General features: G+C 64.5%; 46 protein-coding genes (1 of these 46 running past the window's edge). 11 read left to right on the plus strand and 35 right to left on the minus strand.

Annotated elements, in window-relative coordinates; all coding sequences use genetic code 11:
- Positions 1-42 precede the first annotated feature (42 nt).
- From B3446_RS15930 to cynS, 5 genes are all read left to right on the plus strand, one after another.
- Positions 43-681 (plus strand): response regulator, encoded by a 639-nt coding sequence (locus B3446_RS15930; protein WP_056563872.1) that lies wholly within the window; start codon positions 43-45, stop codon positions 679-681.
- 132 nt (positions 682-813) lie between these two features.
- Positions 814-2,175, plus strand: coding sequence for a CmpA/NrtA family ABC transporter substrate-binding protein (locus tag B3446_RS15935; RefSeq protein WP_291383271.1), 1,362 nt, complete (start codon positions 814-816; stop codon positions 2,173-2,175).
- On the plus strand, positions 2,175-3,017 hold the full coding sequence (gene ntrB / locus B3446_RS15940) for a nitrate ABC transporter permease (protein ID WP_291383273.1): 843 nt from the start codon (positions 2,175-2,177) through the stop codon (positions 3,015-3,017). The genes B3446_RS15935 and ntrB overlap by 1 nt, the downstream gene beginning before the upstream one ends.
- Before the next feature lie 5 nt (positions 3,018-3,022).
- Entirely contained in the window at positions 3,023-3,817 is a 795-nt protein-coding gene (locus B3446_RS15945; protein WP_175185754.1) for an ABC transporter ATP-binding protein, read from the plus strand.
- A 9-nt stretch (positions 3,818-3,826) separates the two neighbouring features.
- On the plus strand, positions 3,827-4,270 hold the full coding sequence (cynS, locus tag B3446_RS15950; RefSeq protein ID WP_191578800.1) for a cyanase: 444 nt from the start codon (positions 3,827-3,829) through the stop codon (positions 4,268-4,270).
- A gap of 32 nt (positions 4,271-4,302) precedes the next feature.
- Here the strand turns inward: cynS and pdxK are convergent, their stop codons facing one another.
- The 6 genes from pdxK to B3446_RS15980 all read right to left on the minus strand — a co-directional run bounded on the left by pdxK (position 4,303) and on the right by B3446_RS15980 (position 8,670).
- Entirely contained in the window at positions 4,303-5,166 is an 864-nt protein-coding gene (gene pdxK / locus B3446_RS15955; protein ID WP_191578792.1) for a pyridoxine/pyridoxal/pyridoxamine kinase, read from the minus strand.
- A gap of 31 nt (positions 5,167-5,197) precedes the next feature.
- Positions 5,198-5,563 (minus strand): cupin domain-containing protein, encoded by a 366-nt coding sequence (locus B3446_RS15960; protein WP_291383277.1) that lies wholly within the window; start codon positions 5,561-5,563, stop codon positions 5,198-5,200.
- A gap of 45 nt (positions 5,564-5,608) precedes the next feature.
- Positions 5,609-6,163 (minus strand): helix-turn-helix domain-containing protein, encoded by a 555-nt coding sequence (locus B3446_RS15965; RefSeq protein WP_056563890.1) that lies wholly within the window; start codon positions 6,161-6,163, stop codon positions 5,609-5,611.
- Between the two features lie 78 nt (positions 6,164-6,241).
- A complete protein-coding gene (locus B3446_RS15970; RefSeq protein ID WP_105239914.1) occupies positions 6,242-7,024 on the minus strand; it encodes an aldolase in 783 nt (260 codons plus the stop codon).
- 10 nt (positions 7,025-7,034) lie between these two features.
- Positions 7,035-7,679 carry a glutathione S-transferase family protein gene (locus B3446_RS15975; RefSeq protein WP_291383278.1) on the minus strand — a complete coding sequence of 215 codons (645 nt, stop codon included), beginning with the start codon at positions 7,677-7,679 and terminating at the stop codon, positions 7,035-7,037.
- 28 nt (positions 7,680-7,707) lie between these two features.
- Complete coding sequence (locus B3446_RS15980; RefSeq protein WP_291383279.1) at positions 7,708-8,670, minus strand: Bug family tripartite tricarboxylate transporter substrate binding protein; 963 nt, start codon at positions 8,668-8,670, stop codon at positions 7,708-7,710.
- Positions 8,671-8,920: 250 nt separating this feature from the next.
- Here B3446_RS15980 and B3446_RS15985 point away from each other — a divergent pair, with 250 nt between their 5' ends.
- Positions 8,921-15,622 carry an autotransporter domain-containing protein gene (locus B3446_RS15985; RefSeq protein ID WP_291383280.1) on the plus strand — a complete coding sequence of 2,234 codons (6,702 nt, stop codon included), beginning with the start codon at positions 8,921-8,923 and terminating at the stop codon, positions 15,620-15,622.
- A 271-nt stretch (positions 15,623-15,893) separates the two neighbouring features.
- A complete protein-coding gene (locus B3446_RS15990) occupies positions 15,894-16,727 on the plus strand; it encodes a PhzF family phenazine biosynthesis protein (RefSeq protein WP_291383281.1) in 834 nt (277 codons plus the stop codon).
- Positions 16,728-16,840: 113 nt separating this feature from the next.
- On the opposite strand, the gene B3446_RS15995 is transcribed toward B3446_RS15990, so the two are convergent.
- The 11 genes from B3446_RS15995 to B3446_RS16045 all read right to left on the minus strand — a co-directional run bounded on the left by B3446_RS15995 (position 16,841) and on the right by B3446_RS16045 (position 30,838).
- Positions 16,841-19,270 (minus strand): fused MFS/spermidine synthase, encoded by a 2,430-nt coding sequence (locus tag B3446_RS15995; protein ID WP_291383376.1) that lies wholly within the window; start codon positions 19,268-19,270, stop codon positions 16,841-16,843.
- A 220-nt stretch (positions 19,271-19,490) separates the two neighbouring features.
- Positions 19,491-21,122: an arylsulfatase gene (locus B3446_RS16000; protein WP_291383282.1), complete on the minus strand. Its 1,632-nt coding sequence runs from the start codon at positions 21,120-21,122 to the stop codon at positions 19,491-19,493.
- Between the two features lie 47 nt (positions 21,123-21,169).
- The gene (locus B3446_RS16005; protein ID WP_409558265.1) at positions 21,170-22,183 is read right to left on the minus strand and encodes an HAD family hydrolase; all 1,014 of its coding nucleotides are present in this window, start codon (positions 22,181-22,183) and stop codon (positions 21,170-21,172) included.
- Positions 22,180-23,568 (minus strand): hypothetical protein, encoded by a 1,389-nt coding sequence (locus B3446_RS16010; protein ID WP_291383283.1) that lies wholly within the window; start codon positions 23,566-23,568, stop codon positions 22,180-22,182. The genes B3446_RS16005 and B3446_RS16010 overlap by 4 nt, the downstream gene beginning before the upstream one ends.
- Positions 23,565-25,157, minus strand: coding sequence for a VWA domain-containing protein (locus B3446_RS16015; protein ID WP_291383284.1), 1,593 nt, complete (start codon positions 25,155-25,157; stop codon positions 23,565-23,567). Before B3446_RS16015 ends, B3446_RS16010 begins: the two co-directional genes overlap by 4 nt.
- The gene (locus B3446_RS16020; protein ID WP_291383285.1) at positions 25,142-26,155 is read right to left on the minus strand and encodes a vWA domain-containing protein; all 1,014 of its coding nucleotides are present in this window, start codon (positions 26,153-26,155) and stop codon (positions 25,142-25,144) included. Before B3446_RS16020 ends, B3446_RS16015 begins: the two co-directional genes overlap by 16 nt.
- Positions 26,142-26,642, minus strand: coding sequence for a DUF4381 domain-containing protein (locus B3446_RS16025; RefSeq protein WP_291383286.1), 501 nt, complete (start codon positions 26,640-26,642; stop codon positions 26,142-26,144). Before B3446_RS16025 ends, B3446_RS16020 begins: the two co-directional genes overlap by 14 nt.
- Positions 26,639-27,613, minus strand: coding sequence for a DUF58 domain-containing protein (locus B3446_RS16030; RefSeq protein WP_291383287.1), 975 nt, complete (start codon positions 27,611-27,613; stop codon positions 26,639-26,641). Before B3446_RS16030 ends, B3446_RS16025 begins: the two co-directional genes overlap by 4 nt.
- Positions 27,614-27,620: 7 nt before the next feature.
- Entirely contained in the window at positions 27,621-28,592 is a 972-nt protein-coding gene (locus tag B3446_RS16035) for an AAA family ATPase (RefSeq protein ID WP_291383288.1), read from the minus strand.
- Between the two features lie 51 nt (positions 28,593-28,643).
- Positions 28,644-29,807, minus strand: coding sequence for a formylglycine-generating enzyme family protein (locus tag B3446_RS16040; protein ID WP_291383290.1), 1,164 nt, complete (start codon positions 29,805-29,807; stop codon positions 28,644-28,646).
- Positions 29,808-29,869: 62 nt separating this feature from the next.
- Entirely contained in the window at positions 29,870-30,838 is a 969-nt protein-coding gene (locus B3446_RS16045; protein WP_291383292.1) for a SphA family protein, read from the minus strand.
- Between the two features lie 394 nt (positions 30,839-31,232).
- Here B3446_RS16045 and B3446_RS16050 point away from each other — a divergent pair, with 394 nt between their 5' ends.
- Positions 31,233-34,262, plus strand: coding sequence for an autotransporter outer membrane beta-barrel domain-containing protein (locus B3446_RS16050; protein WP_291383294.1), 3,030 nt, complete (start codon positions 31,233-31,235; stop codon positions 34,260-34,262).
- 37 nt (positions 34,263-34,299) lie between these two features.
- Here the strand turns inward: B3446_RS16050 and B3446_RS16055 are convergent, their stop codons facing one another.
- From B3446_RS16055 to B3446_RS16090, 8 genes are all read right to left on the minus strand, one after another.
- A complete protein-coding gene (locus B3446_RS16055) occupies positions 34,300-35,529 on the minus strand; it encodes an MFS transporter (RefSeq protein WP_191578790.1) in 1,230 nt (409 codons plus the stop codon).
- Between the two features lie 141 nt (positions 35,530-35,670).
- Positions 35,671-36,882: a PepSY-associated TM helix domain-containing protein gene (locus B3446_RS16060; RefSeq protein ID WP_291383296.1), complete on the minus strand. Its 1,212-nt coding sequence runs from the start codon at positions 36,880-36,882 to the stop codon at positions 35,671-35,673.
- Between the two features lie 6 nt (positions 36,883-36,888).
- A complete protein-coding gene (locus tag B3446_RS16065) occupies positions 36,889-39,420 on the minus strand; it encodes a TonB-dependent siderophore receptor (protein ID WP_291383298.1) in 2,532 nt (843 codons plus the stop codon).
- A 64-nt stretch (positions 39,421-39,484) separates the two neighbouring features.
- A complete protein-coding gene (locus tag B3446_RS16070; RefSeq protein WP_291383300.1) occupies positions 39,485-40,477 on the minus strand; it encodes a FecR family protein in 993 nt (330 codons plus the stop codon).
- Entirely contained in the window at positions 40,465-41,004 is a 540-nt protein-coding gene (locus B3446_RS16075; protein ID WP_409558266.1) for a sigma-70 family RNA polymerase sigma factor, read from the minus strand. Before B3446_RS16075 ends, B3446_RS16070 begins: the two co-directional genes overlap by 13 nt.
- A 261-nt stretch (positions 41,005-41,265) precedes the next feature.
- Positions 41,266-42,015: a lysozyme inhibitor LprI family protein gene (locus tag B3446_RS16080; protein ID WP_291383382.1), complete on the minus strand. Its 750-nt coding sequence runs from the start codon at positions 42,013-42,015 to the stop codon at positions 41,266-41,268.
- 31 nt (positions 42,016-42,046) lie between these two features.
- Positions 42,047-42,586: a serine/threonine protein kinase gene (locus B3446_RS16085; RefSeq protein ID WP_291383302.1), complete on the minus strand. Its 540-nt coding sequence runs from the start codon at positions 42,584-42,586 to the stop codon at positions 42,047-42,049.
- Between the two features lie 85 nt (positions 42,587-42,671).
- A complete protein-coding gene (locus B3446_RS16090) occupies positions 42,672-43,115 on the minus strand; it encodes a rhodanese-like domain-containing protein (protein ID WP_291383304.1) in 444 nt (147 codons plus the stop codon).
- Between the two features lie 124 nt (positions 43,116-43,239).
- Here B3446_RS16090 and ftrA point away from each other — a divergent pair, with 124 nt between their 5' ends.
- The gene (gene ftrA / locus B3446_RS16095; protein WP_291383306.1) at positions 43,240-44,199 is read left to right on the plus strand and encodes a transcriptional regulator FtrA; all 960 of its coding nucleotides are present in this window, start codon (positions 43,240-43,242) and stop codon (positions 44,197-44,199) included.
- Positions 44,200-44,241: 42 nt separating this feature from the next.
- On the opposite strand, the gene B3446_RS16100 is transcribed toward ftrA, so the two are convergent.
- The 9 genes from B3446_RS16100 to B3446_RS16140 all read right to left on the minus strand — a co-directional run bounded on the left by B3446_RS16100 (position 44,242) and on the right by B3446_RS16140 (position 51,783).
- Complete coding sequence (locus B3446_RS16100; protein ID WP_291383309.1) at positions 44,242-45,117, minus strand: hypothetical protein; 876 nt, start codon at positions 45,115-45,117, stop codon at positions 44,242-44,244.
- Positions 45,118-45,153: 36 nt separating this feature from the next.
- Positions 45,154-45,753 carry a BPSL1445 family SYLF domain-containing lipoprotein gene (locus tag B3446_RS16105; protein WP_191578781.1) on the minus strand — a complete coding sequence of 200 codons (600 nt, stop codon included), beginning with the start codon at positions 45,751-45,753 and terminating at the stop codon, positions 45,154-45,156.
- A gap of 67 nt (positions 45,754-45,820) precedes the next feature.
- Positions 45,821-46,291 carry a YMGG-like glycine zipper-containing protein gene (locus B3446_RS16110; protein ID WP_291383312.1) on the minus strand — a complete coding sequence of 157 codons (471 nt, stop codon included), beginning with the start codon at positions 46,289-46,291 and terminating at the stop codon, positions 45,821-45,823.
- 560 nt (positions 46,292-46,851) lie between these two features.
- Positions 46,852-47,577: an amino acid ABC transporter ATP-binding protein gene (locus B3446_RS16115; protein ID WP_191578779.1), complete on the minus strand. Its 726-nt coding sequence runs from the start codon at positions 47,575-47,577 to the stop codon at positions 46,852-46,854.
- A complete protein-coding gene (locus B3446_RS16120) occupies positions 47,574-48,290 on the minus strand; it encodes an amino acid ABC transporter permease (protein WP_105239974.1) in 717 nt (238 codons plus the stop codon). The genes B3446_RS16115 and B3446_RS16120 overlap by 4 nt, the downstream gene beginning before the upstream one ends.
- 2 nt (positions 48,291-48,292) lie before the next feature.
- Positions 48,293-48,994, minus strand: coding sequence for an amino acid ABC transporter permease (locus B3446_RS16125; protein WP_191578778.1), 702 nt, complete (start codon positions 48,992-48,994; stop codon positions 48,293-48,295).
- Between the two features lie 28 nt (positions 48,995-49,022).
- A complete protein-coding gene (locus B3446_RS16130) occupies positions 49,023-49,850 on the minus strand; it encodes an ABC transporter substrate-binding protein (protein WP_191578777.1) in 828 nt (275 codons plus the stop codon).
- 44 nt (positions 49,851-49,894) lie between these two features.
- Complete coding sequence (locus B3446_RS16135) at positions 49,895-51,112, minus strand: aminotransferase class I/II-fold pyridoxal phosphate-dependent enzyme (RefSeq protein ID WP_291383318.1); 1,218 nt, start codon at positions 51,110-51,112, stop codon at positions 49,895-49,897.
- Entirely contained in the window at positions 51,109-51,783 is a 675-nt protein-coding gene (locus B3446_RS16140) for an RraA family protein (RefSeq protein WP_291383320.1), read from the minus strand. The genes B3446_RS16135 and B3446_RS16140 overlap by 4 nt, the downstream gene beginning before the upstream one ends.
- 214 nt (positions 51,784-51,997) lie before the next feature.
- Between B3446_RS16140 and B3446_RS16145 the strand changes: the two genes are divergently transcribed.
- Both B3446_RS16145 and B3446_RS16150 read left to right on the plus strand, forming a co-directional pair.
- Positions 51,998-52,897, plus strand: coding sequence for a LysR family transcriptional regulator (locus B3446_RS16145; protein ID WP_291383322.1), 900 nt, complete (start codon positions 51,998-52,000; stop codon positions 52,895-52,897).
- 571 nt (positions 52,898-53,468) lie between these two features.
- The gene (locus B3446_RS16150) at positions 53,469-56,789 is read left to right on the plus strand and encodes an autotransporter outer membrane beta-barrel domain-containing protein (RefSeq protein WP_291383324.1); all 3,321 of its coding nucleotides are present in this window, start codon (positions 53,469-53,471) and stop codon (positions 56,787-56,789) included.
- Positions 56,790-56,811: 22 nt separating this feature from the next.
- Here B3446_RS16150 and B3446_RS16155 read toward each other — a convergent pair whose 3' ends face one another.
- Positions 56,812-57,671: the 3' portion of an SEL1-like repeat protein gene (locus B3446_RS16155; protein WP_291383326.1), read on the minus strand. Its footprint extends 628 nt past the window's final position; 860 of the gene's 1,488 nt are visible here — the last part of the coding sequence; its start codon lies beyond the right edge, outside the window — the gene reads right to left on this strand; it ends in the stop codon at positions 56,812-56,814.

Raw genomic sequence — 57,671 nt, forward strand, 5'->3', positions numbered from 1 at the left:
GCCTGCGCCTGAACCCGCTGGCCGCATGAAGGAAACCCTGCCATGCCCCTGAACCTGCTCATCGTCGACGACCACCTCATCATCCGCCGAGGCCTCGCCCGCATCCTTGAAGAAGACCCGCGCGTCGCCCTCGTGCATGAAGCCGCCGACGGCCCCGCCGCCCTGCGCGCCCTGCGTCAGGCGCATTACGACGCCATCGTCCTGGACGTCGCCCTCGGCGAGCGCGACGGCCTGGACGTGCTCAAAAGCGTGCGCGCCGACCACCCCGGACTCGGTGTCGTCATGCTGTCCGTCTACCCCGAATCCCAGTTTGCGGTCCGCGCCCTGCGCGCCGGCGCCCACGCCTACCTCAACAAAGGCTGCGAGCCCGAAGAACTGCTGGCCGCGCTGACCAACGCGGCCGCCGGCAAGATGTACGTCACGCCCACCGTCGCCGAACTGCTTGCCCACACCGTGCGCCAGGACAGCTCCCGCCCCCCGCACGAACTTCTGTCCAACCGCGAATTCCAGGTCCTGCAACTGCTTGTCGCCGGCCGTTCCGTCTCGGCCATCGGCGAACAGCTCGCCCTGTCCGTCAACACCATCTCCACCTACCGCAGCCGCATCTTCGAAAAGCTCAACGTCCGCACCCTCGTGGAACTGGTCTCCTACGCCAACACGCACCAGTTGGGTGCGATCTGAGCGTGCACGCACTACCGCGGCGCACCGCGCGCACCACGTAGTAAGTCCCCTACACGCGTATCGTTGAACCGGCGATACCGGCTGCCGCCACGCAGCCCCATGATGGCTCCATTCCCGATCGATGGAGCCATCATGTCCCTCTTCAGCAACCCGTTCGACGCCAACAGCCGCCTTGCCTGCGGCTGCGGCCGCCACGCCTCGCAGGCCGAACACGAACGCGCCGCGCAAGCCGGTCTGACTGGCGACACCGCCGCCAGCGCCGTCGAGCAGGCCGTCATGCGCGCCCTGTTCCCGCAGGATGCACTGCGCCGACGCTTCCTGCGCGCCGTCGGGAGCGGCACCGCCATGGCAGCCATTGCGTCGATCTTTCCGCTGGCCGCCGCCAAGGAAGCCTTCGCGCAGACCGCCGGCCCGCTGGAAAAGCAGAAACTCAAGGTCGGCTTCATCCCCATCACGTGCGCCACGCCCATCATCATGGCTCACCCCATGGGCTTCTACGGCAAGCAGGGCCTGGACGTCGAAGTCGTCAAGACTGCCGGCTGGGCGCTCATCCGCGACAAAGCCATGTCCGGCGAGTACGACGCCGCGCACATGCTGTCGCCCATGCCGCTTGCGATTTCGATGGGTGTCGGCGCCAGCCGCGCCGTGCCGTGGACCATGCCCGCTGTCGAGAACATCAACGGCCAGGCCATCACGCTGTCCATGAAGCACAAAGACCGGCGCGACCCGAAGGACTGGAAGGGCTTCAAGTTCGCCGTCCCCTTCGACTACTCCATGCACAACTACCTGTTGCGCTACTACCTGGCCGAACACGGCCTGGATCCCGACACCGACGTGCAGATCCGCTCCGTGCCGCCGCCCGAAATGGTGGCCAACCTGCGGGCCGACAACATCGACGGCTTCCTGGCGCCTGACCCCGTCAACCAGCGCGCGGTCTACGACGGCGTCGGCTTCATCCACACCTTGTCCAAAGCCATCTGGGACGGCCACCCCTGCTGCGCGTTCTCCGCCAGCAAGGAGTTCGTCACCACGATGCCCAACACGTATCAGGCCCTGCTGAAAGCCATCATCGAAGCCACCGCCTACGCCCGCAATCCCTCCAACCGCAAGGAAATCGCCACCGCCATCGCTGCGCCGAACTACCTGAACCAGCCCGTCACGGTGGTGGAACAGGTGTTGACCGGCACCTACGCCGACGGCCTGGGCAAGGTGCTGACCGATCCCAACCGCATCGACTTCGATCCCATGCCATGGCAGTCGTTCGCCGTGTGGATCCTGACGCAGATGAAGCGCTGGGGCCAGGTCAAGGGTGACGTCGACTATCAGAAGATCGCTAGCGACGTCTTCCTGGCGACCGACGCCGTGCGCCTGATGCGCGAGGCCGGGCTGACCCCGCCTGCCGAAACCGGCAAGACCTTCAGCGTCATGGGCAAGCCCTTCGATCCCAGCCAGCCCGAGGCCTACCTCGCCAGCTTCAAGATCCGGAGGACCTGATGGGGTCCGTGCAACACTGGCGGGCCACGTTCCTGTCCATTGCCCTGTTCCTGGCGTTTCTGCTCCTCTGGCACGCCGCCACCCGCCCCGATGCGGGCGAAGCGACGGTGGACCCGGCCTATGCCGCATTGGTCGGCAATGCCGCGGCCAGCGGGTCCAAGACGCCGTTTCCCGGTCCTGCTGATGTCGGTGCGCAGCTTTGGCAGCACCTGAAGGACCCGTTCTATGACCGCGGACCGAACGACAAGGGGATCGGCATCCAGCTGGGTTACTCCGTCGCGCGGGTGCTGACTGGCTTCGGCCTGGCCGCGCTGGTCGCGATTCCACTGGGGTTCCTGATCGGCATGTCCCGGACGGTGTACCGCGCGTTCGATCCCTTCATCCAGGTGCTCAAGCCGATCTCGCCGTTGGCGTGGATGCCGCTGGCGCTCTACACCATCAAGGACGCCAACACCTCCGCCGTCTTCGTGATCTTCATCTGCTCGCTGTGGCCCATGCTGGTGAACACGGCGTTTGGCGTGGGCGCCGTGCGGCAGGACTGGCTGAACGTGGCGCGCACGCTGGAAGTGTCGCGGCTGCGCACGGCGCTGCAGGTCATCCTGCCCGCCGCGGCGCCCACCATCATGACGGGCATGCGCATCTCGGTCGGCATCGCATGGCTGGTGATCGTCGCTGCCGAAATGCTGATCGGCGGCACGGGCATCGGCTACTTCGTCTGGAACGAGTGGAACAACCTGTCCATCTCCAACATCATCTGCGCGATCGTCTTCATCGGCCTGATCGGCATGCTGCTGGACAACCTGCTGGCGCGCGCCGCCCGGCTGGTGAGCTATCGGGAGTAACGCGCATGAGCCAATCTTTCCTGCAGGTCCAAGGGCTGGGCAAGCGCTACCCCGGACGCGACGGCAGGCCACAGCCGCCCGTGTTCGAGAACATCGATTTCCAGATCGACAAGGGCCAGTTCGTCTGCGTCATCGGCCACTCCGGTTGCGGCAAGACCACCATCCTGAACGTGCTGGCCGGTATCGACGACAGCAACGAAGGCATCGTCATCATGGACGGCCGCGAAGTCGCGGGACCGTCGCTTGAACGCGGCGTCGTGTTCCAGGCGCACGCGCTGCTGCCGTGGCTGACGGCGCTGCAGAACGTGGAATTCGGCGTGCGATCGCGCTGGCCGGCTTACAACCGGGAACAGGTCCGCGTGCACAGCCAGCGTTACCTGGACATGGTCGGGCTGGGCCATGCGGCCGGCAAGAAACCTTGCGAACTGTCCGGCGGCATGAAGCAGCGCGTCGGCATCGCCCGCGCCTTCGCCATCCAGCCCAAGATGCTGCTGCTGGACGAACCTTTTGGCGCGCTGGACGCGCTGACCCGCGGCGCCATCCAGGACGAACTGCGCGCCATCGTCCAGGAAACCCGCCAGACCGTTTTCATGATCACGCACGATGTGGACGAGGCCATCCTGTTGTCCGACCGCATCCTGCTCATGAGCGCGGGCCCGTACGCCCGCATCGCCGAATCCGTCACCGTGGACCTGCCGCGCGACCGCACGCGCGCCAGTCTGCATCACGAGCCCCGCTATTACGACATCCGTAACCATCTCGTCGACTTCCTGGTCGACAAGGCCCATCACAAGGAGTGAAACATCATGATGTCCCGCGCTGAAGTCACCGAACTCGTCGTCACCCGCAAACTGGAAAAAAAGCTGTCATGGGGCGCCATCGCCGAAGCCGTCGGCCAGAGCAAAGAATGGACCACCGCCGCGCTGCTGGGCCAGATGACCATGACCGAGGAACAGGCGCAGGCCGCCGCCCGCGTGCTGGATCTGCCGGCAGACGCCGTCGTGCAGTTGCAGGTCGTGCCCTACAAGGGCTCGCTGCCCAGCACCGTGCCCACCGACCCGCTGATCTACCGCTTCTATGAGCTGATCAGCGTCTACGGCACCACGTTCAAGGCGCTGATCAATGAAGAGTTTGGCGATGGCATCATGAGCGCCATCGACTTCAAGATGGACCTGTCGCGCGAGGCCGACCCCAAGGGTGACCGCGTGCAGATCGTGATGAGCGGCAAGTTCCTGCCGTACAAGACCTACTGAAGCGGGCAAGGCGGGACACCTCCCGCCTGCCGCTAGCCCTCGGCGGCCAGTTCTTCCCAGCCCAGTTCGCGGGTGCGCTCCAGCGTCACCGTGACCTGGGCCGCCGCTTCGCGAACCGCCTCGATGAGGTCCAGCCCGTTGAGCAGCCGCGACGCGACGCCCGCCATGAACACGTCTCCCGTGCCATGCACTGACGGCGGAATGGCGATCTCCGGATGCGTGACCACGGTGGCGTCATCCCGCGTCACAGCCACCAGTTGCAGTGTGCCGGGCGCGGCGGCCATCGGCGCGGCGCTAGTCACGACGATCCAGGTCGGCCCGCGCGCCATGAGTTCACGCGCCGCGGCCACCACCTCGTCCACCGACGACAGCGCCCGGCCGACCAGCAATTCCAGCTCGAAATGATTGGGCGTCATGCCCTCGGCCAACGGCACCAGCAGATCGCGGTATTGCGCGACCAGCCCTTCGTTGACGTAGAGCCCATCGTTGCGGTCACCCATGACCGGATCGATGAATACGCGCAGCTCCGGACGCGACGCGCGCACGTCGGTCAGCCATTGCGCCAGCAGGTTCGCCTGGCCCGGCTGCCCCAGATACCCGCAGACCACCGCGCGCGCCACCTGGCTCACGCGCCGATCGTTCAACCCTTGCAGCAAGCCTTCGAACCAGTCCAGCGGCACCGCCCCGCCATGCAGCGTGGGATAGTGCGGCGTATTGCTGAGAATGACGGTGGGCAGTGCAATCGCGCGCAGCCCCGCCTTGCGGAACACGGGCATCGCGGCGTTGTTGCCGACATAGCCGTAGACAACCTGGGACTGGATCGAAACGACGTCCACCTGCGCGGTGCGGGCGGGCAGCGCTGCGCCCGGCGCGGGGGCAGCGGGAATTGCGGTCATGAGGATGGCTCCTGGGTACAGGCCGGCAGCTTCAGGCCATGCGGGTAATGAAATAGATCTTTTTGACGAACTCGTCCACTTTCCGGCGGCCGGTGTAGCCCTCAGGCATGACGAAGGCCTCGCCCACCGTCAGCGCATGCACCGTCCCGTCCGGGTCCACCAGCCGTGCCGCGCCTTCGACGATGTAGCCGAACTCGATGTAGCCGGTGGTGTTGGACTGGAACGATCCGGCCGTGCTTTCCCACACGCCGGCTTCCGCCTTGCCCGCGTTGCCTTCAAAAGCAGTCACGGTGCGAAAGGCGGCATCGCCCGAGATCGGACGGCGCGGCTTGCCGGGCACGGGGTTCTTCATCGGGCCGGCATCGATGCGGACGAGCCGCGATTGATCGTTTTTCATGGTTGTTCCTGTGTCATTTATGGATTCGATACGCTGCCCGCGCGCTCAGTGCGCCGCCACCACGAGCACTTCGGCCATCGCACGGCTGACAGTGCGCATGCGGTGCGGCAGTTCGGAGTCGAAATAGACGGAGTCGCCGGTTTCCAGGCGGAACTGGCGTTCGCCCACGTGGACTTCGATGGCGCCTTTGAGCACCAGCAGGAATTCCTCGCCCGGGTGGGGGAACACGGCAGCGGCGTCCGGGAATTCGCGCGGCGGATGGACGACGAACGGCTCCATCGCCTTGACCTTGCGGCGGCCAGCCAGCGACTCGTAATGATATTCGCTGCCCAGGCCGCGGCGTTGCAGGGCCTCGCGATCGGCAACCCGGACCACGCTGACCACTTCATCCTGCGCCGCGTCGTCCGCGCCGACAAGTTGCGACACGCCCACGCCATAGGCTTCGGCCAGGCGCAGCACCGTCGAGATCGAGGGCTCGCTCAGGCCCCGCTCCAGCTTCGAGAGGTAGCTCTTGGTCAATCCCGTGCGCTGCGCAAGCTGTTCCAGGGACAGGCTTTGCTGGCGGCGCAAGGTGCGTAGGCGGTGCGGCAGGTCGATCATGGGGCGGAAAGGCGCAAATACAACCGGCAAGAATGCCCCAAAAGGACGTCGCCGTCGAGCGGCCCCGCCCCGCCCGCGTCAGCTCAGCACGTCGGCGTGCGTCCGCAGCGCCCGGCGCGCGTAATACGAAAACCCCACCTGCGACCGCTTGGGCGTCAGGATCCAGTCGTGCGCCTCGTGCCCCAGTTCGGGCGGAATCGGCTGGATCTTGCCGGCGGCCATAGCCAGCAGCTGCATGCGCGCCGCGCGCTCGAACTGCAGCGCCAGCACGCAGGCCTCTTCCACCGTCCCGGCGGCGATCAGCATGCCGTGGTGCGACAGCAGGATGGCGCGCTTGTCACCCAGCGCCTTGGAAATGATCACGCCTTCCTCGTTGCCCACCGGCACGCCAGGCCAGTCCTTCAGAAAGGCCACGTCGCCGTAAAGCGGACAGTTGTCCATGTGCGAGACCTCGAGCGGGACCTCCAGCATCGACAGCGACGCCACGTGCAGCGGATGCGTGTGAATGATGCAGTTAACGTCAGGACGCGCGCGGTAGATCCAGGAATGGAATCGGTTCGCCGGATTCGGCATGCCGCCGCCTTCCTGCACCACGAGGTCTTCGTCGACCAGCAGCAGATTGCTGGCCGTGATCTCGTCAAAGCCCAGACCCAGGCGCTGCGTGAAGTAGCGGTTGGGTTCCGGCGCGCGCGCGGTGATCTGGCCCGCCAGGCCCGAATCATGCCCGCCGTCGAACAGAATGCGGCAGGTCAGCGCCAGCCGCTCGCGCAACGTCCATTGCGGGGTCTCGAACTGGCGCTGCATTTCCGCCTGCGCGCGCGCGATCAGTTCGTCTTTTCCCAAGTGCATCGTATCGGCCATCATGTCTCCGTCATGCCGTTTCGATCAACGGCGTAAATCCCGGCAATGCGCGCATGCGCGCCAGCCAGGCTGTAATGTGCGCAAAGCCGGACAGGTCATAACCGCCCTCTTCAGCCATGCTCGTGTAAGGGTACAGCGCGATATCCGCGATGGTCGGCGCCGTGCCCACCAGGTAGTCTCGGCCCGCCAGGTGAGCGTCCATCAGCGCGGCGGCCTTCATGCCGGTGACGCGCCACGCCACCATCTCCGGATCGTCTTTTTTTGCGGTCTGGCGCAGGTGGATCAAGAGGCGCGGCTGCGCGAAGGCGTGCATGTGCTGGGTCTGCTCGAAGCTCAGCCAACTCGACACCTGCGCTTGTGGCAGCCGGCCTTCGGGCAGCCAGGACGTCTCTTTTCCCAGATACCAGAGAATGGCCTGCGACTCCGCCAGCCACTGCCCCTCCGGCGTCAACAACGCGGGCACCTGCCGCCAAGGATTGATGCGCGCGAACGCATCGGTTTCCAGGTCGCCCTGGACGATGTCGAACGTGCGCCGCTTGACCGGCAGGCCCATCAGCCTGCAGGCCAGCCGGATCTTCCAGGCGTTGCCCGATCTCAGCGTATCCGCCAGCTCCAGCGGCTTGCCCGCCAACGGGTGAGTCACCCCATTGTTCATATAAGGCTCCTTTTCATATGCGCGTTGCCTAATCCATTTTGATATTGGCGCGCTTCACGATTTCGGCCCACTTGGTCTTTTCGCCGCCGATGAAGCGCTGGTATTCGTCGGGCGTGCCTGTGTAAAGCTGCGTGCCCTGCGCGGCCAGCCGCTCCTTCAGATCAGGCGACGCCAGCGTCTTCTGCAAAGCCGCATTCAACGCGGCCAACACGTCAGGCGGCGTACCCGCCGGCGCAAAGAAGGCATTCCACGAACTGATCTGCAGGCCCGCATCGCCCGCCTCGGTGCTGGCCGGCACGGCCGGTGCGGACGGCAGCCGCTTGTCGGACGCCACGGCCAGCGCACGCAATTTGCCCGACGCCACGTGCGGCATGATGACGGGACTGGCGTCCATCACCACATCCACTTGCTCGCCGATCGCCGCATTCACGGCCTCGCTGCCGCTCTTGAACGGCACGTGGACAATGTCGACGCCCGCCGTCAGCTTCAGCAACTCCAACCCCAGATGCGGCGAACTCGCGTTGCCCGCCGAGCCGAAGTTCAGCTTGGCCGGATTGGCCTTGGCATATTTGACAAATTCGGCGAACGACGCCGCAGGCATCCCCGATCGCACGGCCAGCAGGTACGGCGATCCGGACACCATGCCCACCGGCGCAAACTTGTCCGCGTCGTAACTGAGGTTGCTGTAGATCAGCGGATTCACGACCTGCGTGCCCACCGTCCCCATGAAGATCGTGTAGCCATCGGCCGGCGCCGTGGCCGCCACCTGCGCCGCGATCACGCCACCCGCGCCGGGCCGGTTCTCGATCACGATCCCCTGCCCCAACACGTCCCCCATTCCCTTGCCCACCTGCCGGGCAACGATATCCGTGATGCCGCCGGCGCCAAACGGCACCACTAACCGGATCGGGCGATCAGGAAACGCGGCCTGCGCGCCTCCGGACATAGCTGCTGTTGTCGCCAGTGCGGCCACCAAGCTCAAGACCTTCATGCCATTCCCCTTGTGTGCGCCGTCGCGGCGCCATGACACAAAGTGTCCTATAGATCATTGATTTTCCGCAAGGGGAATTTGATTAGGGAAATCCTGTTCAGAAAGCCGTCATCAAGCCCGGAAAGTCTCCGTTTTTCGTCGCTTACGGAGCGTTACTGTCCCTATAATTGAAAAGTTACCAGGCGTTTCAATTGGCGCGAAATTTGGCCTTTATTTGACGATTTGTTGCAAAAAACAGAAATTAAACGACATGAACAAGACTTTCCGATCGATTTGGAATCAGGCATTGGGCGCCTGGGTGGCTGTCCCTGAAATCGCGCGTGCGCGCGGCAAGGGAGCGGCTGGTAGTGGTGCAGACCTTGGAGACGTTAACGTTAGCGCCCTGCCGCGCATCCGGGGGTTGAGCCTGGCGATCGCCGCGGCGTTCAGCGTACTGGTGACTGTGCCCCTGTCGGCGCAGGCCGCTTGCGATCCATTTGTGGCGAATCAGACAACCAATTGCACCGGCATAATCACCACCGGGATTACCACCCCGGCCAATAACCTGACGGTCAACGTGCTGGCTGGGGCCCTGGTCTCGCCGGGGCTGGGTCAGACTACCGCGGTCAACCTGAACGGCAACAATGTGAGGCTCAGCAATGCCGGGACGATCGATCCCTCGGGTATCGGCCTGGTGTCCATGTTGACCAGCGGCGTGACGATCGGCAATTCGAACAACAGCGTTGTCAACATCTCCAACAGCGGGACCATGCGTGGCACCGGCGATCTTCAATCCTCGACGAGCCTGGCCGTCACGGGTGTGGCGCTGGCGGTCCGCAACGGTGCCAGTGGGAGCACTACGATCACCAACACCGGCAATATTGGCTCCAAGGGGCTATTGGGCCTGACGCTGAATGACGCCGATACGCCGGTTGTCGCCGTGTATGGTGGCTCCCGGGTCTCGATGACCAACACCCTGGGCGCCACGATCACCGGCCGCGTCGCGTTTCAGGCGAACGCAACCGGCAATACCTTCACCAATGCAGGCTCCATCAACGGTAGCGTCTCGCTAGGCGCCGGCGGCGGCAATAACACCTTTGTTGCGGTGACTGGCTCATCGGTCTCGGGCCTTGGCGTTGCATCCGCAACGCCTATCCTTGGGCTCAACGTGAGTTATGCGCCGACTGGCCAGATCGACGGCGGCGTGGGCGGCAGCAATCTGCTGAAACTCGAAAACAACACCAACTCCGGCACCGCTGGTTCTGGCGTGATTTCCAGCGCCAACTACACCAATTTCAGCCGTCTTGAGGTCAATAGCGGCACCTGGACAATGACGGGCCAGGTGCTGACCGGCTCCACCTCGACCGCGCTCAATGGCGGGACGCTCGGCATCAACAACAGCGCTGCGTTTGGTGCCGGCGCCATCAGCGCCAATGGCGGCACGCTGAAGGCTTCGCTGGACGGATTGACGGTTGCCAACACTATCTCGCTCGGAGACAACGGCCTGACCGTTGCGGGCACAGCCGATTTGACGCTGAGCGGTCCCATCTCGGGCACCGGTTCCTTGATCAAGTCGGAGACCAGCACGCTCACGCTGAATCAGAACAGCAACGCCTATACCGGCAAGACGGAACTGCAGGGCGGCACCCTGGCGTTCTATAACCTCGCTGCCCTGGGCAGCGGCAGCATCAAGGTCTCCGGTGTTAGTACGCTGAATCCACTGGCGCAAATGGAGATCGGCAAGGACATCGAGCTTGGTTCGTCGCTGGCAGTCAATAGCAGCGACGACCTGACGCTGTCGGGTGTGATCAGCGGCTCGCAGGGCGGCCTGGTCAAGCAGAACAACAACACCTTGACGATCACTGGAAGCAATACCTTCGTGGGTGGCGTTACGTTGGATGGTGGCCAGCTGTCGGTGTCGCGTGACGCCAACCTGGGCGCGGCGCAAGGCGATTTGATTTTCAATGGCGGCAAGCTGGTCGCGACCGGCACGTTTGCCAGCAACCGGGCGGTCAGCCTGCTGCAGACAGGCCAGATCGACGTGGCGGAAGCGACGGAAGTCAGCCTGGCAGGCCCGGTCACCGGCAATGCCGTGCTCGAGAAGCTGGGCGCCGGCGTCCTGGTCTTGAGCGGCAACAATAGCTATGCCGGCACGAATGTGCTGGCCGGCAAGCTGGTCGGCAGCAGCGCGTCGATCCGGGGCGATCTGTACAACCAGGGCGCCGTGATCTTCAATCAGGAAGTCAACGGCACCTATAGCGGCGCGATTACCGGCACGGGCGCGATTGCCAAGATGGGCTCGTCAACCCTGACCCTGAGCGGTTCCAGCACGAACGACTGGACCATTGAAGCTGGCACCCTGCGCACCACCTCGGATGTCTACAAGGGCAACGCGCAGATCAACAGCCAGGGCATCCTGCGTTTCGAACAGGACACGGACGGTGCCTATGCCGGCCAGGTGTTCGGCAGCGGTTTGCTGGCCAAGGCCGGCAGTGGTCTGTTGACGCTGCAAGGCGATAACAGCGGCTTTATCGGCGGCACGGAGATCAAGGCCGGCACGCTGGTGGTGAACAACGCGCTGGGCGGCTCGGCCTCGGTGCTAGGCGGCAGTTTGCTGGTCAACGGCACGCTGGACGGCAATGTCGACGTTAGCAATGCGGGCCTGATCGGCGGCGGCGGCAATATCAACGGCAGCCTGACCCTCAACGGTGGTGTACTTGCCGGCAAGCAGGGCCAGACCCTGACGGTCGGTCGTGATCTGACCCTGAGCCAGACCAGCCAGATCAACGTGGCGATGGGCGCCAACACCACGACCAACAGCCTGTTCAAGGTCGGTGGCGATCTGGCGCTGGCCGGCACCTTGAACGTGACAGACCTGGGCGGCTTCGGTGCAGGCGTTTACCGTCTGTTCGACTACACCGGCGCCCTGACCTCGAACACGCTGGCCTTGGGCTCGGTGCCCGGCGGTGTGTCCACCGACAATTTGCGCATCCAGACGGCTGTGGCTGGTCAGATCAACCTGGCCAATACCTCCGGCGCGCAACTGAGCTTCTGGGATGGCGGCAACACCGCGTTGCACGACAACAAATCCATCGACGGCGGCACGGGCACGTGGCGTGCCGATGGCCAGAACTGGACCAGCATCGACGCCACAGTCAACGGCAAGTATCAGCCCAACCCGACGTTTGCCGTGTTCCAAGGCGCGGCGGGGACGGTGACGGTGGATGCATCGGCGGGCGCCATTGGCGTGACCGGCATGCAATTGGCCAGCGATGGCTATCGCATCGAGGGTGATTCGATTGCTCTGGCGGGCGCGGGCGGCGAGACCATCATCCGCGTGGGTGCGGCCGCTCCCATCTTCGTGCGCGCCGTGCCTGACGCCAATGTCATCGGCACGATCGCGGCCGAACTGACCGGCGACAGCAAACTTGCCAAGACCGATACCGGCACGCTGGTGCTGGCAGGCAACAACAGCTATACCGGCGGCACTGAAATCCGTTCCGGCGTGCTGTCCATTTCCAAGGACAGCAATCTGGGCGCGGCCGCAGGTGGCCTGACGTTCAATGGCGGCAAGCTGTTGACGACGGGCAGCTTCGTCAGCGAACGCGCCATCACCCTGTCGCAAGCGGGGCAGATCGAGGTCGCGGCGGGTACGGAGCTGGGCCTGCAGGGCGCGATCGCCGGTAATGCACTGCTGGAGAAGTCGGGCGCGGGCACGCTGGTGCTGACCGGCAACAACAGCTATGCCGGCACGAATGTGCTGGCTGGAACGCTGGTGGGCAACACGGCTTCCATTCAGGGAGATCTGTACAACACCGGCTCGGTGGTCTTCAACCAGAGCGTGGACGGCAACTTCAGCGGCGCGGTGACGGGTACGGGCACGATGGCCAAACGTGGCAGCGGTTCGCTGACCCTATCGGGCCAGAATGCGCTGGACTGGACTGTTGAAACGGGCACCTTGCTGGCTAATGCCGATGTCTTCAAGGGCAATGCCTCGATTGCGGCCGACGGCGCGCTGCGCTTCAAGCAAACGACCGATACGACCTACGGCGGTAAGCTCGCTGGCGCGGGCCTCTTCGCCAAGACCGGCAGCGGCACGCTGACGCTGAGCGCAGACAGCAGCGCGTTCACCGGCCTGTCTGAAGTCAAGGATGGCACCCTGGTGGTCGCCAGCAAGCTCGGCGGCTCGGCATCGGTTCTGGGCGGCCGCCTGCAAGTCGATGGCATCCTGAGTGGCAATGCCACGGGCAGCAATCTGGGCGTGGTCACCGGCACGGGCACCATCGGCGGCAACCTGACGCTGACTGGCGGCGCGCTGGAAGGCAAACACGGCCAGACGCTCAGCGTCGGCGGTGCCTTGGCCCTCAGCCAGGACAGCCAGATCAATGTGGCGCTGGGCGGCACGTCGACGGCCACGCTGTTCAAGGTGGGCGGTGACCTGACGCTGGACGGCACGCTGAATGTCACCGACCAGGGCGGCTTTGGCGCGGGCGTCTACCGCCTCTTTGATTACGGCGGCACGCTGACAAACAACGGCCTGGCCGTGGGCAGCACGCCCGCCGGCGTGGCGGCCAGCGACCTGTATGTGCAGACCGCCGTCAACGGTCAGGTCAACCTGACCTCGACCGGCGGCGCAGCCCTGAGCTTCTGGGACGGCGCAGACCGCAGCAAGCACGACAACGGCGTGGTCGATGGCGGCTCGGGCGTGTGGACCGCCAGCGGCCGCAACTGGACCGATGTCGACGGCGCCATCAATGGCCGCCTGCAACCGGCTCCGACCTTTGCCATCTTCCAAGGCACGGCAGGCACCGTCACGGTCAGCAATGCGGATGGCGATGTTGCCGTGACCGGCATGCAACTGGCCAGCGACGGCTATCGCATCACAGGGGATTCGATTGCCCTGCAAGGCGCAGGCGGCGAAACCATCATCCGCGTCGGCGCAGGCCAGATTTTTGCGCGCACTGTGAGTGCCGATCCTGTTGTCACGGCGACCATCGAATCCAAGCTGACGGGCGCAAGCAAGCTGATCAAGACCGATACCGGCACGTTGGTGCTGACGGGCGACAACAGCTACACCGGCGGCACGGAAGTGCGTTCGGGCGTGCTGTCGGTGGCCAAGGACAGCAACCTGGGTAATGTGGACGGCAACCTGACCCTGAGTGGCGGCACGTTGGCCACGACGGGCAGCTTCGCCACCGATCGCAGCGTCGCGGTCACCGCGTCGAGCGGTCTCGATGTGGCGGCCGATACGGCCTTCAACGTCGCCAGCAAGCTGACCGGCTCGGGCAATCTGACCAAGACGGGCGGCGGCGTCCTGAATCTGTCGGGCAATGGCAGCGCCTACTCGGGCAACGTGTCGGTACAGTCCGGCGGCTTGAACGTGGCGGCTGGCAGCGTGCTGGGCGGCGCCGTGAACGTCGCCAGCGGCTCGTGGCTGTCGGGTTCGGGCCAGGTCGGCACGACCACATTGCAGAGCGGCGCTGTGCTGACGCCGGGCGCGATGACAGGCCCCTTGAAGGTCGCCGGTGACCTGACCTTCTCGCCGGGTTCCATCTACGCCGTGTCGGCGGACCCCGCGTCGTCGCTCAGTTCGCGTGTGGATGTCACGGGCCGGGCCACGCTGGCCGGCTCCGTGGTCCACATCGGGCCGGAGGGCAACTTCGCGACCACGCGCCAGTACACCATCCTGACGGCCAACAGCGTCAACGGTACGTTTGACACCGTATCGTCCAACTACGCCTATCTCAACCCCTCGTTGAGCTACACCGACAAGAACGTCACGCTGCAACTGGAGCGCAAGCAGGTCACGCCGAATACGCCGATCCGCTTTGAAGATGCGGCCAATACGTCGAACCAGCGTTCGGTGGCCAAAGCGCTGGACAGCCTGCCCTCGGGCAGCGCGCTGCATGAGTACATCCTGACCCTGCCCGAGGGCTTGCCGCCCGAGGTGTTCAACAGCCTGACCGGTGAGGCGCACGCCAGCGTGGTGTCCAACCTGCTGGGCGGCACCTCGTCGCCGCGCACCCTGCCGATGCAGCGTCTGCGCCTGAACCTGAATGCAGGCATGAGCCCGGGGGCCCCGACCGCACAGGCCGGCGGCCCGCTGCCGGCCTCGGCCTTGCCGTCGTCGAACGCACAGCCGGCCTGGGCCGAGCTGGTGGGCAACTGGCAGACGCAGAAGGACAACGGCAACTCCGCACAAGTGCGTCAGCACACGGGCGGCGTGTTCATCGGCGCTGACCACGAAGTGGGCCACAGCGGCTGGCGTCTGGGTGGTGCTGTCGGCTATACCGACAGCAAGATCCGCGTCGATGACCGTTCCTCGCAGGCCGATGTGTCTGGCTACAGCGCTACCCTGTACGGCGGCAAGTCCTTCGCCGTCGGTGCCGGCAAGCTGAATTTCCTGGCCGGTGCTGCCTACACCTGGCATGACGTGAGCACCAAGCGTTATGCCAGCGTGGCCGGTGAACAGGAAAAGCTGATGGCCGATTACGGCGCGAATACCACCCAGCTCTTTACCGAACTGGGCTATTCGATGTCCTTGACCGACAGCACGCGTCTCGAGCCCTTCGTCGGCTTTGCCTGGAGCGATCTGCGCACGCGCGGATTTTCCGAGTCGGGCGGTTCGGCCGCCTTGAGCGGTCAGAGCAGCAGCGACAAGCAGACCAGCAGCACGCTGGGCCTGCGCACGCAGACCGACTTCAAGCTGGGCAGCGCCGAGGCGCGTCTGCACGCCATGGCCGGCTGGCGCCACGCTTTTGGCGGCCTGGCTTCAGTGAGCACCCTGGCCTTCGAAGGCAGCCAGTCCTTCACGGTGGCCGGCACGCCGATTGCCCGCAATGCCGCGCTGGCGGAGCTGGGCGCCGAAATGGCCATGTCGCGTGACACCACGCTGGCGCTGACCTACAGCGGTCAGTACGGCGGCGGCAATCGGGAACATGCCGGCTCGCTGAACGTGCGCTGGCGTTATTGATGTGTCAGCGGCCAAGGGCTCTGCCCTTGGCCTTTTTTTTGTTTTCAATCTACGCGTGTGGCCTGCCGTTTCAAGCGCAAGCACGCCGCGCCGCCCAATCCGTGAACCCCATGCCGGTGCTGCCTGCGGCGGCTTCGGGTTCTGGCCGCGATGGCGGCGTTGCCGGTTTGGGCCTGGCCTGCACCTGAAACAGCCCGGCTGAACATCGGCGCTTTGCCTTATCCTTGCCCCCTATACGCAATTGCCACACCGAGACACAAGAGAAAGCCTCATGCACATTCACCGGATCGCTGCATTCACCAGCCAGGGCCAAGGCGGAAGTCCCGCCGGCGTCGTTCTTGCGGATCAACTCCCCTCGCCAGAGGAAATGCAAAGGGTGGCAGCCCAGGTCGGCTATTCGGAAACGGTCTTCTCTTGTCCAAACGGTGATGGTTCGTGGCGCACCCGGTACTACTCGCCTGAAGCCGAAGTCGCCTTTTGCGGGCATGCGACCATCGCGCTAGGCGCGGTGCTTGGGCAGACCTTGGGGCCGGCGCGGTATCCGCTGGCCCTGGCGAACGCCCAAATCGAAGTGTCGGCTGAAATCCAGGATGGCGAATGGGTGAGCGTGCTGCGCTCTCCGCCGACGCGCAGCACGCTCGCCAGTTCCGGGTTGTTAACCGAGGCGCTCGAACTCTTCGGCTACGCAATGGACGACCTGGATCCCACGCTCGCGCCCTGCATGGCCAACGCGGGGATCGACCACTTGATTGTCCCGCTTGTTTCACGCGCCGCGCTGGCGCGCATGAACTACGACCTCGACCACGGACGGCGGTTCATGCAAGCCCATCGCATCGGAACCATCGCGTTCGTGTTCAGCGAGAGCGATACCCTGTTCCACGCGCGCAACGCGTTTGCCATTGGCGGCGTCCTGGAGGACCCGGCAACCGGCGCAGCCGCCGCGGCTTTTGCCGGAATGCTGCGCGACCTGGGACGGAAAGCGCATGGCGAAATCGTCATCCTGCAAGGCGAGGATATGGGCATGCCCTGCCGGATTGAAGTGGAATTTACGAGTGAGCCGGGATCCCCTGTGAACGTGCGCGGCAAGTCATCGGTAATCGGCTAGGCGCCATGGCCGACGGGCGCGGGGCGGTATGAATCCGTCACTGCGTTCATCAATACGTTCAAGAGCAGATTGAATGTCCCTCGCTTCTCGGAAGCCTCGGAGTCGGCACCGGCTCACTCGTTGCCGCCCCCCATGAACCACCGGAAGTACGGGTTATCGCCATCGTTGCGCGCCAGCCTGCTCATTTCTCTGCCCCAGGTCTCCCGGTCGTTGACGTAGGCCGCCAACGAGGCCCGATAAAACGTATCCAACCGGGCCCGCTCTAATTCGATGTCGGCGCGCAAGGTTTCAGAACTGCCCATCAAAGGCGGTTCGCTGCGCAGTGACAACAACCGGGGCAACACGCGGACCAGTTCTTTCGGGCGAACCCAGCTCGCGTACTCAATGGCAGGGCGGTCGTCGGTCACCGGCTGCGCGCCTGCCGCGAAGCGCGCAAGCCCCTCGCGATCCGTGACCCACGTCGCCAGCAGCGCGCCCGCAGTGGGAATGCCCACCGCCTTCAGCGCAGCCGACGTGTCGGGTTGGGCATAGCGCGACTGAATACGCGCGGCATCCAGTACCAGCGGTTGCAGCGATCCCACCAGCAGCATTTCGTGCAGCTCGCTGGTCCAGAGTTGCGCATGAGGAAACACGTCGATGAAGCTGGCGACCAAGGCGCGCGTCTCTTCTTCGTTCTGCGTCGGCAGCGGCAGCCACTGCGCCACGATGCCCTGATCGGCCAGCCGGCTGGCCGCAAGGCGGTAAAAGTCGCTCGAATACAGGTTGACCACGCCGGCGGCGGACGGCGGAGGCGGCTCGAGCGTAATCAGATCCCAGCGCTCCTCGCTGCTCTGTAGCACCCGGCGCCCATCCTTCGCACGCTTCTCCAGTCCGGGATCGATGGCCGCCTGATAGGTGCCTCGAAATTGGGGCGCCGCGCGCAGTACCGCCGGCACCAGTTCCGCCACGGCACGCCTTTCAAGTCCGGAAAACTGCGACAACGCCCCCGCCGTGATTCCTGTGCCGTATCCGACCACAAGCGCGGAGCGCGGCTCGCCATTGTGCACAATCAGCGGCAGCAGCGCCTGCAGGCGCATGTAGCGCAGCGACGGCATGGCATCGCCGGAATTGGATACCCCCTGGATGTACAGCCGGTGAAAGCGATTGCCGTTGCCCACCCGCTCCACCACGGCCACTGTGCCGCCATGGCTTTCTTCGTAGAACACCAGGCCGGCGCCGCTGGCGCCCGGCAGCATGCGTGCGAAACGGTCCGCAGGCAAGACGACGGCGACGGCCAGCGTGGCGCAACCGATCAGTCCCGTCGCCCAACCCGAAGCTATGCCCCCGTCCGCACGACCGCGCCACGCCGCCACCGCACCGACCACGGCAGCCATCGCTGCCAGTATCCCCAGCGTGCGCACGAGTCCCAGCGCCGGCAACAGGACAAAGCCCGTAATCAGTGTCCCGCCGATCCCTCCCAGCGTGTTGGCGGCCAGCACGATCCCCACATCACGGCCTGCCTGCCGCTGGCCCGCGGCAATGCGCAGCACGGCGGGAAACGCCGCCCCAAGCAGCAGCGTCGGCGCCAGCACGAAGCTGGCCGCGGCCACCGCGAAACGCGCGGACATGCCAGCCAACTCGCTGCCCGTCCATTGACGCACCACCGCCTCGGCGTACGTCTGCGCCACGATCAGCCACTTGCCCAGCAGCGCGATTTCCAGCACGGCGACCAGACCGGCCCCGGCGATCAGCGTGCCGAAGACCGTCCAGGGATTGCGCACGCGATGGCCCCAGCGGGCATACAGCGCGGCGCCAAAGGCCAGACCTGTCAGATACGTGGCAAGCACGATGGCGAACGCAAACGCCCGCGTGCTCATGAACGGCACAATCATCTGCGACCAGAGCACCTCGTATCCCAACGCAATGCCGCCCGCCACGGCGTACAGGGCGACGGCGAGCCGGGCTTCACCCGACAAGGGAACCTTGCCGGACGCCGGCGCGGGTACCTGCTCGCCCGTCCTGCGGTCCAGCAACCACCCGCCGCCAGCGGCCAACAGGTTCAACAAGGCCGCCGCCAGTGCCGCACCCTGCACGCCAAACCTCGGAATCAGAAAAAACGCGGGCAGCAACGCGCCCAGGATGGCGCCGCAGGTGTTGGCGGCATACAAGACCCCGCCGCGCTGGCTGACGCTGGGGTCATGCCGGGTCACCGCCCGCAACAGGACCGGCAACGTGCCGCCCATCAGAAAGGAAGGAACCGCCAGCAGCAGGCCGATCAGCAGCCATGCCCCAGTTCCGCTGTGCGCTTCGACGGCAACAAAAGGCGCGGCGCTGTGCGCCAGCGCCCACGTCACGACTACGCAGGCAACCGCAACCGCGACTTCCAGCGCCGCATAGAACCGCAACGGGCGGCGCAACCGGTCTGCCTTGCGGCCCAGCACCCAACTGCCGAGCGCCAGGCCAAGGAAAAAGGCGCTGACCGCGCCGGCAATGGCGCTGACCTCCACGCCCACGACCAGCGACAACTGCTTGATCCACAGCACCTGAAACACCAGTGCCGCCATGCCCGACAGGAACAGCAGCGCCGCGGGACGGGCCGCCGTCAGCGCTACCGCGCCGTCCTGCGGTCGGGTGTCCGGATCCTGTGTGCCGGGACGATGTGAGTCAGGACTATCCATTGCCGCCATCTGCGTCGCCATGCTGCCGTGTTCCTCTGGATACCCAGGGGCGGCGCACCGCGCGCCGCCCCCCCTCATGCCGCGCCCCCGTGGGCGCCGCATCGTCCTACTTGGCCTTCTTTTCCATCTCTTCGAAGTGCGCTTCGATGGACTTGTTCACGCGCTCCTGGACCTGGTCGACGCTGAAGCTGGCCGGCCGCTGGCTGGGCGGATACGCGACGAAGGTCTCCAGGAACGCCGAGGCCTTCATCGTGGCGATGGCGGTCAGGTAGGAGTTCTTGGCGAGCCAGTCGTTGTATTGGTCGGAGGTGATATCCGCGCGCTCGTACGGGTCCATGCGCAGGTTGAAGATCTTCGGCACGCGCAGGCAGACGAAGGGATCCTGCCAGATGTTGAAGTTGCCCGGCGCTCTCTGCTCGCAGAACACGGCCTTCCAATCATCCCATCGCATGCCCACCAGCATGCCGTCGTCGTTGAAGTAGAAGAACTCGTTGCGCGCGCTCTTCTCCTCCTTGCCGGTCAGGTACGGAAGCTGGTTGTAGCCGTCCAGGTGCACTTTGTATTTGGAGCCGCCACTCTGTGGCGCCCAGCCCTCAAGCAGCCGGTCCTTGATGGTGGTGTCGCCCGTGGCGGCCAGCAACGTCGGGAACCAGTCCATGCCCGACACCATGCCGCGCTTGACTTCCCCGGCCGGGATCTTACCCGGCCAGCGCACTAGCGCGGGCACGCGGAAGGCGCCTTCCCAGTTCGAGTCCTTCTCGCTGCGGAATGGCGTAGTCGCCGCGTCCGGCCAAGTGAAGGCGTTGGGCCCGTTGTCCGTCGAATACACGACGATCGTGTTGTCGGCGATGCCCATGTCGTCGAGCTTTTTCAGCAGCTTTCCGACGTCCTGGTCGTGCTCCCACATGCCGTCGGCGTATTCGTTTCCTGGCATCCCACTTTTGCCCCGATTCTCAGGCCGGACATGGGTGTAGATGTGCATGCGCGTGGTGTTCATCCACACGAAAAACGGCTTGTCGCCCTTGCCATGCTTGTCGATGTAGTCGATCGCAGCGCCCACGGTCTCGTCGTCGATCGTCTCCATGCGCTTGGTGGTCAGCGCCCCCGTGTCCTGAACCTTGCCGTCGGCCGTGGCCTTGATTACCCCGCGCGGCGAGAAGTTCTTCACATAGGGGTCGTTCGGATCCTTCGGCCAGTAGGGACGCTCCGGTTCCTCCTCGGCGTTCAAGTGATAGAGATTGCCGAAGAATTCGTCGAACCCGTGGCGGGTGGGCAGATACTCGTCGCGATCGCCCAAGTGGTTCTTGCCAAACTGCGCAGTGACATACCCCTGCGACTTCAAGGCCTCGGCGATGGTGATGTCGCCTTTCTGAAGGCCGACCGTGGCGCCCGGCGCGCCCACCTTGGACAGCCCGGTGCGGCGCGGCGACTGGCCAGTGATGAACGATGAACGTCCAGCCGTGCAGCTGTTCTCGCCGTAGTAGTCGGTGAACATCACGCCTTCTTTGGCGATGCGGTCGATGTTGGGCGTCTGGTAGCCCACCACGCCGTGCGCATAGGCGCTGATGTTCGCCTGCCCAATGTCGTCGCCAAAGATGACCAGGATGTTTGGCTTTTTGGCCGGCGCTTCCTGGCCTTGCGGTTTGGACGCGGGCTCGGTCTGCGCCACCGCGCTCCCCAGGGCCGCCAGCCCTGATGCGGCGAACAGCGCCGCGCTAAACAGTTTCCTTGCGTTCATCGCTTCTTCTCCTTGCCCCAAAAGGCAAAAGCACTCACGTAAACGGATCACTGCGTTTCAAATGCGAAAACCCGGTTCCACTCCTTTTCCATATCCACGATCACCCAATCCCGCCGCGCCGCTTCATCCAGCGCCTTGTCCAACCGTCCGATGTGGGAATCCCGGTCATACGCCCACTCGCGCTTGGCGTCGGTGTGATGCACGAGTCCCGCGAAGCGCTTGCCGCTGCCTGCAGACGTCCACTGCAGCATCTGCAGATCGCCGTCCGAATTGCCGAACGCGAAGATGGGCTGGCGGCCGATGAACTTGTTGATCGACACCGGCTTGCCGGGCCCGTCGTCGTTGTAGTCAAGCTTGGGCGTCCGCATGAGCACGGGCTTGCCATCCTGCATCTGGAATTCGGTCACGAACGTGCTGCCGATCACCTGCTCGGGCGGTATCCCGTAGGCGTCCACCGCCCAGGCCCGCATGAACTCGACTTCCCCGCCGGACACGATGTAGGTCTTGAATCCATTGCCGCGCAGATAGTCCAGCAGTTCCACCATCGGGACATAGATCATGCGGGTGTAGGGCTGGTCGAAGCGTGGATGCCTGGCCGTCCGAATCCACTGTTTCACTTCCTGGGAGAACGCCTGCATCGTCATGTTGGTATGTGTGGCTCCCACGATCTTCAGCAGCCCGTCCGTGCCGGCCGCGGCCAGCGCCTGGCGGTCGCCCTCGATCGCGGCCTTGAACGGCTGCTCCGTTTTCCACTCCGGATGCCGAGGCGCCAGCGCCTTGACCTCATCCAGCGCAAAGATGAGCTGGAAGTACAGCGGCTGTTCGCTCCACAGCGTGCCGTCGTTGTCGAACACGGCGATGCGATCAGCCGGCGCCACGTAATCCGGACCGCCCTCTTTCGTGACGGCATCGACGAACGTCAGAATGGCTTGGCGCGACGGGCCGTCGTTCCAGGACGGCAGCGGTGTCTGCGCGCTTGCGTGCGCGAGCAGCAGATACAGCGCGAGGAACGCAAGCCAGCGCGAACCGCGCATCGCCGCGAAGGAGCGACGTAGTCTCATGAAGTTCCTCCGTGAATGATGGCGCGGTGGTCGCGATTGCTGGAGCAAGGATTCAAGGGCAGAAGGCTGCCGGCGCCCGGCGTTGGAGACCGGCCAATGCGTAGCGCACGTCGCCAACGCGGAAAGACTTCACGCAGCGTGTGCAAGCCCCTCGGCGCGTCCGGCTGCGGTCCAAAGCAGTCTCGCAGCGCATCCGCACCTGGCAGGCGCAGCTCGGGAGACAGTCTCGCCGTCCCCTGCGCCAGGGCGACGGCGCCGTTGCTGCGCCACAACCACCGGTACAACGCGTCCAGGCGGTCCGCCGGCCCGGCCAGTTCCCGGCGCGCCGCGAAGGCCGCGTAGTGCTCCGACGCCCGCCAGCGACGTCGACGGGCGCCTAGCAGCGTCTGCAAACCCTTGCATGCGCGGCGCAGCAATGGCAGAGCAAGCCACAGCGCCAGGCCGAACACCGCTGCAATCACCGCCGCCCAGCCGCCCGGCACGCGCCCCTGCACTTGCCGACCCATGTCGCGCAGGTCCTGCTCCACGGCAAAAGGCATCTGATAGGCCGCGCCGCCCGTGGCCTCGAAGTGCTGGGCGGGCAGCACCACCCGCTCCTGCTTTCCGGTGCCGACATTCCACCAGTGGATTTGCACCGCTGGCAGGTCATAGACGCCCGCTTGCCCGATCACATAATCAAAACGATCCACGCGCTGTCCGCCCACGAAGCCGCCCCGGCTGTCGGTCAGCGTGGTCAGGACTGGCTCGGCCGCATAGGATTTGAGTCCCGGCGCAGCGGATACGTCGGGCGGCGGAATCAGCATGGCCTGGGCGCCTTGCGCCCGCACCGTAATCACGCGCCGCACGTGACCACCCACCGCAAGGGGCTGCGACGAAAACTCGATCTGCTGGGTCGCCTCGACGGCATTCGCGGCAAGCACATGCCCCGCTGCCGCGCCCGGCGGGCCGGACGCGGGCACCACCTGCGGGTTTGTGCGGGCGGTTAACGGCGCGGTGGCCTGGCCGACCTGCGCCTGGACCTCGATGGCCGGCACGCGCAATTCGCCTGCCGCCGTGGGACTGACCTGATAGGCGTAGCGCAACCCGCTGTATGACACACCCTCAACGGTGGTCCGGATGAGCGTCGCCTCGCCGGCGGGGCCGGACACCAGCGCGCCCGCGATGTCCACCACCGGCAGGACAGGCGGCTGGGTGAACCACGTCGTCGTCAGCACGTCCACCTGCAGCGTGCCGGTGGCGCCCACCATGAGGTCTCCGGACGCTGCCATGTGCGCCTGGGCGCGCAACTGCGGACCGGGGTCGGCGGACTGGGCGCTTGCTGCCGCAGCACATAGCGCCAGCATCAGCAGGCCGATCCGGCACAGCATGGCGGCGTAGGCGCTCATGGCTGCCTCCCCGGCACGGCCGTCTGCTTGCGGGCCTCCTCGATGGCGAACTTCTGCCGCAGGAAGCCGCCGGGCGACAGGTTCAGATTGCGCAGCCACAGCGCCTCGGATGCCGCCTGGGCCACCGCAACGTCCGTCATCTTGCCCGCGGCCTTGTCATTGTCCAGGCTGACGTCATCAGGCTTTTGGCTATCGTCGTCCTCCTGCTCGGCTTCGGCTGCGGCAAGCAACCGGGCCACCAGCTCGCGATTCGTGCGGGCCTCCGGAAATGCGGGACGCAGGCCCAGCGCGTGATCGTAGGCGGCAAGCGCGGCGCCATAGTTGCGCAGACGCGCCTGCGTATTGCCCAGGTAAAAGGCCGCCTCCGGGGTCTGGAGCCTGGCAAAGGCTGCCAATGCGGTCCGGTAATCGCCCGCGTCATACGCCACACGGCCTTTCCAGTACGGGTCTTGGAACAGCGCCGCCGCCTGCGTGTAGCGTTGGTGCTCGTAGGCCCAGCGTCCTTGCTGGTCCGGCGTGAAGAACGCGTCCGCCAGCGGGCCCGCGTTGGCCGATGGCGCGTACATTCCTGCGGTGCATGCCATCAGCAGTACCGCCGTCCAGTTCACATTCCAGCCGCGGCGCAAGCCCGCCAGCGCCAGCAATGCCAGCGGCCAGCACAGCCAGTATCCGGCGTCCTTCCAATGCACTGTGCTGCCAGCGTCCTGCACCTGCTCGAAATGCCGCTGCGCATGCTGGATGACCCAATCCAGATCGTCATCGTTCAAGGCGAGGCTGCCAAGCGGGGCGCGCGCGGCCTGCGCCAGCCGCTTCAGCCCGTCCGCATCGAAATCCCCCATCACCGGCTTGCCCGTGGCATCCACACGCGGCTGACCCTTCGCGTCAAGCACGACCCCGCCTTTCCGGGTGCCCGCCGCCCAGACCAGGATCTGAAAGGCGTTCTCGCGCGCCAGACGCTCGATTTCGGCGAACTGGCTGGTATCCGCGCCATCGGTGATCAGAAGGAGCGTTCCCCCCGACTGCTCGGCCTGCATGACGGACGCGGCCAGCGTGATCGCACCCGCCGCGTCCTTGCCGGGCGCGGCAATGAGATCCGTGGATAGCGCCTGCACGAACATATCCAGCAGCGCCACGTCGTCGGTGGGCGGCAGCACCAGGTGCGCCGCACCGGCGTACGCGATCAGTCCCATCCTCGCGCCCGCGCGGCGCGCCAGCAAGTCGCGCAGCTTGTGCTTGACCGCCTCGAGCCGGCGAGGCGGCACGTCTGCGGCGTCCATCGAGGGCGACAGATCCACGGCGGCAATCAACGGCGCCTGATTGTCCAGGAACGCGGGACGATCCTGCTGCCAGGCCGGTCCGGCGGCCGCAACACCGCCCAGCGCCACCAGCGCCGCCAACAGATGGACGGGCCGCGGCCCGCGGCTACCCGGCGTGTTCACCACCAGATACGGCAACAGGGCCGGCGCGATCGACGCATGCACGGCGGCAGCACCGCTTTCGCGCCGCAGCCACAGCAGCAACGCGGCGACCGGCAGGGCCAACAGCCACCATGGACGCAGGAAGTGAAATGCGCTCAGGTCGACTTCCATGCGTCCTCCTTTTCCGCGGTAGTCCGAGATCCGCGCCGCGCGCCACGCAGCGCGGACGTCAGGTGCCAGCCCGCAAGCAGCAGCGTCGCAAGCCCGAGCGGAACCCAGAAGAAATCCCGCTTGGGTTGATGCCGCAGCTCGCGCACCTCGTGCGGCGTGATGCGATCCAGCGTCGCGTAAACCTGGCTGAGGGAAGCCTGGTCCTGCGCCGCGAAAAAACGGCCTCCTGTTCGAGTCGAAATGGCGCGCAGCGCCTCGAAATCGACCTTCTCTTCTCCCTGCGCCTGCGGGTCGCCGATGCCGATGGTGTGCACGACAATATGCCGCGCCGCCGCCAGGGCCGCCGCGCGCTCCGGCGGCACCGCACTGCCGGTGTCGTTGCCGTCCGTCAGCAGGATCAGCACCTTGTCGCGCTCCTTGGCGTGCTCGAACTGTTTGATCGCCACTCCGATCGCGTCGCCGATCGCGGTATTCGGCCCGGCCATCCGCGTGCTGACCTGCCCGAGCAGCAAGGCAAGCGTCGCGTGATCCTGCGTCAGCGGCGCCTGCGGATACGCAGCGGTCCCAAACACGATCAGGCCAATGCGGTCATCCTTGCGCCGCGCAATGAAATCCGCCACGACGTCCTTCACGCCCGCAAGCCGGTCAGTTCGGCGTCCGGTTGGGTCGACGAAATCCTCGGTCTCCATGGATTGGGAGATATCGATCGCCAGCAGCAAGTCGCGCACGGCCTGGCGCTGCTCCAGCGGCGGCTCCACGCGCTCCGGGCGGGCCAGCGCCAATACCAGCAGCAGCCACACCAGCACGTTCAGCCCAAGCTGCCATGGATCCCAGCGCACGCCGGGACGCTGCGGCGCCTGTCCGACGCTGCGTGCCACCGACTCGAAGAACGGGATGCGCAAGGCGGCGCGGCGCTGCACATAGGGGGGCAGGTAACGGTAAGCCAGCCACCCTAGCGGCAGCAGCGCCAGCAACCACGGATATTCAAGTCGCCACATGATGCCGCTCCATCCACTGCCGGCTGGCCGTGAAAAGCTGCGCCATCTTGGCCGCCGGAATCGCCTCGACCGCATCGGCAGGTCCGTAGGCGAGCGTGCGCAGCAACGCGCCGGCATCCGGCGCAAACACATCCGCGCCCGACTTCAGGAACGTGACCCAGTTCTCGCCGCCAAGCACGCCCAAGCTGGCCCGGTCGCCCGGCGCCACCGACGACAGGCCAACCCGCTTGAGCAGCGGCGGCAACGCGCGCGCGGCATGCGGGTCCGAGCGCGAGGCACGCTGCATGGCTTCGAGCAGGTTCAGCGCCTCTCGGCGATATCGGTTGCGGTGGCGATGCCGCATGTAACGCCACACTGCAACCGCTATCACGGCCAGGACGGCCGCCCCCAGCGCCAGCCATCCCCAGGTCTGCGGCCAATAGCTCACGGGCGCCGGCAAGGGAAGCTGCACCAGTTGGTCGATGGAAGGCAAGGCGTCCGTGCTCATGCGGCGCTCCCCGCGCCCGGCGTACGGGTCCGGCTACCGGATGCCTCACGCCCCAGTTCGCGGCGCAACTGCGCTACGGTGTCCCCGGCGGTGTCGATGGACAGCAGCGGTACGCGGCTTCGGCGCAGCAACTGCGCAACTTCCCGCAGCCGCCTCGAAAAGAAGTCGGACAACGGCTGGCGCACCTGCCGGCGCGAGGCCGGAAGTTCCACCTGCAATTCCCCTTGCGTGACGACGAGCCGCCCATGCACGGGCACGCTGAGCGCCAGCGGATCGTAGACCAGTGTCGCAATCACATCGTTATGCGCGCTCAGGCTCCGCAGCAGGCGCAACGTATCGGCATCGGCGCCCGCGAAGTCGCTGATCACGCAGATCAGCCAATCGTGTGGCGCATGCGCAATCGCGCTTTGCAGCGCCTGATTCAGGCGACCCGAGGCATCCACATCCGGTTGGTCCGCGCTTAGCGACTGGTTGCGCCGCGCGATGGCGGCGAACAGCGACTGGACACGTTCGCGGCTGCGTAACGGCCGCACGCTGTCGACGCCCCCGTCACCGAAGACCAGACCGCCAACCCGGTCCCCCGCCTGGAACGCCATCCACGCCGACAAGCCCGCAATGCGCGCAGCGACCACTGACTTGAAGCTGCGAACCGAGCCGAAATACATTCCCATGCGCTGGTCCACCACCACCATCACTGGACGGTCCCGCTCCTCGCTGTAGGTGCGCACATAGGGCTTGCCCAAGCGCTGCGAGGTGCGCCAGTCCAGCTGGCGCAGGTCGTCGCCCGGCAGGTAGCGCCGCAGCTCCTCGAAGTCCAGGCCGCGGCCGCGCAGCCGCGAGCCGTGCTGCCCGGCCAGGATGCTGCGCACGGGCTGCCGGCTGAAAAACCCCAGTCCGCGCGCCGCCGTTTCGAGCCCCATCAGGTCCGCGATTCGGACCTGGACTTCGGAGGCGGGCGAGGCGGGAGCCATGCTGCCCTCAGACCGGTATGGCGACCACGTCGAGCAACTTGTCGACGATCTGGTCCGGATGGACGCCATCGGCGACGGCGTCGTAGGTCAGGTGCAGCCGGTGCCGCAAAACCGGCTTGGCCGCGGTGCGCACGTCGTCCGGCGAGGCGAAGTCCTGACCCGCAAGCCAGGCATGAGCCCGGGCCACCTTGTCAAGCGCGATGGCGCCCCGCGGGCTGGCGCCGACCTGTATCCAACGTGCCAGATCGGGATCGTAATCGGCCGGATGGCGGCTCGCGTTGACCAGATCGACGAGGTAATGGTCAAGGGCCTCGGACACATGGACGCGGTTGATTTCGCTGCGGCAGGCGAAGAGCATTGCCTGCGGCAGCCGGACTTCGGCAGGCGGTCCGCCCTGCCCGCCTTCGCCGCGCAGCAGCGCCAGCATGCGTGCCTCGCTCGCGGCGTCGGGATAGTCGAGCACGACCTTCATGATGAAGCGATCCATCTGCGCTTCGGGCAAAGGATAGGTGCCCTCCTGCTCGATCGGGTTCTGCGTGGCAAGCACCATGAAGAGCTCGGGCATGCGGTGCGTCGTGCCCGCCACGGTGATCTGCCGCTCTTCCATGGCTTCCAGCAGTGCCGCTTGCACCTTGGCGGGCGCGCGGTTGATCTCGTCCGCGAGGATGAGATTGCCGAACAGCGGGCCTGGCTGGAACTGGATGCGGCTGTTGCCCTGAACGTCCTGTTGCAGCACCTCCGCGCCGGTGATGTCGGACGGCAGAAGATCGGGCGTGAACTGGATCCGGCTCATGTCGGCCGCCAGGTGGGCGGCCAGCGCCTTGACCATGCGGGTCTTGGCCAGACCAGGCAGGCTTTCCAGCAGCACATGGCCATCGGCGAGCAGGCCCAGTAGCACCTGACGTATGACGCCGTCCTGCCCCAGCACGGACTGCGCCATGGCGCGCTCAAGCTCAAGGATGCTGTCACGGTTGCTCATCGGAATGCCGTCTCCTTGTCCAGGGGGAAATCAGACTGTGCCTGACCGGCGCTATCGACTGGCCAGGCCTCGCTCGCGCGCCTGCGCGACCTTCCATTGCTCCGATGTCATCACCGTGCGAAAGCCCAGGTGAGACATGCCATTCATCGGATCTGTGCCGCGCCGGGCGCTGGTCCGGTAGCTGATGCAGTAGGTTTCGCTGCAAAGAAACGAGCCGCCGCGTGTCACCCGCTTGGGCGCATTGGCCGGAACGATGCCATCGTCGGGGGCGAAGCTGTTGGCCGGCCCTGCCGGATCCTTCGGCGGCTGGCGGTACTGCGATTGAATCTTGAAGGCGTCGGCGCGGTACCAGTCGGCTGTCCACTGCCATACGTTGCCCGCCATGTCGTGCAGGCCATAGCCATTGGCCGGGAAAGTCCCCACGGGCATCGTGCCGACCTGAACCTTGACGTCCTTGACCACGGGGAACGGCTGCTTCTGCTGTGTATCCCAGATGTTGGCCATGGCCTGGCCCTGGGGCAGAACTTCGTCGCCCCACGTATACGTGGCCTGCTCCAGCCCGCCGCGCGCGGCTACTTCCCATTCGGATTCGGTGGGAAGGCGCTTGCCTGCCCAGCTGGCATATGCCGTCGCGTCTGCGTACGACACCTGCACCACGGGATGATCGTCCTTGCCGGCAATGCTGCTGCCCGGCCCTTGTGGATGGCGCCAATTGGCGCCGGCCACGTATCGCCACCATCGCGAATAGTCACGCAAGGACACTTCGCTGTCGGTCCCGACAAAGACCATGGCGCCCGGCACCAGCAGGCTGTCGTCCGGCTGCGGGGTGCCGGGCGGCAACTGAACCTTCAGGTCTTCCCATTTGGGCTTCTGCTCCGCCGTGGTGACATAGCCGGTAGCCTCGACAAACCGCCGGAACTGCGCGTTGGTAACGTCGTTGACGTCCATCCAGAATCCGCTGACTGCCACTTTGTGAGCGGGCATTTCGTTGGGCTGTGCAAGCCGGTGGCTGCTGCCCATCAGGAACTCGCGGGCAGGCACCCATGCCATACCGGCCGGCCCCGCCTTGCCGTCGCCAAGAACAACCTTTGCCACCTCAGGCCCGCTGTCTTTGCCCATCACGAGATATGCGGTGCTGGCGGCAGCACCCAGCACCACGCCAGCCAACAACAGGCCGCCAGCCACTCGTACTCCATTTCGTGTTCGCTTCGCCATGCTTGTTACCCCGTCTCGAAATTACTGCCAACAGGTCTACACGCGATCTCGAACTCCGGGTATCAGAACACCAGCGTGGCGGTTCCCATTACCGTGCTCGAGCTGTCCAGACGATTTGTGCTGCTGATGGTGGGCACCCATCGCAGGCTCATTGACAAGGACCGTTTATCCGCCAGCTTCCTGTCGTAGGTCACAATCGGGCCCAACGCCCAGTCATGGCCCCTGAAGCCATTAAGCCGATCCGCGGTGGGACCGGAGTCATTCCCCAATTGCTGAATAGTGCCCAGGATGAGGCCGGCACTCATGCCGTTATCGAATTTCTTGCGGCCCATCAGATCCAGACTGAACAAAGGGGCGTTGCGATAATCCGTGGCGTTATTGCGCGTAAACAACTGAATGCCGGCCACCGTATCGAACTGAAATCCCGATTCAGCAAAGATCTTCGTATAGGCAATTTGCGGGACAAAAGTCCAGTTGTTCAGACTGGGATTCGCCATGTCGTTGGCGTTGTATTTTCCGGTTGGCGCCCAGACATTCAAACTGAGTGCCATGTGGGACGTTTCGGAAAAATGGTAGCCCGCGATGATCGGCGAAAAATAAAGGTCGAACGGTCCTGAAGCCGTATCGCTTTGGCCCGCCTGACGGCCGCCCGGGCCGGTAAGCGTCGCGTCCACCTTGGTCCAGACGTAGGGCAAGGTGAAACTGGACGCAAAGTTCCAGCGGCCGGCGCCGGTATCCCAGGTTTTCAATAGTGTGGCCAGCGTAAATGAAACTTTGGCGTCCAGTCCCAGTGACGTGCGTCCGCCAATGGGCACTTCCCGGGACCCGCCCACGCGGCCATCCAGATAGATCTGCGCAAGGTTGACGGCCCAGATTGGCTCGGGCGAAACGATGCCGGCGTTGGGCTGTACGTTCGTTCCGGTGATCTGGCGGCCGAGCGCGCCCTCGGTGGCCCGGGCGGCGCCAGGCAACGCAAGCGCCACGGAAAATACAACCAGTCCGCGAATCGCGGTGGTCGACCATTTCTGCATCTCAACACCCTGGAAGATGCAGCAAACGGTGCCGAATTACTGAAGTGCCAGACTCCAATACTGCGTACTGCTGTACAGCCATGCGACCCCCATGAAGAGACACGATGGAACGTTCAGCGCGATGGCAATCCGACTTGCACCGTTAATGCTGCACCATATGACGTCGCCACTCCAGTGTTAATCGCCGAATTTGCACAATTACCGGGGGCATGGTTTTCCCTAATTTTCAGTTTTTATTGACGGATGCAAACGCGCCTTCAACATTTGCGCTACGCCAAAAGTAGTAGTAGGGTTCGACGGAGTTCATGTTGTGTCTGCTCGAAAGGACGACGCATCGATGTTCCTGCAGCGTCCAGATTGACTTCCGGTCACATCCCACTGGCAGGAGCCGCTCGTGAAATGCGCAGAACATGAAGATATCCCCCCCGTTTTTCAGTCGCCGCGCCTAGCGGCCCGTGTCGCCATCGGCCTGGCGGCAACCCTCAGCGCTTCATCCTCGATCGCAGAAGTCATTCCCGAAGGTACCTACACGACTCCATTCCGAGTGGTGACCGGCGAGGAGAAGACATTTGTCGGCGGCACGGTCATCACGCCCAAACCGCCCTATCCAGCAAGCATGGGCGGCACGGGAATTCAGGTTCAGGGCGGCCTGGCAATCCTGGATCCCTCGCTCGGCGACGGAACGCCCATCCGCATCGGTGTCAATGGCGACGCCATTGACGGCTTGTATGTCCGCACCGGCGGCCGGATGGAAGTCAAGCCGGGCGGCGTCTATGTTTATGCCACCGGCGGAAGTGTGCGCGGCATTTATAACGTCGGCTCACAAGGTCTGCCGGCGCAGTTCGACGGCACGAACGTCTATGTCACGACCGATTTCACAGGCTCGCATGCGCTGCGCACCTACGGTGCAAGTGCAACGACGGTCCTGCGCAACGCTACCTTGACCACCCTGCAGAACGGCTCCAAAGGCGCCGAGGTGTGGCAAGGCGCCAAAGCCGAACTGCATGACACCGCCATCCTGACCAAGGGCACGACCGCGTACGGCGTCCACGTCCTCAACAGCGGCAGCGAAGTCACCACGATAAACGGCTCCATCACGACAGAGGGCGCGTCCGTACATGGCGTTCTGTTGCAGGACTTCGGCACATTCCGGGGCATCGGCACGTCCGTGCGAACGCTCGGCACGAGCGCAATCGGTGTGTATGTGACCACGGACAGCACCTTCGTGTCAGACGGGATGAACATCCAGTCCGACCGCACTTACGGCGTTTACGCCAGCAGCGGCAGCATCGCAATGAAAGACACGCAGGTGACGACGTTGGGCACTGGCACGTTTGCGCTGTTCATCACCGGTACCGTACCGGCAACCATCGACGGCGGACACATCCAGACCACAGCTGACCGCTCCGTCGCCGTGCGCACCCAATCCGGCGCGGTGGCCAACATCAACGGCGCTCAGGTAAGCACACTCGGGCAGGCGGCGTACGGCATCCACGTGGAGGGATGGGGCACCGTCAATCTGGGTCAAGACGGCGAGACTGGCAGCCAGGTCACCACGCAAGGCGCAAACGCCGATGCCGTACGCGTGTCGGTCAATGCCACGCGCTTCAGCGCGACCGGGGCGACGCTGCAGACCGCCGGCGCCAACGCGCAAGGGTTGCATCTGACAGGCGCGACGGGCGCCGCGGCAAAGACGTTCACCTTAGTGGATTCCAGCATCACGTCAACCCAGGCCGACGCCATTCACCTAACAGAAGGCCCCGCCATCGTGTCCCTGTCGGGATCCTCCATCACGGGAGGCAACGCCGCCATCAACGTCGGCGCCACGTCGGCCGCAACGGCGCACGTCACCGCCAGCGCGTCACTGATCCAGGGCCGCGTGCTGACGCCGGCCGGCAGCACGACCAACCTTTCCCTGAGTAACGACAGCACTTGGCAGGTTACAGGCGACTCGGTCGTCACAAACCTGGTCAATACTCAAAGCCTCATCGACTTCACGCCGCCGCAGGCTGGCATCTACAAGACCGTTACCGCAAGGAACTACAGCGGGGACGGCATCATCGCGCTAAATACGTACTTGGGAACCGACGGATCGCCTTCGGACAAACTGGTGATCGATGGAGGAAGCGCCACAGGGGCTTCCCAGTTGCGCATAAAGAACGCAGGTGGGCCCGGTGCATTGACGACGGCAAGCGGGATTCAGGTGGTCGACGTGGTCAATGGCGGAATATCCAGCGGCGGCGCATTTGCGTTGTCTGGCCGAGCGGTCGCAGGCCCGTATGAATATCGGCTCTACCAAGGGGGCACCTCGAGGCCGAACGACCAGAACTGGTACTTGCGGTCTCAAAAAGACCCGGACCCGGACCCGCCTCCCGACCCGCCCACGCCGCCCATCCCTCCGGATCCCCCGGTTCCGCCAACTCCGCCTGCGCCAACCCCGCCTGCGCCAACACCCGAGCCCGAACCCCTGTATCGCCCCGAAGTCGCGGCTTATTTGGCCAATCAACGGTTGGTGGGTCAGATGTTCGTGCAGAGCATGCACGACCGTCTGGGCGAACCGCAGTTCATCGAATCACAGCGCCTTGCGGGTGACGACAGCCCGCGCGCGTCGCTTTGGTTGCGCACGTCGGGCACTTGGGAAAGCGCCGGCAGCCGCGACGGCAACTTCGCCGTGAGCACGGATATCTTTCTGCTGCAAGGAGGCGGGGATCTTGCGCAATGGAAGCTGTTTTCCGAGACCGACCGGCTGCATGTGGGCGCCATGCTGGGATATGGCACGGCAGACAGCACCGCGCGCGCGGACGGCAACCCCTACAAAGCCAAAGGCCGCGTCAACGGTTACAGCGCAGGCGTGTACGGCACATGGTTTCAAAACGACGAGACCAAACTCGGCGCCTACGTGGACACCTGGTTTCAATATGGCTGGTTCAACAACCGAGTCTCAGGAAGCGAGCTGCCACGCGTCGACTACGACTCGCAGGCGTGGGCGATCTCCGCCGAGGCCGGCTACGCATTCAAGCTGCGGGAAAACTGGGTGCTGGAACCGCAGGCTCAAATCATCTACATCGACTCGGATACCGATAGCATCACCGAGCAGAACGGCACCCGCGTAGATCGCGCCGACTCGAATGGAACCATCACCCGCGTTGGCGTGCGCACCTCGACCACGTTCGATCTTGGCAACAGCCGAAAGGCGCAACCCTTCGCGACCGTGAACTGGTGGCATAGCAACGTCGACAGCTCCGTTTCGTTCAATCAATTACCCATCGGGGACTTGTATCCCAGAGACCGGTATGAATTGAAGGTGGGCGTGCATGCCGACTTCACGAAGGGGTGGACGGGATGGGTCAACGCTTCCGGCAGCTGGGGCGCGCAGGACTACCATCAGTACGCAGGACGGATTGGTGTGAAGTACACATGGTGAATCTAGGCGACAGCCCCGCGAAACATCATCACGACGTTCAAGAAGGCGCTGGGGAAGTACGCCCGTCCCGGGGCAAGAAAAACAGCACCAATAACGAGCATGCACCGGCGCAAAGGAACGCGATATCGTACCTGCCGCTGAACGCCACCGTGGCGGCGAAAGCAGCCGGCGCCACGATGTTCACCAAACTGACCAATATCGAGGCCCCCGCAGCCGTTTCTGCGATCTGGTGGGCAGGCGAGCGGCGGGCGACCTCCGCAATCTGCACACCGTTCCAGCTTGCCGCAGAGCACCCAGCGACCAAGGCTAGGACCATGAGAGACCACAGCGGCCATTGCGGGGTGGTAAATCCCAAGAGGATGGTCGTGCCTGCAGAGAACAGGGCAGCAATCGACAAACTTCCAGTGGCCGACCCCAAGCGGTCCGAAAGCCAACCCAACGCAATCCTGCCGACGACCCCTCCTACCTGCATCACGGCAAATACCGCCCCCGCCAGGCTCAATGAAAAGCCCAGCCGGTCCACCAGGTAGACCACGGTGAACGCGAACCAGCAGCTTTGGGATACGGCAAACAGGCTGCCCACAATCGACATCTTCAACAAGCCGCGATTGCTTTTTAACGACGCCAACGGCACGCTGAGCATGCGTAACGAGTGCAGCGTAGGTACGATGGAAGGCCGTCGCTTCTTCGCCGAGCCCCTCACATCCAGGATCCCGCTCAGTCGCCAGGTCAGCGCGGTTGGCACCAAAACAATCACCGCACAGACGACGAGGGCCAGACGCCACCCGATAAGGACGATCACGACCGGAATACACAGCCCCGCAATCATTCCGCCCAGTGGCACACCCGCCTGCTTGACCGAGAACATGAGATTGCGCATCTCCGGCGGCGAGAATCTCTGCAGCACTTCACTTCCCGCCGGGTTCGCGGCCCCGTTGCTCATCCCCATGGCAAAGCAAGCCACCAGGGCCACGGCCATGCTCGGATAATAGAAAAGCGCCATGCTTGCCGTTCCCACGACCAGCGCAAGCTGCAAGCTGCGCGTGCCTCCAATTTGCCGAAGCATGGATGAGCCGACAACGAGAATCATCAGGCCGCCTAGCGCGTTGCTCGCAGTCAGGTAGCCGATGGAACTCCCGCTCCATCCGAACTCTTCGGACATTGCAGTCGCAACGATCGGGATAAGGCGTGAAAGAAACGCGGAGACAGTCTGTAGCGTGAAAATGGCCACGACAGGCATGACCCACGCGGTAGAAGAGCTCTTCATGGCGGCAGGACTCAAAGTGGTGACGAGGGCGATCCCTCGTTGAAGCCAAGCGAAATGATACCGACTGCGGCCTGACTCACCGTCGGCGCCCTGGGCATCACTGCTGCGGAGCCGTCTCCAGCTGGTGATTCCACCTGCCTCTCAGATGCCGCCCTGGCCCCGCCCTCCCGCACCCCGGCGCGCCTTGCGCCGCACGCGCCACACCAGAAAACCCGTCACGCACAACAACGCCACCACCAGCCCTGTCACCGCGACCAGCACCTGGCCGGGCCAGCCGAGGATGCGGCCGGTGTGCAGCGGGTACTGCCAGATCAGGAAGCGATCGCCGGCCGTACCGCTGTCGTATCCCGTCATGCCGCGCAGCAAGCCGGTCTGATCATCGATGAAGATCTGTTCATAGCGCAGGCGCAGCGCGCGCTCGCGCATGCCGTCTTCCTTGAAGGCGATGCGATAGACGCCTTTGTCCGGCAGATGGCTGGCGTACCAGGGCAGGAAGCCGAGAGCCGCTGGGGGCAGATGCTCGCGTGCGCGTGCAATCGCCGCCTGGATGCCGTACGCGGGCGGCGGTCTCGTTCCGGCATGGCGGGGCAGGCTTTGGACGGGATGCGGCGTGATCGGGGAAAACAGCCTGACAGCCGGCCGGAAGATCTCGTTGCCCAGATTGAAATACACGCCCGAGCCCGCGAGCACGATAGCCGCGGCGAGCGTCCAAAGTCCGCCTGCGCGGTGCAGATCAAAGGTGAGCCGCTGCCGCGAGGCGCCGCGTTTGATCTGCCACGCGGGCTTCCACTTCTGCCAGAACGCCCGCCTGCCCTGGGCCCACCCCGGCAAGGTGAGCCACGCGCCAATCAGCGACGCGAGCAACCAGACAAGCGCCAGGCCGCCCACCAGCCACATGCCCCATGGCGCGGGCAAAAGGAACGTGCGGTGCAGCTGGTTCATCCAGCCCATGAGATGCGGCAGGTCCATGCGCCACGCGCCCCACTGGCGCTGCCCAAGCACCGCGCCAGTCGCGGGGTCGACGAACAGACGGTTGAACGCCAGTGAGGCGGACACGCCCTCGGCCGGCGGCCTGCGCGCCGCGACCGTAAGCTCGACGGCGTCGCCCGGGCGCGTGTCGAGTGGCAGCAGTGCGACGCGCAGGTGCGTGTTGGCCGCCTCCACACGCACGATCAAGGCGTCGGGCGGCAGCGCCACGCCTTGCCGTGGAGGAGTGAACAGCTGGGGGTTGAGCCAGCGGTCGAGCTCGTGCTGGAATGCCAGGACACTGCCGGTCACGGCGTTGACCAGCAGCAGTAGGAGCATGGTCAGGCCCAAATAACGATGAACCTGGACCCAGGCCTTGCGCGCCATGGCGGCTTACCAGCGGTGCGTATACGTCATGCTGAGCACTGCGCCCGCAGCAGGCAGGCGGCTGTTGTTGTTGCCGCTGCGCAGCAGTTGGCTGTAGAGCGGCAGATATTGGCGATTGAAGAGGTTCTGCACGCTGAACGTGAACCAGTTCTGCTTGTCGAGATCGTAACGGGCCATCACATCGACGGTCAGGTAGCTTTTCACGTCGGCGCGCGCGAATTGCGTACGGCCATCAGAGAGGCGATAGTCGCGCGCGCCGAAGTAAGTCAGCTCCGCGCGCGTGCGCCAGCGCTCGCTGGGCTGGTATTGCGCGTAGGCGGTGAGCTTCAGGGGCGGAATGCGATAGCCCGTCATGATGCGCGTATCGCTCGCGCCCGTCGCCTTCTCCTTCCCGTACATCCACGTGAACGTGCCGCCCACGGCCCAGACGTCGTCATCGAAGTAGTGGTCCACGGTAGCTTCGACACCGTGGATGCGTTCGCGCGTCCGCGTGAGCGTGAGGCCGTTGTTGAAGGACTGCACCGCGCCAAGGTCGGAGTCGGAGCGGAACACGGCCAGCGAGGCGGCGGTGCTGGCAAAACGTCCGCGCCAGCCGAGTTCGTAGTTGTTGGTCTTGACCGCCTGCAGCTCTGACGAGTTTATGTCGAAGCCCGCGCGCGCATTGCGCAGTTGCAGGCCCACGTCAGGAAGGTCAAAACCCTGGCTGAACGAGGCGTACAGCTCATGATTGTCGGTGGGCTGGAACATCACGCCCGCGTTGTACATGAACGCGTCGTAGCTGATCCGCCCGCCTTCCACGGTGGCGGGCCGGGCCAGGCGCGACTGCGACAGCGGCTGGAAATCATCGAACCAGGCGCTCGACCGCTCGTAACGCACGCCCGCCTCTGCCGACCACCGTTCATTGAAGCGGTGTTGAAGCTGCGTGAAGATACCGACGCTGCGCGTGGTGGTCCAGGGCAGATAGGTATTCGTGCCGATGCGCCGGAATTGCAGGCCGCCGCTCTGGTCATAGATCTGCGGGTCGTACACGTCCAGGGGCATTTCGCTGCGCTCCTGGATGAAGTCCGCCCCCCAGCTGAGCGCGGTGTCGCCCGAAGCGGTCAACGGCGTGTCGATGGTGAGGCGGCCGCCAAAGATCTTGTTGTTCTGCATGACCTGGTCGACGTTGTTGCCGCGATTCACGTTGGCGCGCGAGTCCGATGGCGCGAAACGCGTGCTGCTGTCGCGGGCATAGGCCAGCGCCGAGAGGCTGCTGCCCCAAAGGTCCCGGTGGTCGTAGCTTAGGCTGACCAGCGTGTTCTCGACCTCGTTCTGGCGCGCGAGATCCAGGCCTCTGATGGCGCGGGCGTTGGTCGAGCCGAGCGGCGTGCGGGACACTGCAGGATCGCTGGCGTAGTCCGTATCCTGCCGGGCGCGCAGGTAACTGGCGGCCAATTGCACGCGCTGATTGGCGTCGATGCGAAAGCCGAGCTTGCCACCGATGCTGTAGGTGTTGGAGTCAAACAGATCGCCCTGGCTGGCATCCGGCGCGATGCGGTCACCATGCGCATCGTACGAGCCGCCGATGCGGCGGTACGAGAGATCAAGTTCGTAATCGACCCGGTCCTTGCTACCCGAGAAAAAGTGCTGCACCTGACCGCCCATCCCCGCAGCGCCCGGGTTCGACAGCGACATGTCCATGCCAACCTTCGTCTCGGCGATGGGCTCGCCGCCCGGCTGGCGGGTGGTGATCGAAATGATGCCACCGGTGGCGCCGCTGCCGTAGATGGCGTTGCTGCCGCGCACGACTTCGATGCGTTCGATGCGCCCCGGATCGACGTTGACCAGGTTGCGCGAGGAGTCGCGATTCGTGTTCATGGGAATGCCGTCCACGAGAATCAGCGCGTTCCGGCCACGCAGCGTCTGACCGAAATCGGTCAGGTTCCGGCTTGAATCCGACATGCCAGGCACCGCCTTGGTCAGCATCGTGGCCAGATTGGGCGAGTTGTCGCGCAAGTCGTCGAGCGTTTCGCCCTCGATCACGGTCACCGAGCGGGTGGGCGCCATCAGATTGCTGGCAAGGCGGTCGGTGCTCACCGAGACGACTGGCAGGATTTGGACCTCGGGCGCGGCCGCGTCCGGGCGATTGGGCAAGCGCTGGATCGTGATGGCGCCGCTCGCGAGGCTGATCGCCTGCAGGTCAGATCCCGCCAGAACGCGTTGCACGGCTTCGAATGCGGTCATGCGGCCGGAGACTGCGGGGGCCTGACGGCCAACGAGCAGCGCCGGGTCGGCGGCAATACTGCGTCCCCCCAACTGGCCGATGCGGGTAAGGCTCCCGGTCAAGGGGCCGGCGGGCAGGTTCAGGTCGATCTGGGCACCGGCTGCCGCAGCATCGGCTGCCGCAGCACCGGCTGCCGCAGCATCGGCTGCCGCAGCATCGGCTGCCGCAGCATCCGCCGCCTCTGCGCTGAGGGGAAAGGTCAGCGGGGCTGCGGCGCAGGCCAGCCAACCGGCGACGGCGAGAGGCCGCAGGGGCGCTGTAAATCGGTATGGCATGAAAGCTTCTCCAGGTTTCGTTTCACCCTTGTTGTGGAGCGAGAACGAAAAACCCCTCACCGATTCACGTATTTTTTTCGGGCACGTCGATCGAGATAAGCCATCCGAGCCGGCGAGTCCGCAAGCCGAGGCTCGCCGACACCGCCTGGATGGCCTGCTCAGGATCATCAAGGGCGAACACGCCGAAGACCGGAAGGCGGCGTGCCGCTGGCGCCACGCGCAGGACACCCACGTAATACGCCTGCAATGCCTGGACCACGTCTTCGAGCGGGGCATTGTCGACGCTGAGCATGCCGGTTTGCCAGCTGGCCAGTGCCGTGGGATCGCCGGACAAGGGTTGCAGCCCCCTCCGGGTCAGCCGGACGCCTTGGCTGGATTGCAGCGTGGCCTGGCTACCGTCCGCGGCGGATACGCTTACCGGGCCGTCCAGCGCCACGACCCGAACGGAATCGCCGTGATGAGCCGCCATGACGCGCCCGCTGGCTGACCGCAGCGTGCCGTAGGAAGTGCCGATCGCCAGAGCGGAGGCCGCTTGCGCGTGCACCCGCGCAATCAAGCCTCCCGCTCTGAGCGAGATTTGCCGGTGTGCTCCGGAGAAATCAAGATCCACGGCCGAGCGCGCGTCGAGCATCACGTGGCTGCCGTCGGGGAGGTCGAAGCTGCGGCGTTCGCCCGTGCCCGTGCTCAGATCGGCCAGCATTTGACTGATTGGCCGCGCACGATCCAGCGCCATCAGGCCCCCACCCGCTGTGCCTGCCAACACCAGCGCGCCGCGCAGCATTTGCCGCCGGCGCTTGTGCAGGAGCGCCTTGCGCGCCGCCAGCAACTGGCCATGCGACGGCCCATTGAGTTCCTGCACGACCGTGATCGGTTGCTGCAGCACGCCCGTCACGCGGCGCCACGCCTGGGCGTGGCGGGGATCGGCATCATGCCACCGTTCAAACGCGTCGCGGTCGGCGGCCGACATGCGGCCGGCTTCCAGGCTTACCTGCCAATCGACCGCCGCCTCCAACATCGTCGAGTCGGGCTGGCGCTCGTCATCTGTCAGGGTTCGCATGCCAGGCACTGCAAGAGCGCGCGCTTCATATAGCGCTCCACGGTGGCGAGCGAGACCCCCAGCGCCTGCGCAATCTCGGGATAGCGCATGCCATCGAGCCTGCTGTACAGAAACGCCGTCTTGACAGGAACCGGCAGTTGATCAAGCGCCCGATCTATGCGCTCGATCGCTTCAAGCAACACGGCACGCTGCTCGGCGGAGAGCGCCACGGCCTCCGGCACTGCCATCAGGGATTGCAGATAGGCGCGCTCCAGATCCTGCCGCCGCCATAGATGAAACAGCACGCGCTTGGCGATCGTGGAGAGAAACGCACGCGGTTCGCGTAGATGCGGCGCGTCACCCGACTCCGCCAACTGCACGAACGTCTCGGCCGCGACGTCTTCCGCGTCGGCACGGTTGCGCACGCGCGCACACAAACGGCCCAGAAGCCAGGGCTGATGGTCTCGGTACAGGGACGCTAGAAGCGAACCATGCGGGGCGGTCAGGGGCGAGGAAACGGAGGACGTCATCAGAGCAAGCGGGATCATTCCGCGCCGGAACAGACGAGCCCCGGCTAAATCGTAATGTAAATAAGAGCCATTCTTGATAAATCTTACCCTGAAATGGCTTCTATTTCCGGCTGGTGCGTGAGATGAAGTTGAGGTTTCTGCGCTCAGGAAGGCAGGAGGCCCGTGGCGACGAAGACATCGCAGCCGATGTCCGCATCGGAAGGCGCCGCGTGTTGGCGATAATCTTGTGCGGGTATGGCGTTTCCGCCTCGACCCGCAGACACGCATTTCGGCTATCGCTCAGCGTATCGGGAAAAACGTACCGGCCAAGGATCCATTCGCGCCGCAATAAGGCGGACCCGATGAACCCGCGCCGGGCGGCTGTTCCTCGACGACCAAGGCATCACCCTGGCGCTTCAGGTTCAGTACCCAGCCCTTCGTGTCGACGCTCTGGATCTGCAGGCGCTCGCCCTTGGCCTTGCCGGAAGCCTCCACGTTGCACGACCAGCTTCCGGTGCGCGGCTTTTCGGCCGATCCTTCATACAGGATGTCGCCCTCGGGCTTCTTCCAGAGCGTGATCTCGCCCGAGATGTTGCGCCATCTGCCGGTAAAGCCTTTGCGTTCAGCCAAATCCAGCGAGGCAAGGAACGCGTCCCGGTGTTTCATGCGGGTCGCGATTTCCTCGACTGGCTTGTCTTTGTCGAACGGCTGCTCGAAGGCATCGTCGCGCACCTTGGTGAAATCGCGCTGGTCGCGCAACAGCGCTTCGGCCGTGACGGCGTCCAGGGATTTACGCGCTTCGTTGTAGCGCTTGGCGATGCTCGCATCGAGCGCCGCAAGCTGCGGGTTCGCGCAGATGGCCTTTTCTGCGCCCGTGCGCGCCTTGGCGCAGTCGAACGAAGGCGAAGCCTGCGGCGCCGCCGTGGCGGTCAGGGAGAGTGCGCACAGCGCAGCGGCGCTGGCGGCGGAGAGCAGGGTTTTAGTCGGCATGGTGCCGTGGATGATAGCGAGAATTTGCCAGACGCAGAAGTGAACACATCTTGCGCTCACCAATCAGGATTGGAACGCCAGCCGGGGCCGACTAGAACTTATCAAACACGGCGACCATCCTATGCCCCAGCACTTTTCCCAGTTCGAGGGCCAATGCGTCGTCTACGCCCGGTCCGTCGAATCCAAATGCGAGGTTTCCCAATCCCCATGCGAGCGGTAAAAATCGCCATTGATTGATACTGGCCGATTGCCGACAGCTTGAGCATTCGAGCTCGCCTCGTCCTCCGGCATACCAGGCGGAAATCAATTCGTCCCACGGGACGGTGCCGGCATCAAGCGCGGCGGAGCAACTCGGGCAACGCAGCGCCTCGACCTCCTGCGGACCGGCGTTGTAGACACGCCGCCCCACGATTGCGCCTATCCCGTTATTGCTATGCTCGTTTATCCATTCAGCCCACCGAGCGATACCGGGGCCAGGCGCGTGGCTGACAGGAGAAAAGGCGACCTCGGCCTCTGGCGAAGGAACAGCGATGCCCGTTGCCTCCATCCAACGCATGCCGCGTTCGGCAAAAAGGGGCGCGTCTTCCAAGGAGACATCGAGATCGACGATGTAGATGGGTGAGTCGCTCATTGGATAATGAAATCCGATACGTGGTTTCGTGGCGAAAACGCACCAGTATATGCATTGGGTCGATCCTCGCCGCATGATCAGGAATTCAAGGGCCCTTGCGCTCAGATCCTTCACCGCCCTGCCCGTCATCAATTCCCGCAAGCGGCAAACCCTCGTCGAGCCATCCCGTGATCCCGCCGCGCATCACCTTTACCGGCCGCCCCAATTGAGCAAGCCGTATCGCGCCCCGTGTCGCGCCATTGCAATGCGGACCTGCGCAGTACGTCACAAACAGCGTGTCCACGGGATAGCTCGCCAATTTCGACTCGACTATCTTTCCGTGCGGCAGATTCACCGCGCCAGGCACATGGCCCTGTGCGAACAGCGCGGGACTACGCACGTCCAGCAGCACAAAACCGGGTGAGCCGCTGGCGAACGCGCCGGCGACATCGGAACAATCGGTCTCGAATTGCAGTTCTGCGCGAAAGTGGGCGAGCGCGGATGCGCTGTCGGCGGCGGGGATGGCGGTGACGGGGTTGGGTGTCGGCATGTTTGAACTCTGTGTGAACGGGCCAAGGAAGCGATGCTGAAAGATCGATCCAGGAGCCTCATTCTGACGTCAGGCCGCGAGCCGGATAAGTGGCGTAAATGACAATTACCGGTAACATCACGCCATGGAAAAACATCTCGTCGTGGCGCTGGCTTATGACCGGCTGTGCACCTTTGAATTCGGCTGCGTGACCGAGCTGTTTGCGCTCGAGCGTCCCGAGCTCGATGTTGATTGGTATCGCTTCGCGGTCTGCGCAGTCGAGCCCGGCCCGCTGCGCGCGGCAGGCGGCATCACGGTGGCCGCGCCCTACTCGCTCAAGCTGCTCGATCGGGCGGATACGATCGTTGTGCCTGGTTGGCGCGATGCGGACGAGTTGCCGCCTGCGCCCTTGCTGAAGAAAATCCGTCAGGCGTACCAGCGCGGCGCGCGGCTCTGCTCGATTTGTTCCGGTGTGTTCGTGCTGGCGGCGGCGGGTGTCCTCGATGGAAAGACCGTCACCACGCACTGGCGATACGCCGCCAAGCTGCAGCAGCGCTACCCGCAAGTGCGCGTTCAGCCGGACGCGCTGTACGTCGATGAAGGGCAGATCATCACGTCAGCGGGCTCGGCAGCCGGTCTGGACATGTTGCTCCACCTGGTGCGACGCGATTACGGGGGAACCGTGGCAAATCGGGTGGCGCAACGGCTTGTGGTGGCTCCGCATCGGGAAGGCGGGCAGGCGCAATTCGTGCCGCGCCCCATGCCGCACGATGAAAGCGGGCGATTGGCCAAGCTGATGGACTGGATGCGCCTGCATCCTGCTTTGCCGCACACCCTGCGATCACTGGCCGAGCGTGCAGCCATGAGCCCGCGCACGTTGCAACGGCAGTTTCATGACGCCACGGGCATGGCGCCGTATGAATGGCTGGTCCGCGAACGCGTGGCCGCGGCGCGTGACATGCTGGAGGCCAGAACGCCGTTGCCGATTGGCCGCATTGCCGAACTCGCCGGGTTCGGCTCCGAGGAGTCGATGCGCAGGCACTTCCGGCGCATCGTGATGACGAGTCCGGCCGCTTACCGGGATAAGTTCGGCAACGGCGCGTAGGCGTTTTGACGAGACCCGCTCAAGTCGTGGCAGCCGTCTGCCTCACCAGCGGATCTTATACGGATCGTCCCCCAACCCCCATACACCGTTTTTCCGTTCCAGCATGATGTGCCGGGTCTGCCACTCGTCAGGCTGATCCCTCGAAGCGAAGCCGCTTATCTGGGGATAGAACGCGGGGTCCGCTGCCCAATCCGCGGTGGCGCGATCCAGCCGCCATTCGAACTTCACCGCCGACACCGCGTTCGGGTTGTCGTCGAATGGATTCTTGCCGGGCTTGGAGTAGTCCAGAATCTTGCCGACCTGCAGGCCAGGGGCGCAGAACTTCGCGGTATAGACCAGCTTGGAAGCGAGGCGGACCTCACCATCGGTGTAGTAAGCGCGGCCCTTTTCGGTCAGCGCCATGTGGCTGGTGGCGTCGTCGGGATCCTCATCCGGTTTTGGAGGTGAACCGTCGCCGTCGGCACTGACGCGCTTGACCGTGATGAGTCCGTGTTTGATCAGCCCTTGTACGACCTTGTCCTGTTCTTCCAGGAAGACCGTGTAGACATCGGTCGGCAAGGGCCGCACACCCACCACATTGACGCAGGCGCTGCCTGGGGCATTGGTGGGCGTTTCCATGGCGGCGACCAGGATCTTGTGTATCTTGCTTTCGGTCAGGCCTGGACCCAGCGGGGATTCCTTCCAGGCATAAAACCCCACGGCTGCGGCGATGGCCAGACCCAAGGCCCAGGCCTTGCGCGGAATCCGGCGGCGTTTGATCGTGCGCTGCTGCTGATTCATTCCCTTCCTTGCGGCTGGTGGACTCGCGATAATACCGCGCAGCGCAAGGGGCCAGCGAGCCGCGGGAGGCGACCTCACGCGATTGCCGGCCCAGGGCATCTGCCCTCGAAGCCACAGACCCGCAAGAGTCACCGTCATCCTGAAAGTGACTCCGCGGGCGGTCCACTTCGGCCATCACGGCTCGTATTTCGAGATCTTCGTTCCCTCGAGCGAGACGCCAGCCATCAGGCCTCCGTTGTTCATCACGAAGCCGACAATCGGCTGCTTCGCGGTGTTGGTGTCGATGCGTCCGTTAGCGCCGATATTGACGATCGCCACCGTGGCGTCGGCGCCGACCGTCCAGCCGCTGCTGTTGCGGAACTTGTTCAAGGCGTCATCCGTCATGAACAGCAGAACCATGGCCTTCGATTGTGCGCCCGCCTGAAAGCCGATCGATCCGGACGTGGTGCGGTAGTAGCCTACCGCCGACTGCCCTACGCGCAGCACGCCTTTACCGTGCTCGGCGCCGACAATGAAGCTCCCGCTGAGCACATCGGGGAACACCAGCACGCCCCTGGCACGAGCGACCAGCTCCCGGGATGACGGCGCGGCTTCGTAAAGCTTGGATAAGGTCGCGTTGGCCGCGTCGTCCAATGCTGCCCGCGTGTCGGTCTTCGGCGCGGCAGACGGTTTGGACGGAGGCGTCGTGGTACAGCCGCCAAACAGAAGGCCAGCCGCAATGATGGTGAAGAGGGCCATACCGGTCCGGCAGACGGCGGAATATTTCTGAGACATGACGTACTCCTTTTGTGGTGTGTCGCAAGGAAACTGGGTAACGCATGAAAAAACACGCCCTGCGCGTTCAAGGCCCGACCTGATAGCCGCGCTGTTGCATGCAAGCGGCATACGCCGACGAAGCGTTCGCACTCTGCTGGGCCTGGTTCGCACGATCCTGACGCCGGTCCTGTCGTTGGCGCGACGCGCCCACCACCATGCCCGCCGCGGCGGCGTCCTTCGCCTGGTTCTGCCGGTACGCCTGCTTGGTGTCGTCATCCATACGGTCATACACCTCTTCGTGCTGGCGCCCACGCGCGCCTGCGACGACCGCGCCCGCCGTGGCGCCGGCGGCTGCGCCACGGGCGCGTCCACCCGCCGATGGCGTGTCGGCGGGCGCCGAATTCGTCGTGTTGGCCGACTGCGCCTGGCACGCGGCGATGTCCTGCTGGGTCAATTCGGGAGTCTGGCCTTTGAGCGGCGTAACGGTCTGGGCGGCCGTCGTCAGGCAGACGCCTGAGAGCACGACCGCCATGCAAGGGAAAATCGACGTGTTCATGAAAATCTCCAGGTCCGCATCGTTCGAGTAGCCAGCGCTCATGTCCCGATTGGCAGACACCACCGCCGGCCCGCCACCCAGGCATCCAAAGATGCGGAGATCGGTGTCATGCAGTGCGGGGGGCAAGTTCGATTAGGCGTAGACGGACAGTGTGTATCGCGGGCAGCTTGCGTAGCGCGAAACAGATTCACACGGGAAGGGGCGGGCTGGATGAGACGTATCGCGGATATTCATTGCGGCCTCCGATGCATAAAACAACGGTCAATGAAAGTGCGTCTTGCGCGGCGCCAAAAGCGCGGCAAGTTCCGGAATGCGATGTGTCGCATGGGACCTGTCTGGCCGGGCGCCCGGCGCATCGCACCACGCTTGATGCGACATCTACCCGACGCCTGCGGCCGTCTCAATAATCCCAAACATGCTGATTCTGCGATGAATATACTGCTGCGAAAAAAAAACAGCATCATCGTTTTTACCGTGACGGCAGACGCCATGGCCGGTTGGCAGGCGCCTTACGGCTGGCGGTCGCGCAATAGCAGGGCTGCCGCACGGCAGCCCCGGTTTCAATGCCGGATCTCCGCCAGAAACTTCTGCGCGCGGGCAGTCTGAGGCCGATTGAAGAACGCATCCGGCGTTCCGGTTTCCACGATCCGCCCGGCGTCCATGAACCACACGCGATCCGCCACTTCCCGGGCAAAGCCCATCTCGTGCGTGACGCACACCATGGTCATCCCATCCTTCGCCAAGCCCTTCATCACCTGCAGCACTTCGCCGACCATTTCCGGGTCCAGCGCGCTGGTCGGCTCGTCGAACAACATGACGGGCGGATTCATGGCCAGCGCACGGGCAATCGCCACGCGCTGCTGCTGACCGCCGGACAATTGCGAGGGATAGGCCTCCGCCTTGTGGGCCAGCCCCACCCTTTCCAACAGTTGCATGGCACGCTCGCGCGCTTCGGGGCGGCGGGCGCGCTTCAATTGCAGCGGCGCCAGCATCAGATTTTCCATCACGGACAGATGCGGAAAGAGATTGAACTGCTGGAACACAAAGCCGATGTGGCTGCGCAGTGCGTCCAGGTGAACGTCCTTGCCGTAGATGTCCTTGCCGTCGACTTCAATGACGCCCTTCTGGATGGGCTCCAGCCGGTTGACGGTGCGGATCAGCGTGGACTTGCCCGAGCCGGAGGGCCCGCACACCACGACAACTTCGCCTCGGTCGACCTGCGCCGTCACATCGGCCAGCGCCTGATACTCGCCATACCACTTCTGCACTTCGGAAAATCGGATCATGTGGGCACCACTTTCTGGGCAGGCGCAAGTCCGGCGCGCCGTCGGCCGATGCGGCGTTCGGTCAGGTGCACCAGGGAACTCAGGCCAAAATTCAGGACGAAATAAGTCAGCGCAAGCAGCCCGAAGACTTCGAATGGCTTGGTCAGCAATACGCTGTTGATCTGGTTGGCGGCGTACGTCAGCTCCTGGACACTGATGACATAGGCCAGCGAGGTTTCCTTCACCGTGGACACGAACTGGCTCAGCATGCTGGGCAGCATGTTGTAAAGCGCCTGCGGCAGGATGACGCGCCGCATGGTCTGCATGTACGACAGGCCCAGCGCGCGGCTGGCTTCCTGCTGGCCGGGCGGCAGCGCCTGGATGCCGGCGCGGATAATCTCGGCCAGATACGCGCTTTCGTAGCAAACCAGCGCCACCACCATCGTGGTCGTGCCCGCGACAGGACGGCCGATGATGATCGGCACGAAGAAGTAGGCCCAGAAGATGAACATCAGCAGCGGCAGGCCGCGCACCAGGTAGACCACGGCCGACGAAGGCCAATAGAAGATCCGGTAGGGACTGATGCGGCCCAGCGCCAGCAGCACCCCGCACGGCAGCGCCAGGGCGAGGCTGATGGCAGCCAGCCCCAGAGTCGCCGCCAGGCCGCCGATCGGACCATGCGGATACTGGCCGATCAGGAGCAGCAGCCAATTGTCTTTGAGAATGTCCCACATGGTCAGCGCACTCCCAGCGGACGGTAACGTCGTTGCAGCATCGCGCCGCCGCCCATGATCAGGAACGAGAGCACGAGATAGATCGCCGTCACGACGGCATAGGCCTCAAACGTTCGGAACGTGTTGTTCTCGATTTCGCGGGCGGCCGCCGTCAGCTCGGTCACGCCGATGGCCATCGCCAGACTCGTGTTCTTGAGAAGCAGCAGGGTCTGGTTGAGCAACGGCGGGATCGCAATGCGAAAGGCCTGGGGAAGCACCACCTTGCGCATGGTCTTCAGGAAGCTCAGGCCCAACGCGCGGGCAGCCTCGACCTGGCCGGCAGGAATGCCGCGTACCGCACTACGCAGGTCTTCGCAGACATAGGCCGACATCACCAGCCCGATCGCGATGCAGGAAAGGATGAATTCACTGCCGTGGCTGTTGAGCCAGTCGGTGACGGCGGACGGCAGCAGCGCGGGTACGCCGAAGTACCAGAACATGATGTGCACCAGCATGGGCACGTTGCGGTGGAACGCGACATACGTCGCAACCAACCCATTGGCGACAGGCGAGCCCGTCAGGCGGATCACCGCCAGCAGGCTGCCCACGAAGAACGCCAGAATCCAGGAAAGCCCGGCCAGCGCCAGGGTGGTGATCAACCCCCTGAGCAGCCAGTCCGGATACTCGCCCTGAAAAATGGCGCTGAAGTCGAAGATGTAATGCATCGAACCAGGCTCCAGCGCGCGCGGCGCATCAACCCTTGATTTCTTCGATGCGGAACTCGCGCTTGATGTTGAACTGCGTGCCGGCGCCAAACCACTTGTCAAAGGTCTTGGTGGCCTGGCCGGACGCTTCCATGCCGTCCAGCACCTTGTTCACCTGATTCAGCATGGCGGTGTCGCCCTTGCGCACGCCGACGCCCCACGGTTCGATGAACAGCGCCGGCTCCAGGAGCTTGACCGGAACCGCGCTCGAAGCGGCCTGGTTCTGGAGTTTGACCAACATCAGTTCGGAACCGACGAAGCCGCTGACCTTGCCCTGCTGCAACGCCAGGAATGCGCCGCTCGGATCCTTGAACGTGACCGGATCGACATTCGGGATGTTCTTGCGCGCGCCCTGCTCCGATGACGAACCGCGCACGGCGCTGACGCGCTTGCCGGCGAGATCGGCGGGCGCCTTCAGATCCTTGTCCGATTCGCGCGACAGGATCTTTTGCGGGCTGACGAAATGCTGGTGCGAGTAGTCGATCTGCTTGGCGCGCTCGGGCGTCCAGCCCAGATTGGCGGCCACCACGTCGACGCGGCCGGCGATCAGTTCGGGGATCCGCGCCTCGACGGCGATCAGCTTGAGTTCGAGCGGCACGCCCAGGCTGTCGGCCAGCGCCTGGCACACGTCGACCTCATAGCCAACGATGCCGCGGGTCTTCGGATCCTGAAAGCTGAACGGCTCGGCCGTGCCCATCGTGCCGCAGATGAACTTGCCGCGCGCCTTGATGTCCTGCAGCGTGTCGGCATTGGCGGCGGGGGCCAGCGTTGCGGCAAGGCCAACGATAGCGACGAAGGAGGAGATGAACGTCTTCATGGAATTCCCTTGGTATGTAGGTATCGGTGCTGCAAAAAACGGCTTCATGCCAGGCGCGCGCATGCATCGCGAATGCGGCGGCAGCCCTCTTCGATGTTTTCCATCGAGGTCGCGAAGCTCAGCCGCAAATACGGCGACAGGCCATAAGCCGCGCCGTCCAGACAAGCCACGCCCGCCTCGTCGAGCAGATACATCACGACGTCGAGGTCGCCGCCCAGCTTCTGGCCGGCCGGCGTGGTTTTGCCCAGCAGGCCTTCGACCGACGGATACACGTAGAACGCGCCTTCCGGGACAGGGCAACGAATGCCGGGCACCTCGTTCAGCAACGCCACGATGCGATCGCGCCGGTCGTGGAACAGCGCATTGGCGTCACGCACGCACTGCTGGTCGGCCGTCAGTGCGACGCGCGCGGCCGACTGGCTGATCGCGCTGACGCAGCTGGTGCTTTGCGAGATCAGTGTGGCCATGGCCTTGATCAGCGCCTTGGGACCGCCGGCGTAACCCAGGCGCCAGCCCGTCATCGCGTAGGCCTTCGACACGCCGTTGATGGTCAGCGTCCGCGCGGCCAGTTCGGGCGCCACCGCAGCCGGGGACTGATGCCGCGCTTCGCCATAGGCCAGATGCTCGTAGATCTCGTCGGTCAGCAGCCAGACGTGCGGATAGCGTGCCAGCACTGCTGCCAACGCACGCAACTCGTCCGCGCCGTACATCGCCCCGGTGGGATTGCTGGGCGTGTTCAGCAGGACCCACTTCGTGCGCGGCGTGATGGCGCGTTCCAGTGCTTCCGGGGTCAGCTTGAAGCCGTCCGATTCGAGGCAGACCACGACGACCGGCGTGCCGTCATTGACCAGCACCATGTCGGGGTACGAGACCCAGTACGGCGCCGGGATGATGACCTCGTCCCCCGCCTGCACAGTGGCGGCCAGCGCAGTGAAGATCAGCTGCTTGGCGCCCACGCCGACGATGAGTTCGTCCGTGCCATATTCCAGCCCGTTCTCATGCTTGAATTTGGCGCGCACCGCGTCGAGCAGCGGTTTGGCGCCGACGGACGACGTATAGCGGATGTCGCCGCTATTGAGCGTGTCGATGCCTGCCTGGACGATATGCCCCGGCGTGGGCAGGTCCGGTTCACCGACAGTAAAGTCCACGATGTCTCGACCCTGGGCGCGCAATTGGTCGACCCGGCTCTTGGCCATCATGCTGGGCGAAGGTTTGATGGCGCGGGTGCGTTCGGCCAGAAAATCTGCGGTGACGGCGTTCATGCAAGCCCCTTCGCGGCAAACGCGGCCTGCATCCAGCTCTGGCTTTTCTCGCCCGTGGCAATTTCAGCCATGATGCGCGCTTCCTTGTCGGCATGCGCACGCGCCGCGGCGATCAGCGCCTCGGCGTCCGACGCTGCGAAGCTGACCAGCCCGTCTTCGTCGCCCACCAGGATGTCGCCCGGGTTGATGACCTGCCCGCCGATCGACACCGGCACGTTGACCTCGCCGGGACCATCCTTGTAAGGACCGCGGTGGATATGGCCGCGCGCATAGCAGGGGAAGGAATCGGCTTCGAAGGCCGCAACGTCGCGAATGGCGCCGTCCACGACGACGCCGGCGCAGCCATGAGTCTGAAGATAGCGCTTCATGATTTCGCCCAGCACGGCATTGGACAGATCGCCGCCGGCGTCCACCACCAGCACATGGCCGGGCTGGATCTGCATCATCGCCTTGTAGATCATCAGGTTGTCGCCGGGCCGGGTCTTGACCGTCAACGCGGTGCCGACCAGCTTGCCGCTTCCGTTGTAACGACGCAGACCGGTGATGCCCTCGCGGCGCGCGAGGTTATCGCTAAGGTGCGGGGTGACGATGCCTGCCAGCGCTTGCAGTACGGAAGCGGGTGCAGCGGGAGAGGCGGGCAATTGGCGCGCGCCGGTGGAAATGGGAGCCATGTCGGTCTGCTTGTCCTGAGTCGAAGGACGCTCCGTATTTCGCGCTGTCGCTTGCGAGGCGGGGCGGCCGGTAATGAATCAGACCGAATGGTGCGAGCTTTTGCGATTCCGAAAAAGGGATTAAATTTCAGCGAACTTCATCACTTTTCAGAATATAGGGGTTACCCCCTATCGGAACTTTCGGAATGAACATCAAGATCTGCCGGGCACGCGCATGCTGACTTTCAAACAGATCGAGGCCCTTTATTGGACCGTCCGGCTGGGGACATTTTCTGCGTCGGCGCAGAAGCTGCACACGACGCAATCGGCCATCACCAAGCGTATCCAGGAGCTGGAAGCCGACTTCGACATCGCCCTCTTTGACCGGTCGGGCCACCGGGCCGAACTGACGGCCCGGGGACACGAGATCTACGCCTTGGCCGAGCAGATGCTGGGCCACCGCGACCGTCTGCTGGCTCGCCTGAAGGGACAGCACACGTTGACGGGCACGTTCCGCTTCGGCATCACCGAGATCACCGCGATGACGTGGCTGCCCGCCCTGATCCGCTTGCTGCGCGCCCACTATCCGCGCATCACGCTGGAACCGCATATCGATCTGGGCGCGGACCTGCTCAAGCGTCTGCAGGCCGGGCAATTGGACATGGCATTCCTGCACGGCGAGTTTGCCGAACCGAATCTGCAGGTCGTCGCGCTGCAGCGCCTGGAGTTTGCCTGGATGGGCAGTCCGGACCTGATCGACGCCAGCCGCATTTACACCCCGGCCGACATCGCCAAGCTGCCGCTGCTGCGACAGAGCCGCGAGTCCGGGTTGAACATGATCTACGACGGTTGGCTGCGTCCGCACACGGCGGCAAGCAACATCTTCACCATCAACAGCCTCATCGCGATGGCCGGATTGACCGCCGCCGGGTTTGGTGTGAGCTGCCTGCCTCGCGATTACTTCGCAGACATGGTCAGCACGCGGCAACTCGTCATCGCGCGCACCACCGTCGCGCCGCCACAGTCGGTGTACAGCGCGATGTTCCGCCGGGATGCGGATGTAGCGTTTTGCGAGAGCGTGGCGGAATTGGCGGAGAGTTGCTGCGAGTTTTCAACGGGTTGGCGTTTGCGTTAGGCCACGAAAAAGGCCGCATGCAACGTTTCCAGCCCCGGTTTGGGCGTGCCCGCCGGGGCGACAAGACCGTACCAGTTATCCGTGAGGAGCTTCTCGAGCACTCTTCTTCATAGGTCGGAATATCTGGCATGAAGCACGAGGCGAACAGCCTCCTGGAAGAGGTCAAGCGTGGCGGCTGATCAGATCGACTGTGGCGGATAAGCGGAGCCGACTAGCCGCTGATGGCGCCCAGCGGTTCCCATTAAGTTCGTCGACGAATTGCCGTAGTTCCCTTATGAGATCGTAGCGGTGCGCCGCTGCGCAACGACTGTTGGAGAGGTTCGGAATGCCGGGATTTCCGTCGAAGGCTCTTGCGAATCAAAAAGCCCCTTTCCGGTTGGCTGGCTTTGTGGTCGCTCCCCTGTTGAACCTCGCTTCCAGCGCCTATATCGGGCAAACCGCCCTCGCTGGGGACTGCACCGTAAGCCCCGCGTCCGTTTGCGCCGGCCCGGCTGCCGCTACAGACATCCCCCAGGCCATCGACTCGCCGACGCCTATCTCCGTCACCACCCAACCCGGATTCGGCTTGGCGGTGACCGCGGCAGATAACGGGATTGATCTGCGGGGCGAAGGCGGCGTCTCATTCATCGACGCCCATCAGTCGAACATCAGCACGGCAGGCAGTTTCGGCATCTATGTCCTGAATAACACCAGCGGCGACCTCAACATCACCTCCACCGGCGCCATCACTGCGACGGGTCCGTCGGGCGAAGGAATTCGAGGCGACAGCTATGGTGCAAACATGCTGATCATCGCCAATGACACCCAGGGCGGGGAAAACGGCATCGGCGCCAACGGCTACGGCAGCGGGTCGGTTCGGGTTGTCTCGACGGGGACGGCCACGGGCGTGAACAAGGCAGGCATCTACGCCAACATGGTCGGCGGCACCGATCTGACGATCGAGGCGAATCGCACGCAGGGCCATGAGAATGGCATCGTGGCCATGACCGGAACCGGCGCACTGACTGTGACCTCGTCGGGCCTGGCCACTGCATCGAACGGCACGGGCATCGCGCTTTACGGGCAAAACGGTGCTATCACGCTTACCGCAGGCGACACCTACGGTGGCAACGGCAACGGCATCTATGTGTCAAACAGCGGTACGGGCGCTGTCCGCGTCACGTCCACTGGCACGGCCACCGGGTCCATCGACGGCATCGGCGTGCAGATCGCAGGCGGCACCGATACGACCGTCAGCGTGGCAGACACGGCAGGCCTGAGTGGCGCGGCCATCATCGTCAACAACAACGCCGGCACCGGCGCCGTCCAGGTCAGCTCAACCGGCACGGCGAATGGCGCCAGCGACGGCATTGCCGTCACGAATGCGACCGGCACCAGCACCACAGTCCGCGCGGTGAACAGCAATGGCGCCAGCAACATGGGAATTCTGGTCGACCATAGCGGATCCGGCGCGGTGCAGATCGACTCCACCGGCACGGCGACCGGCGGCTTCAGCGGCATCGCCGCGTTCACCTATTCCGGGGTGGACACGACCATCGACGCCGTGGATACCCACGGTGAATTCGGCATTGCGGTCTCCAGCAACGGCGGCGCCATTTCGGTCAGGTCGACCGGTACCGCCACTGGCACGACGTCGTCGGGGATCTCGGTCGCGAATGCAGGGGCTGGAGACGTTGCCGTTACCGGAAGGGTCACGAACGGCGGTCTGTATGGCATTTACCTTTTGACTACTGACACCGGCGACGTCAGCATCACAAGCACGGACACCTCGACGGGCGCCGGCATGGATGGCGTGTATGCCGAAACCCGCGGCCTTGGGTCGGCGCTGGACATCACCGTCAACAACGTCCAGGGCGGACGCAGCGGCGTCTATGCCGTGAATGGCACTGGCGCCTCGCCGACCGCCAATAGCACCAACATCGTCGTGCTGGGACACGTGGCGGGAGGTTCCGGCGCCGCGATTGCCACAGCCTCGAATGCCGGCGGCATGAGCACCGTCGACGTCAGGCCGGCTGCCCTTGTCGAATCGACCTCCGGCATTGCCATTTCGAACAATGGCGGGAACGGCCATGTCATCGTCCGCAACGCCGCCGTCGTCAACGGCGCCATCAACCTCGGCGCGGGCAACGACACGGTGGACCTGTCTGGCGGATTCTCCGGCATCACCGCGCTGGACGGCGGCGGTGGCGGCGTCGACACGCTCAACGTGTCCAATGCCGTGAACGCGACGCGCGCCGGCAGCGACATCCGCAATTGGAGCGTATTCAATCTGGCCAGCAGTGGTCTCACCTTGACGGATGCCGGATTGGCAGTGGGCACACCCGCCGACACGACGACCGGTGTGTTCCTGCGTGACGGATCGTGGCTGACGGTTCAGCAGAGCGGTTTCGTGCTGAACGGCAATTTGTCCCTGGCTGCGGGCACGGCCCTGTTCGCACCGGCCATCAGCGGCGGCACCTCCACCATCAGCGGCACCGTCACCAACGCGGGAACCATCACGCTGGGCGGGGCCGCGCCCGGCAACGTGCTGACCATCGGCGGCAGCTACGTGGGCAGCGCCGGCGTCATCGCCTTGAACACCGTACTGGGCAACGACGCGTCGATCACCGACAAGGTGGTGGTCAACGGCGATACGGCCGGCACCTCGGTGTTGAAGGTAAGCAACGCGGGCGGCGCGGGGGCCGCAACCACGGAAGGCATCATGCTGGTGTCGGTCGGCGGCAACTCGAACGGCGCCTTCTCGCTGGCCGGCGATTATCAAGTGAATGGCAAGCCCGCGGTCGTGGCGGGCTCGTACGCCTATCAGCTTTACCAGGGCAACGCGTCCGGCACGGAACTCGGCAACTGGTATCTGAGGTCTGAACGGACGGACGACGCACCGTCCGCGCCGGGCGTGAATCCCGCGCCGCAACCGCTGTATCAGGCCGGCGTATCGGCCTACGAGGCCTACCCACAGGCGTTGCTGGCATTGAACGGAGTGTCGACGCTGCAGCGCCGTGTCGGGAACCGCTATTGGTCTGGCGCGGGTGGCATGCAGGACGCCGGCGCTCACCTCGACGGCACCGGCGCGTGGGCACGTATCGAAGGCGGCAACCGCCGGGTCGAGCCCAGCACGTCGACCAGCGGCACCGACTTCACGCTGAACTACTCGAAGGTGCAGGCGGGCTCGGACGTTCTGTTGTCCCGCCGCGAGAATGGCGCGCTGGTGGGCGGCGGATACTTCCAATATGTACACGGCAACACGTCGACGCGCTCCGTATATGGCAATGGCGACATCGCCACCGACGGCTACGGCCTGGGCGGCACGTTGACGTGGTACGGCCACGACGGCCTCTACGTGGATGGCTTGGCGCAGGTCATGTGGTTCAACTCGGACCTGAGTTCGCGACTGGCTGGCCGCCGCCTGGTCAAAGACAACGATGGCGCCGGTTACGCCCTGTCCGTCGAAGGCGGCAAGCGCATCGCGCTGAACGCCGAATGGTCGCTGACGCCGCAGGCGCAGTTGACCTATTCGGGCGTGCACTTTGATCGCTTCGACGATGCGTTCGGTGCGACGGTGCGCTCAAGCCGGGGCGGCAGCCTGCAGAGCCGGCTGGGCGTAACGTTGGACCGTGAGACGCGCGGCGGCAAGGATGGGATGGACCGCTCGCATGTCTATGGTGTCGCCAACCTGTACTACGACTTTCTGAACGGCAGCCAGGTGGATGTGGGCGGGACGGCATTCAAGTCTCGGCCGGATCGCCTTTGGGGCGGCATCGGCGCCGGCGCGTCCTACAACTGGGGCAAGGACAAGTATTCGATCTATGCCGAGGGGTTGCTGAACACCAGCTTGGCGCACTCAGGCGGCAATCGCTCGTTGTCGGGGACCATGGGCTTTCGGATGCGCTGGTGAAGGCGGCGGACGAATGCCCGCTCTACTTCTTGAAAATCCCTTCCGCGACCAGATCCGCTTGCCGGCCATTTACGAGCGCAGTCGCTTCCGTGATCCGGTAGTCGGCCTGAAAATCGCAGAATTCCTGGGTCTTCATCGGCAACAAGGTGCTTGAACTGAACGAATCCCATGCCCGGCCATCCAGGCCTTCGTTCATCGTGTTCATGCCAAACGGACTGAACGCCAGGGTTCGCTGCGTTGTCGCGTCCTGGTCATTCTTCAATTCCACAGTCACCCGCAGATTGGCGATTTCACCCAGCTTGTCGGTGGTGACGACAAAATGCGGTTCGCAGGCCAAGGCGCCGCCGTTGCCGCCGTGATACGTCGACTTGTGCTGCAGACGCAGCGTGGGTGCCGCTTTGCCCGCCTGTTTGCGCTGGTCCAGATCGCTTTTGCATTGGGCCAGGAATTTGGCGTCGTCCTGCGCATCCGGCTGATTGTTGCGCCGCTCCTGGCGGTATTGCAGGGCCTTTTGGCAATCGGTCTTTACCGACTGGCCGTTGTAGTAAATCCAGCTCAGGAATCTCGGTGCACGGGCGGAGCCCTGCTCAATCGCCTCTTCAAACAAGGACCGTGCCCGGGCGTAATCGACCGGAACGATCTCGCCCAGGTAGTAGATTTCGCCCAGATTGACCAACGCATCCCGGTCGCTTTGCGCGGCCGCGCGCTCGAACCATGACACGGCGACTGCCGGATCCTGATCCACGCCCCACTTGCCTTGGAGGTGGGCAAGGCCCAGCAGGTTCTGCGATTGCGGCTCGCCGGCTTCTGCCGCGCGTTGCCACCACTTGAAGGCCTCGGCGTCTTTCTTCTCGACGTGCGAGTAGCCAAAGTTGTAGAAGC

This window comes from Achromobacter sp. UBA5777, from assembly GCF_002418565.1.
Lineage (GTDB): Bacteria > Pseudomonadota > Gammaproteobacteria > Burkholderiales > Burkholderiaceae_B > Achromobacter > Achromobacter animicus.

Coding starts and splice junctions, on each gene's coding strand:
- B3446_RS15930 (WP_056563872.1), top strand. CDS start 43: ATGCCCCTGAACCTGCTCATCGTCGACGACCACCTCATCATCCGCCGA.
- B3446_RS15935 (WP_291383271.1), top strand. CDS start 814: ATGTCCCTCTTCAGCAACCCGTTCGACGCCAACAGCCGCCTTGCCTGC.
- ntrB (WP_291383273.1), top strand. CDS start 2,175: ATGGGGTCCGTGCAACACTGGCGGGCCACGTTCCTGTCCATTGCCCTG.
- B3446_RS15945 (WP_175185754.1), top strand. CDS start 3,023: ATGAGCCAATCTTTCCTGCAGGTCCAAGGGCTGGGCAAGCGCTACCCC.
- cynS (WP_191578800.1), top strand. CDS start 3,827: ATGTCCCGCGCTGAAGTCACCGAACTCGTCGTCACCCGCAAACTGGAA.
- pdxK (WP_191578792.1), bottom strand. CDS start 5,166: ATGACCGCAATTCCCGCTGCCCCCGCGCCGGGCGCAGCGCTGCCCGCC.
- B3446_RS15960 (WP_291383277.1), bottom strand. CDS start 5,563: ATGAAAAACGATCAATCGCGGCTCGTCCGCATCGATGCCGGCCCGATG.
- B3446_RS15965 (WP_056563890.1), bottom strand. CDS start 6,163: ATGATCGACCTGCCGCACCGCCTACGCACCTTGCGCCGCCAGCAAAGC.
- B3446_RS15970 (WP_105239914.1), bottom strand. CDS start 7,024: ATGGCCGATACGATGCACTTGGGAAAAGACGAACTGATCGCGCGCGCG.
- B3446_RS15975 (WP_291383278.1), bottom strand. CDS start 7,679: ATGAACAATGGGGTGACTCACCCGTTGGCGGGCAAGCCGCTGGAGCTG.
- B3446_RS15980 (WP_291383279.1), bottom strand. CDS start 8,670: ATGAAGGTCTTGAGCTTGGTGGCCGCACTGGCGACAACAGCAGCTATG.
- B3446_RS15985 (WP_291383280.1), top strand. CDS start 8,921: ATGAACAAGACTTTCCGATCGATTTGGAATCAGGCATTGGGCGCCTGG.
- B3446_RS15990 (WP_291383281.1), top strand. CDS start 15,894: ATGCACATTCACCGGATCGCTGCATTCACCAGCCAGGGCCAAGGCGGA.
- B3446_RS15995 (WP_291383376.1), bottom strand. CDS start 19,270: ATGGCGGCACTGGTGTTTCAGGTGCTGTGGATCAAGCAGTTGTCGCTG.
- B3446_RS16000 (WP_291383282.1), bottom strand. CDS start 21,122: ATGAACGCAAGGAAACTGTTTAGCGCGGCGCTGTTCGCCGCATCAGGG.
- B3446_RS16005 (WP_409558265.1), bottom strand. CDS start 22,183: ATGAGACTACGTCGCTCCTTCGCGGCGATGCGCGGTTCGCGCTGGCTT.
- B3446_RS16010 (WP_291383283.1), bottom strand. CDS start 23,568: ATGAGCGCCTACGCCGCCATGCTGTGCCGGATCGGCCTGCTGATGCTG.
- B3446_RS16015 (WP_291383284.1), bottom strand. CDS start 25,157: ATGGAAGTCGACCTGAGCGCATTTCACTTCCTGCGTCCATGGTGGCTG.
- B3446_RS16020 (WP_291383285.1), bottom strand. CDS start 26,155: ATGTGGCGACTTGAATATCCGTGGTTGCTGGCGCTGCTGCCGCTAGGG.
- B3446_RS16025 (WP_291383286.1), bottom strand. CDS start 26,642: ATGAGCACGGACGCCTTGCCTTCCATCGACCAACTGGTGCAGCTTCCC.
- B3446_RS16030 (WP_291383287.1), bottom strand. CDS start 27,613: ATGGCTCCCGCCTCGCCCGCCTCCGAAGTCCAGGTCCGAATCGCGGAC.
- B3446_RS16035 (WP_291383288.1), bottom strand. CDS start 28,592: ATGAGCAACCGTGACAGCATCCTTGAGCTTGAGCGCGCCATGGCGCAG.
- B3446_RS16040 (WP_291383290.1), bottom strand. CDS start 29,807: ATGGCGAAGCGAACACGAAATGGAGTACGAGTGGCTGGCGGCCTGTTG.
- B3446_RS16045 (WP_291383292.1), bottom strand. CDS start 30,838: ATGCAGAAATGGTCGACCACCGCGATTCGCGGACTGGTTGTATTTTCC.
- B3446_RS16055 (WP_191578790.1), bottom strand. CDS start 35,529: ATGAAGAGCTCTTCTACCGCGTGGGTCATGCCTGTCGTGGCCATTTTC.
- B3446_RS16060 (WP_291383296.1), bottom strand. CDS start 36,882: ATGGCGCGCAAGGCCTGGGTCCAGGTTCATCGTTATTTGGGCCTGACC.
- B3446_RS16065 (WP_291383298.1), bottom strand. CDS start 39,420: ATGCCATACCGATTTACAGCGCCCCTGCGGCCTCTCGCCGTCGCCGGT.
- B3446_RS16070 (WP_291383300.1), bottom strand. CDS start 40,477: ATGCGAACCCTGACAGATGACGAGCGCCAGCCCGACTCGACGATGTTG.
- B3446_RS16075 (WP_409558266.1), bottom strand. CDS start 41,004: ATGATCCCGCTTGCTCTGATGACGTCCTCCGTTTCCTCGCCCCTGACC.
- B3446_RS16085 (WP_291383302.1), bottom strand. CDS start 42,586: ATGAGCGACTCACCCATCTACATCGTCGATCTCGATGTCTCCTTGGAA.
- B3446_RS16090 (WP_291383304.1), bottom strand. CDS start 43,115: ATGCCGACACCCAACCCCGTCACCGCCATCCCCGCCGCCGACAGCGCA.
- ftrA (WP_291383306.1), top strand. CDS start 43,240: ATGGAAAAACATCTCGTCGTGGCGCTGGCTTATGACCGGCTGTGCACC.
- B3446_RS16100 (WP_291383309.1), bottom strand. CDS start 45,117: ATGACGGTGACTCTTGCGGGTCTGTGGCTTCGAGGGCAGATGCCCTGG.
- B3446_RS16105 (WP_191578781.1), bottom strand. CDS start 45,753: ATGTCTCAGAAATATTCCGCCGTCTGCCGGACCGGTATGGCCCTCTTC.
- B3446_RS16110 (WP_291383312.1), bottom strand. CDS start 46,291: ATGAACACGTCGATTTTCCCTTGCATGGCGGTCGTGCTCTCAGGCGTC.
- B3446_RS16115 (WP_191578779.1), bottom strand. CDS start 47,577: ATGATCCGATTTTCCGAAGTGCAGAAGTGGTATGGCGAGTATCAGGCG.
- B3446_RS16120 (WP_105239974.1), bottom strand. CDS start 48,290: ATGTGGGACATTCTCAAAGACAATTGGCTGCTGCTCCTGATCGGCCAG.
- B3446_RS16125 (WP_191578778.1), bottom strand. CDS start 48,994: ATGCATTACATCTTCGACTTCAGCGCCATTTTTCAGGGCGAGTATCCG.
- B3446_RS16130 (WP_191578777.1), bottom strand. CDS start 49,850: ATGAAGACGTTCATCTCCTCCTTCGTCGCTATCGTTGGCCTTGCCGCA.
- B3446_RS16135 (WP_291383318.1), bottom strand. CDS start 51,112: ATGAACGCCGTCACCGCAGATTTTCTGGCCGAACGCACCCGCGCCATC.
- B3446_RS16140 (WP_291383320.1), bottom strand. CDS start 51,783: ATGGCTCCCATTTCCACCGGCGCGCGCCAATTGCCCGCCTCTCCCGCT.
- B3446_RS16145 (WP_291383322.1), top strand. CDS start 51,998: ATGCTGACTTTCAAACAGATCGAGGCCCTTTATTGGACCGTCCGGCTG.